Genomic DNA, 56,751 nt, shown 5'->3' with positions numbered 1-56,751 from the left:
CCGCCAGGCGTTCGAGGTGCCGGTGTTCGCGTACCAAGTGTCGGGCGAGTACGCGATGATCGAGCACGCCGTCGCAGCGGGTGCCGCCGAGCGCGACGTGATGGTCCTGGAGACGCTGATGTCGTTCAAGCGCGCCGGTTGCTCGGGCGTGCTGACGTACCACGCGGCGCATGCGGCGAAATTGCTCGGGTGATGATTGAAACCGAGCGGCTGATCCTGCGTGGCTGGCAGCAGGACGATGCCGCCGCGCATCACGCGATGTGCAGCGATCCGGCCGTCATGGCGTATCTAGGGTCGGCACCGTCGCTGGCGGAGTCGGCCACGGTCGTCATTCGCCAGAATGCATTGCTGGCCAATTATGGCGCGTGCTTCTGGGCATTGGAGCGGCGGGATACCGGGGCGTTCATCGGCTGGTGCGGGATCAAGCCGGGGCCGGTCGCTACCCCGATCGACGGCAAGCCGGAGATCGGCTGGAGTCTCGTCCAGACCGACTGGGGCCAGGGATATGCTCGGGAAGCAGCGGAGGCCTCCCTCGCTTGGGGTTGGCATGAACTGAACCTGCCGACGATTTGGGCAATTACCGTCCCCGCAAACACGGCCAGCCGCGCGCTCATGGAGCGGCTCGGTATGACCCGCGTAATCGACGGCGATTTCGATCACCCCAAACTCGCTGACGACGACGTTCTCCGCCGCCACATTCTCTACCGGATCGACCGTCTCGCTTATGTCTGAAAAACCGCTGATGGCGCGCTGGTGCCGGACGATGTTCGTGGCGACGATCCTGACGGGGTCGTTCCTGCTGTTCCTCGTCCAGCCGATGGTCGCGCGGATGGCGTTGCCGCGGCTCGGTGGCGCGCCGGCGGTGTGGAACTCGGCGATGCTGGTGTACCAGGCGTTGCTGCTCGCGGGATATGCGTATGCGCATTGGCTCGGGCAGGTCAGGCCGCGGGCGCAGGCGGCGATCCACCTCGGCGTGCTGATCGTCGCGGCGTTGTGGTTGCCGATCGGGTTGATCGCGATGGACCTGCCGGCGGACGCGCTGCCCGCTTTGTGGGTGCCGTGGCTGCTCGGGCTGTCGATCGGACCGTTGTTCTTCGCGGTTTCCGCGCAGGCGCCGCTGATCCAGCGCTGGTTCAGTGCGGCGAGTGGCGGCGGCGATCCGTATGCGCTGTATGCCGCGTCGAATCTCGGCAGTTTCGCGGGGCTGATCGCCTATCCCCTGCTGGTCGAGCCGCTGATGGCGGTGCACGGGCAGAGCCTGTTGTGGAGCGGCGGGTATCTGCTGCTGATCGTGCTGGTGCTCGCCTGCGCCACGCGCCTGCCGAAGACCGCGGCGGTCGATCATGTCGCCGCGACCAGCGCGCCGCCGGGTGCCAGGCGGATTGCGCACTGGATCGCGCTGGCGCTCGTGCCGTCGGGCATGATGCTGGCGACGTCGACCTATATCACGACCGATATCGTCGCGATGCCGTTGCTGTGGGTGATCCCGCTCGGGCTGTACCTGCTGAGCTTCAGCGTGGCGTTCGCGAACGATCGCTGGCTCGCCGACCTGCTGACGCGGATTGCGCCGATCACGATCCTGCTGTTCGGTGGGATCATCATGGGTGGGGTCAGCGAACGGCCGTTCTTCAGCGCGGGGATCGCGCTGGTGCTGCTGTTCATGATCTCCGTCGCGCTGCACACCGCGCTGTATCGCAAGCGGCCGGCGCCCGATCGGCTGACCGGGTTCTATCTCGCAATGTCGGCTGGGGGAGCGCTCGGTGGCGTGTTCGCCGCGCTGATCGCGCCGGTGGTGTTCGACTGGACGTATGAATATCCGCTGCTGATCCTCGCGGCGGGTGCGCTGGTGCCGCAGATGTACCTGTTCGGACGGTTCCGCGCGCTCTGGATGGGCAAGGGGCCTGCCAAACACGTCGCGCTGCTGGCGATCGTCGGCGCGATGCTCGTTCTCATCGGCTTGCGGATCGGCAACCCGGACGGACTGTTCGGCGAAAACAGTCAAGGTCTTGGTTTCCTCGTGATTGCAGCGATCGGGTTCGTCGCGATCGGTGCGCGGCGGCCGTACATGGTCGTGCTGGCGGGCGCGCTCGTATTGTTCGGCGGGTACCGGTCGCTCGAGTTCTCGCTCGATCCGGGGGCGCGGGTGCGGAGCTATTTCGGTGTCTATACCGTGCGCAATACGCCGGGGCCGAATGGCGGCGTGCGCGAGCTCGATCACGGGACGACGGTGCACGGCATCCAGTTGCGCGGTTCAGCCGAGCGCGAGCGCACGCCGACCACCTATTACGCCGCCGGATCGGGCGTCGGGCAAGCGATGCTCGCCGCGCCCGCCTTGTACGGTCCGCAGGCCAGGATCGGCGTAGTGGGCCTCGGGACGGGGACGCTATCCTGCTACGCGCGGCCGGGCCAGCGCTGGCGGTTCTACGAGATCGACCCGGCGGTGGTGCGGATCGCGCGCGATACGGGTCAGTTCACCTATCTGTCGCGCTGCCTGCCCAAGTCCGAGATCCGGATGGGCGACGCGCGGATCGCACTCGCGCACGATGCGCCCGACAGTCTCGACCTGCTCGCGCTCGATGCGTTCTCGTCGGATTCGGTGCCGATGCACCTGATGACGCGCGAGGCGTTCGCGACCTATGGCCGCGTGCTGTCACGCAAGGGCCTGTTGCTGGCGCATATTTCCAACCGGTTCATCGATCTCGAACCGGTGATTGCGGCGGCGGCGCAGGAGGGCGGCTGGATTGCGGTCGAACTGAAATACCGCCCGTCGAGCTTGCTCGTCGACCGCGCGTCGGCGTCGGACTGGGTTGCGTTGTCGCGTGACCCCCGCGCGATCGCGGCGTTGCGGTCGGGCGATCCCGAATGGGCTCCGCTGGTGCCGCGTAAGGACTTCACCGCGTGGACCGACGATTATTCGACGATCCTGCCGCTGTTGAAGGGGTTCTAGCCTCTCGATCAGGCGGCCGGCAGGCTCGCCTGGATGCGTGCGATCGTGGCGCCCTGGCGATCGTGCTCGGCCTGCGCCTTGTCGCGGATTACGGTCAGCGCCGGATATTCGGGTTGCAGCTTGGCGGCGCGGTCGGTGGCGCGTTGCTCGATGTCGGTCACCAGCGCCGACGATTGCGCGCGCCAGTCGTCGAGCCCGGCCAGCGCGGTCTGCGCGGCCAGCCAAGCGTCGCTGCCGACTGCGGCCCCGCGTGCGGTCCGAGCCAGCGCCTCCGCCTTGGCCGCATCGCGCGTGAACCCGGTGCTGATGGCATCGAGCTTGCCCGAGATCGTCTGGATCTCCGCATCGAGCGCCGGATCGGGCGTCGCGACCGTCGTCTTCACCTCGGGCTCCGCGAACCCGAGCTTCTCCACCGGGCGCAGTCCAAGCGACGGATAGGCGGTGGTATCCTTGCTGCACGCCGCCACCGAGAGCAGGGCGAGAAGCGACAGCGAGCAAAGCGACGAGGCGAGTTTCATGTCGGCCGCTCTATGCGTCCACGCCCTCCGACACAACTTTCTCGCGGCAAACCCTTGCGCCCCCGAAAATGCCTGCTATCAGCGCCCCTCCAGTGCACCCATAGCTCAGCTGGATAGAGCATCAGACTACGAATCTGAGGGTCGGGCGTTCGAATCGCTCTGGGTGCACCAGGATTTTCCGCTTCACGGCGGGCTTGTCGAACCGGACACGGTGCGGCGATGCACCCATAGCTCAGCTGGATAGAGCATCAGACTACGAATCTGAGGGTCGGGCGTTCGAATCGCTCTGGGTGCACCATTCTTCCTATCATCGGGCGTCGAGCCAGCGGGCGATGCGGTCTCGCGATCGGTCGGTCGCGTTCATCCGCCTGCGCGTCGGCGACCGCGACTGCGACTTTGGACACGGCGGCGCGTTCAGCGCACTATGTACTTGAAGGAGATGGCGATGAGGCGGACGGGCAAGGGATTGATCGGCGGGGCGCTGTTGGCGGCGGTATCCGGGATCGGGCTGTCGTTCTATTCGAGCCGTGTCGCGCGAAAGGCCGAGGAGCTGGTGCCGGCCGAGGGGCGCTTCCTCGACGTCGCGGGCGCTCGGCTGCACTATATCGACGTCGGATCCGGTCCGACGATCGTCATGGTCCACGGCCTCGGCGGACAGTTGCGCAACTTCAGCTATGCGCTCGTCGATCTGTTGAAGAACGACTACCGCGTGATCGTCGTCGATCGGCCGGGATCGGGCTATTCGACTGCGACGGGGGCGATGCCGGGCATCATCGGGCAGGGCGCGATCATCGCCGACTTCATCCAGAAGCTCGGGCTCGATCGCCCGTTGCTGGTCGGGCATTCGCTGGGCGGTGCGCTTAGTCTCGCGGTCGGGCTCGATCATCCGCACCTTGTCCGCGCGCTCGCACTGATCGCGCCGTTGACGCAGCCGCTGGAGCAGGTGCCCGAGAGCTTCCGTGGGCTGGCTAGGATCCCGTCGGGTGCGCGTCTGGCGTTCGCGCAGGTGCTCGGCACGCCGCTAAGCCGGTTGACCGCGAAGAAGACGCTTGAGGGCGTGTTCGCGCCAGAGGCCGTGCCGGAGGATTTCGTGACGCGGGGCGGCGGCGCACTGTCGGCGCGGCCGATCGCGATCGCGGCGGCGGCGGCGGATCTGGCCGGGGCTAACGACAATGTTAGAGCGATGGTCGGGCGGTATGCGGAGATCGGCTTGCCGGTGCGGATTTTGTTCGGGCGGCAGGATGCGATTCTCGATCCGGCGTGGAATGGGCACCGGACGGCGGCGGTTATTCCGGGCGCTAAGATCGACACGATCGAGGGCGGGCATATGATCCCGATTACTGCGCCTGAGGCTTGTGCGCGGTTTGTAAGGGCTGCGTTCGCGGCTGGGTGAGGGGTGATTGCAAGAGCATACCCGAACACATCCACCCCGGCAAAGGCCGGGGCCCAATTGGAAAGGTCGATGTAATTGGGGACGGCGCTCCGTTAGCGACGTTCCCCAATTGGGCCCCGGCCTTCGCCGGGGTGGTGTTAAGAGGTCGGAAATCTACGAACCCTCGCGCCTCTTTGTTCTCCTGCGAAGGCGGGAGCCCAGTCTGGGCTCCCGCCTTCGCGGGAGAACAAGCTTTGGTCTAGGTTACCCCGCGACGGGGAGCTTCACCTTGCCCGCGTCGTCGCGCTCCAGCGGGCCGTAGGACAACACGACTTCCAGCAACAACGGCCCACCGTAGACGTGCGGGAACAGCTGCCCGCCGCGCGACTCTTCCCACTTCACCTCGTCGCCGAGCGCTTCGAGATCGATCGCCGCAACATGCAGGTCCGACTGGCCGGCGAAATGCTTGTCCACCGTCTCCGTCAACTGCTCCGCGGTCGACAGGTGGATATAGCCGTCGGCCAGATCCACCGGCGCACCCGCGAAGCTCCCGCTTTCGAGCGTCGCCAGTTGCTCCCCCGTCAGCACCTTATAGGCAATCGGATCGCGGCTCACTCGCCGTCCTCCGGACCCGCGGCGGTATCCTCGCCGATCGTCGCGCCAGTGTCGGGTGCGACCTCTGGCACGGCATCCGCCAGGTTGATCTCGGCGTCTTCCTCGGTTTCCTCGATCCGCGCGGCGGATACGACATGCTCGCCCTTCGCCACGTCGAACAGCTTCACGCCGGCCGAATTGCGGCTGATGACGCGGAGCGACGCCAGCGTCGTGCGGATCAGTTTCGCCTGGTTGGTCACCAGCATCAGCTGATGGCCCTTGGCTGCAGCGAAGCTCGCCACCACCGGGCCGTTACGGCCGATGTTGTCGATGTTGGTGATGCCCTGGCCACCGCGACCCGTGCGGCGGTAATCATAGGCGCTCGACAGCTTGCCATAGCCGTTCTCGCAGACCGTCAGGATGAACTGCTCGCGGTCCTTGAGATCGTTGTAGCGCTCGTCGCCCATCCCGTGATCGCCCTCGCGCTCGCCCTTCCACGGTGCGAACTTGAGGTACGTCTCGCGCTCCTCGGGCGTCGCGCCGACGCGGTGCAGGACCGACAGCGAGATGACCTCGTCGTCGTTCTTCAGCGTGATGCCGCGCACGCCCGTCGACGTCCGGCTCTGGAACTCGCGGACGTCGTCACCAGCGAAACGGATGGCCTTGCCGCACTTGGTCGCGAGCAGCACGTCGTCATGCTCGCTGAGCAACGCGACGCCGATCAGCTTGTCCTCCGAAGCCTCCCCATTTTCACCGGGCTCGAACCGCATCGCGATCTTGCCGTTCGACGGCACGTTGGTGAACGCATCCATCGCGTTGCGGCGGACGAGCCCGCGCTGCGTCGCGAACATCACGTGAAGACGGCTCCACTCGCTCAGATCCTCCGGCAGCGGAAGCACGGTCGAGATCGTCTCGCCGGGTGCCAGCGGCAGCAGGTTGATCATCGGCCGGCCACGCGTCGCTGGCCCACCCTCGGGCAGGCGCCAGACCTTGTAGCGATAGACCTTGCCGAGGTTCGAGAAGAACAGCACCGGGGTGTGCGTCGAGGTGACGAACAGCTCGGTGACGACATCCTCGTCCTTCGTCGACATGCCCGCGCGACCTTTGCCGCCGCGGGCCTGGGCGCGGAACGTGTCGAGGCTGGTGCGCTTGATATAGCCCTGCATGGTCACGGTGACGACCATGTCCTCGCGCTCGATCAAATCCTCGTCGTCGATGCCGTTGGCGGCGGCGGCGATCTCGGAGCGGCGCGGCGTGGCGAATTCGTCGCGGATCGCGATCAGCTCGCCGCGCATCACTTCGTACAGCTTCGCACGGTCGCCGAGGATGTGGAGCAGCTCGCCGATCGTCGCGGCCAGCGCCTTCAGCTCGTCGCCGATCTCGTCGCGGCCCAACAAGGTCAGGCGGTGCAGGCGGAGGTCGAGGATCGCGCGGACCTGCGGCTCGGACAGCTTGTAGATGCCCTCCTGCTGCTTGTCCTCGACCGCCTCGACCAGCGCGATGTACGGCGCGATCTCCTCGACCGGCCATTCGCGTGCGAGCAATTTGCCACGCGCTTCGGCCGGGCTCGACGAGCCGCGGATGATCTTGACGACTTCGTCGAGGTTGGTGACCGCGATGACGAGGCCGAGCAACAGATGCGCGCGCTCGCGTGCCTTCGCCAGTTCGAACTTGGACCGCCGCGTAATGACCTGCTCGCGGAACGTGATAAACGCGCCGATGATATCGCGCAGGTTGAGCAGCTCGGGACGGCCGCCGCGGATCGCGAGCATGTTGGCGGGGAAGCTCGACTGCGCCGGCGTGTGTCGCCAAAGCTGGTTGAGCACCACGTCGACGGTCGCGTCGCGCTTCAGGTCGATGACGATGCGCACGCCCATGCGGCTCGATTCGTCGCGGATGTCGCTGACGCCTTCGATGCGCTTGTCCTTGGCGGCTTCGGCGATCTTCTCGACCAGGCCGTTCTTGCCGGTCTGGAACGGGATCTCGGTGAGGACTATCGAGCGACGGTCGCCCTTACCCTCCTCGACGATATGGCGCGAGCGGACGATGATCGACCCGCGGCCGGTTTCGTACGCAGACTTGGCGCCCGCGCGGCCGAGGATGATCGCACCGGTCGGGAAGTCGGGGCCGGGGACGATCTCGAACAGTTCTTCCGTCGTGATCGCGCCATTGTCCATGTACGCGAGGCACGCGTCGATCACTTCGCCGAGATTGTGCGGCGGGATGTTGGTCGCCATGCCGACGGCGATGCCGCCCGCGCCGTTGACCAGCAGGTTCGGGAAGCGCGCCGGCAGCACCGAAGGCTCGCGCTCCGAACCGTCATAGTTGGGCGTGAAGTCGACCGTATCCTTGTCGAGATCGCCGAGCAGCGCGTTCGCGACCTTGCCGAGACGCGCCTCGGTGTAGCGCATCGCCGCGGGCGGATCGGGATCCATCGAGCCGAAGTTACCTTGGCCGTCGATCAGCGGCACGCGCATCGACCAGTCCTGCGTCATGCGCGCCAACGCGTCGTAGATCGAGCTGTCGCCGTGCGGATGGTATTTACCCATCACGTCACCGACGATGCGCGCGGACTTGCGGTACGGCTTGCCGGCGACGAAGCCGCTTTCGTGCGCGCCGTACAGGATGCGGCGATGGACGGGCTTCAGGCCGTCGCGGACGTCGGGCAGCGCGCGCGCGACGATGACGCTCATTGCATAGTCGAGATAGCTCGACTTCATCTCGTCGACGATCGAGATCGTGGCGATGCCGGCGGGCTCGCCGCCCTGGGGTTCGGCGAGGATAGTCTCGTCGGTCAAATCTGAACGCTTTCGGCTTGTTGCGGTGTTGTGACACACCTTAGCCGAGGGGGGGGCACCTTACTACCCCCGCGCACGCGTACGCACGCGAGAGAGAAGGGTTTCATCGTTAATTTGCGGGTTATTTGCAGGCGGTCTTGGTCTTGTTGCCGGCAAGCGAGCAATCATAGGTGACGGTCTTGCCGTTCGCGAGCTTGGCGGTGACCATGCGGCCTTTCCTGACGGTCGTAGTGTGCTTGGCGACCCTGGTGTTGCCGGTCGGCGTGGTCGTCTTCGTCGTGGTGGTGTGCGTCGCAACGGTCTTGGGCTGGACGCTGGTCTGGGTCTGAGTGGCGGCAATCGCTGCGCCGCCGGAAAGCAGCGCGCTACCGGCGAGGATCGCGAGGGGGAGGGACTTGGTCATGGGGATATCCTCTCTGCTTCGGCCTTAGTGGAAGATGAGCAGAGCATGCGCCGGGGGACCTGACCGCCCGATGGCGGATGGGTGAAATCGGCGTCATGGACGCCTCACTTCTTACCCAAGCCCCCGCCTTCCAAGAAAGAAGGCCCTCACTTCTTACCCCTCCCTGGAAGGGAGGGGCAGGGGGTGGGTCGGCTTCCGCATTGGCTAGCTGTGGCGATCTATAACCGGCCGACCCACCCCCAACCCCTCCCTTCCAGGGAGGGGAGCAGAACTCAGGGCGTGACCTCAACCCCATCCCACGCGAACAGCTTCCCGCTATCCGGCGCCCGCAGACCGTCGATCACGTCGAGCAACTGCACCGCCGCGCGGTCGGCCTTGAACAGGTTGCCCGCCGTCACATTCCCCTGGAACGGCTTCGACAGCCCGGTGTCCACGGTCCCCGGATGCAGCCCCACGACGATTCCGCTAGAATTGCGCCGTTTGTCCTCGATCGAAATCGTCTTCACCAACTGGTTCAACGCCGCTTTCGACGCCCGATACCCGTACCAGCCCCCCAGCTTGTTATCGCCGATGCTGCCAACGCGCGCCGAGAGCACCGCAAACACGATCCGTCCCGCCTTCGGTGTCACCGGCAGGAAATGCTTCGCCACCAGCGCCGGCCCGATCGCGTTGATCGCGAAGTTGCGCGCCATCCACACCGGATCGAGCTCGCGCATCGCCTTCTCGGGACCCTTGTCGCCGTCGTGCAGCAATCCCGTCGCGACGATCACCAACGTCGGCGATCCGACGCGCCCGGCTGCCGCCGCAATGCTGGCCTCGTTTTCCAGATCGAGATGCCGGTCCCCGCTTTCCGATCGCGCGAACCCGTAGACCGTGTCGAACGCGCCTTCCTCGATCAGCGCCTCTTCCATCGCCTTGCCGATGCCGCCCGAGGCGCCGATGACGACCGCGCTGCTCACTTGCGCACGAACCGGAACTGCGCGTCGCTGCTGCCCGCCGCGTCATAGGCATAGCCGTCGCTGTCGAAGCCCTTGATGCCCTCGATATCGTCGACCCGGTGCTCGACCAACCACCGCGCGACCATCCCGCGGGCCTTCTTCGCGTGGAAGCTGACGAACTTCTGCGCCTCGCCCTCGCGGAAATCGATCGCGACGACGCGGATCGACTTGGGCAGTTTGCCGTCCGCCGCCGCCCAATATTCCTGGCTGGCGAGGTTCAGGATCGTCCCCGATCCCTCCACCTCGACATCGTCCGCGAGCAGCTTGGCGATCCGATCGCCCCACCAGTCGGTCAGCTTCGTCTTCCGCGGTGCCCAGCGCGTGCCCATCTCCAGCCGGTAGGGGCGCATCAGATCGAGCGGGCGGAGCAACCCGTACAGCCCCGACAGCATCCGCACATGATCCTGCGCATAATCCACCGCCGCCTCGTCGAGCGTCTTCGCTTCCAGCCCGGTATAGACGTCGCCCGCGAACGCGAACATCGCCGGCCGCTCGGGCAGCGTATCGAAATCGCGGAACCGGTCCGCGTTCAGCTTCGCCAGCGCCGGCGAGATATGCATCAGCTCCGACAGCTTCTTCTGCGTCAGGTGCGCGGCGGCATGCGCCAGCGTCTTCGCCTCGTCGGCAAACCGCGGCACGGTCGGCTCGAGCTTGGGCAGCGCGCTCTCGTAATCGAGCGTCTTGGCGGGCGATAGGACAGCGATCATCGCCGCGATCTAGCGACGGCCGGGGGCGCGTTCAATCGACGTTCACGCGCAATCTCACATCCGCGGGATCCAAGCCGCTCGCTTGAACGTATGCATGGCGGATCATATAGCGACGTCGCGCGCCACTTACGTAAGCGGGCCGACGCAGAGGGAGAGTTTCCGCATGAAGACCATTTCCAAGCTTGCACTGATTGCGGCGTTCGCCACCGGCACGAGCGGCCTTGCGCTGTCGGCGCCTGCGTTCGCCAAGGACAAGAAGACCGATGCGGCGCCGGCAATGAAGCTGAGCCCCGAAGTCCAGAAGCCCGGCATCGCCGCGCAGACCGCGCTGACCGCCAAGGATTACGCCGGCGCACAGACCGCGATCGATCAGATCGATGCCGCCGCGAAGACCGATTACGAGAAGTATATCGGCGCCGCGCTCCGCTATCAGCTCGAGAACGAAAAGCTGGTTGCCGCGCAGACCGCCAACCCGAACGCACCAATGAACGAGACGACGCTCGCAAAGCCGCTCGACGCGCTGATCGCCAACCCGGCGACGCCGGCCGCCGATCGCGGCCGCTACGCCTATCGCCGCGGCGCGCTCGCGTTCAACGGCAAGCAGTATCCGATCGCACTTCAGTATTTCGCCAAGGCGAAGGAGCTCGGTTACAACGATCCGAACCTGCCGCTGCAGATCATCAAGGCGAAGATGGACAGCGGCGACGTCGCCGGTGCGACCGCCGACCTGGATGCCAGCATCGCGCAGATGACCGCATCGGGCCAGAAGGCGCCGGAAGAGTATTATCGCTATGCCGTCGCAAAGTCGTACGCGGCAAAGCGCAATGCCGATACGATGGCGTGGCTGAAGAAGTGGATCACCGCGTATCCGACCGCGAAGAACTGGCGCGACGTGCTAATCCTGTCGGGCATCCAGGCCAACGCGCTGATCCCGCTCGACGAAGCGCAAAAGGTCGACGTGTTCCGCCTGATGCGTGCGACCAACGCGCTCGCCGACCAGACCGACTATCTGCAATATGCCGACAGCGTGAACCGTCGCGGCCTGCCGAGCGAAGCGCAGGCGGTGATCAAGGAAGGCCTGGCACAGGGCAAGATCCCGGCGTCGAACACGATGGCCAAGGGCCTGCTGGCGGATGCGACCAAGAACATCGCCAACGATGGTCCGTTGTCGGGTCTCGAAAAGCGCGCTGCGGCCGCTCCCAACGGCAAGCTCGCCGCCGGTACGGCCGATGCGTATCTCGGCCAGAACAACTATGCGAAGTCGATCGAGCTGTATCGCCTGGCGCTCACCAAGGGCGGTGTCGATGCCGACGACGTGAACCTGCACATGGGCATCGCGCTCGCCCGGTCGGGTGACAAGGCCGGCGCCGCGACGGCGTTCTCCGCGGTCAAGGCGTCGCCAAAAGCCGACGTTGCCGGTCTGTGGACGACCTGGCTCGGCGCACCGGCTGTATAAGCTAGGCCGTCCGAACCGAGAAACGGGGCGGCAGAAATGCCGCCCCGTTTTCGTTTGTAGCTACGACCGCTAAGTGCGGCGTCCGAACTCCTTTCCCTGAAAGGGAGGGGCAGGGGGTGGGTAGGCCGGCTCGTGCCACGAAGGTTCGATCCAGCGGAACCCGACCCACCCCCAACCCCTCCCTTCCAGGGAGGGGCGAAGGTTAGCCAACCCTCGATCCTCCCCCTGGCGGGCAAGGATCGAAGCGCTTTAATCCACCACCACCGGGATCCCCGACAGCGCCTTCGCCGTCCGGATCGTCAGCGAAGTCTTCACGCTCGCAACGTTCGGCGCGGGCGTCAGGTGGGTCGTCAGTATCTCCTGGAAGCTCTTCAAATCCGCCGCGACGATCTTCAGGATGAAGTCGATCTCGCCGTTGAGCATGTGGCATTCGCGGATTTCGGGAATGTCGGCGATGTGATGCTCGAACGCGGCGAGGTCGTGCTCGGCCTGGCTGCGTAGCGACACCATCGCGAACACGGTGATCGGGAAGCCCAGGCGGCTGGCGTCGAGATCGGCGTGGTAGCCGCGAATGGCCCCCGCTTCCTCGAGCGCGCGGACACGGCGAAGGCAAGGCGGGGCGGTGAGCCCCACCTGGTCGGCCAGGTCGACATTGGTCATCCGACCGTCGGCCTGCAACAGCGACAGGATCTGGCGATCGATCCGGTCAAAACTCATTTCACGCAACTCCCGATAGGCATCGCAAACCACGCGATTCATTCCTCATAGCGATAAGATTGTTGCGGCGAAACGCAATTGTCCCACAATGCGACGAAGGCGTTTGCACGCCAAAATGGGTTGTTCCTTCGGATTATCGGGCGCGTTAAGGAATCGGTACGGAGTGCGTGCTAAGCCCGCTGAAGCCGGGGAACGATGTGCGGTTCGACGATAGCCTGAAGACGATCCTTGCCGCCGACATGGCCACCGATTTCGGTGCGCAATCGGCATGGCGGCAGTTGGTCGACCTGATGGGGCGCGGTCGGGCGGCGGTCGACGAACCTGCCATCGCGCGGTTGCGCCTGTTGCGTCTGGCGGTGCCGGTCGAGGTCCGTGCCGCGAGTGCGCGCGCGCTGGCGTTTGCGAAGCCGGATGCGCGCCTCGTCGGGTTCTTCGCGGAAGACGCGCTGGCGATCGCCGCACCGGTGTTGCGAACAGCGACGCTCGAGCCCGACGAATGGCTTGCCCTCCTGCCGCGACTGACGCCGCAGAGCCGTTCCGTCCTGCGTCACCGTCGTGACCTTCCGGCGGAGGTCCAGCGCGGGCTGCTGAGCTTCGGTAGGACGGACTTCGTTTTGCCGAAACCCGAAACACCGGTCGAGATGGAGGTCGCCGAGACCGAACCGGTCGAGCCGATCGCCCCCGAACCGGTCGTCGCTCAGCCGAACGCCCCCGAGCCGGCGCCGATCGAACGGGCGCCAGCCCGCGATGAACCGGTCGAAGAGCTTCCCGAGCTGTCCCTCTACGCCGCGCCGCTCAGCGAAACCCCGTTCCTGACGCTCGGCGCAGTTGCGCGCGGGCTGCCGTTCGTCGCCGAGGCATTCCGCCACGCCGAGCTCGCCGAGACCGAGCCGACCGTGACCGAGCCGGCTGGACCGGCCCCGGCTGACCGGTTCGAAATCTCCGACCTCGTCGCGCGGATCGAGGCGTTCAATCGCGACCGGACGGTGGAGGCCGCTACGCCGACGCCCGCGATTGCCGAAGTCGAGGGCTTCCGCTTCGAAACCGATGCGCAGGGTATCATCCGCATGGTCGACGGCGTCGCGCGTTCGGCACTGGTCGGCGTGTCGCTCGCCTATGCGGCGCAGCAGGGCGAGGCGCAGCTCGACGGCGTCGCGGCGGGGGCGTTCCGTCGCCGCTCGCGGTTCAGCGATGCGCGACTCGAAGTGGGCGGACTGTCCGATGCGTTCGGATCGTGGCGGCTGTCGGGCGTGCCCGCGTTCGAACACGCGTCGGGCCGCTTCATCGGTTTCCGTGGAACGGGACGCCGCCCGCGCCCCGACGAGACTGCGGCGCCCGCCAAACCCGAATCCTCGCCGGTCTCCGATTCGCTCCGCCAGCTCGTCCACGAATTGCGCACGCCGACCAACGCGATCGCGGGGTTCGCCGAGCTGATCGAAACGCAGTTGCTCGGCCCCGTGTCGCCGACCTACCGCGAGCGTGCCGCCGCGATCCGCACGCAGGCCGGCGACCTGCTCTCCGCGATCGACGATCTCGATACCGCCGCGCGAATCGAAGGTCGGGCGCTAGACCTTCGCCCGACGACGGTCACGGTTCGCCCGCTGCTCGACCGCGTCACGCGCGATCTGGCGCCGCTGGCCTCGCTGCGTGGCACCAGCCTCAACGTCGCGATGCCGGCGGGCGATTGCGAGATCCTCGGCGACGACCGCGCTGTCGAACGATTGGTCGGCCGCCTGCTCGCCGCCTTGGTCTCGGCCGGCCGGAACGGCGAACATCTCGGCATCGTCGTCCGCCCCGTTGCCGACACCGTGACGATCGAGTTCGACCGCCCCGCCGCGCTTGCGGCCTATGCGACCGATGTCCTGCTGAGCATCGACGCCGAGCAGGAGGGCGACGGCGCGCCTCTGCTGGGCACGGGGTTCGCGCTCCGTCTCGCCCAGAACCTCGCGGTCGAACTGGGTGGGGTGCTCACGATCGGGCTGGACCGCCTGACCCTTCAACTTCCGGCAGCGAATAAGGTGGATTTGGAGCCGATCGCCGACGAACAGCGGTGACGTATCGCCCTCCGCGCCCGACCGACGCGCAGCGCGTGGTATGGCCGGAAGATTTCGGCACCCGCTTCACCGTCTTCGTCGACGTCGAAGAGGAATTCGACTGGACCGCCCCGCTCGATCGCCGCAACCGCGCGACCATAGCGATGGCGGCCTTTCCAGAGGCGCATCGCCGGTTCGCCGACCGCGGCGTCGCGCTGACCTGCATGGTCGACTATCCGATCACTACCGACCCGGCGTCGGTCGAGATCCTTGCGCATGTCCTGGAGGACGGGCGGTCCGAGATCGGCACGCAGCTCCACGCCTGGGTCAATCCACCGTTCGCGGACGGCGCGCCGCCGGGATCGAGCTATGCCGGCAACCTGCCGCGCATATCGGAAGCCGCCAAGCTAGAAACTTTGACGAGGGCAATCACGGCAGCGTTCGGTAGTGCGCTACGCGTCTATCGCGCCGGGCGCTACGGCATCGGCCCCAACAGTTTCGCGCTGCTTGCCGGGCCCGGCTATCGGATCGATAGTTCGGTCCGCCCCGGCTACGATTATAGCGCCGACGGCGGTCCGGACTTCTCGATGGCGGAAGCCGGCGTCTATCGGTCGGGGGGGCATCGTAGAGTTGCCGCTGACTACCGTGTTCACGGGCCCCACGCGCGTCGCGCTGGCCCGCGGCTGTACCGAGCGCTCGGACGCATTCCAAAGGGTAGGGGCCTGTTCGCCCGCGCCCGCCTTTTATCCCGGATCGCACTGACGCCAGAGGACATGCCGATCGCCGATGCCCTTGAGGCCGTCGCGGTAGCGGCTGGCGAGGGGGTGAGGCTGCTCAACCTGTCGTTCCACTCGCCGTCCTTGGCACCGGGCCACACCCCTTACGTACGCGACGCCGCGGATCTGAAGCGCTTCCACGACTGGTGGACGACGATGCTCGACGAATTCGACCGCCGCGGCATCCGCAATGCCTCGCTTGACGAGATCGTCGTGGCGTTGGGGTGAGGCTCTGCCGAAGCCGGTGAGACAATCGGCGCTACTGGGATACAGATAGAGTGTTTCCCCGCGAAGGCGGGGACCCAGACTGGGCTCCCGCCTTCGCGGGAGAACAAGAAGCGGGCGCGAGGCTAAGAGCTTGAAGCGATGTCGGCCTGTCGGGCCGATCGACGAACTCGATTGCCGTGGTGTCCGCAACGCACCGCCTCGACTCCGACGCGCTCCCCTCCCTGAACGGGAGGGGCAGGGGGTGGGTCGGTCTCCGCATATTCGACCGCTTGGGGCTCAAGCTGGCCGACCCACCCCCAACCCCTCCCTTCCAGGGAGGGGAGATCGTTGTGCTTCGGGGCGGCTACCCGGGCGATCTGCTTTCTTCCACGATCGCCCAAAACCAGAAAGGGCGGCCCGTTGCCGGACCGCCCTTCTGATACGCAGATACTGAAAGCGAGATTAGCGCTTCGAGAACTGGAAGCTACGACGGGCCTTCGCCTTGCCGTACTTCTTGCGCTCGACGACTCGGCTGTCGCGGGTCAGGAAGCCTGCTGCCTTCACCGAGGCGCGCAGCACCGGCTCGAAGCGGGTCAGCGCCTGGCTGATGCCGTGCTTGACCGCGCCGGCCTGGCCCGAAAGGCCACCACCCTTGACGGTGCAGACGACGTCGTACTGACCTTCGCGCTCGGTGATCCCGAACACCTGGTTGATGACGAGACGCAGCGTCGGACGTGCGAAATACACTTCCTGATCACGACCGTTGATCGTGATCTTGCCGGTGCCGGGCTTGACCCAGACGCGGGCGACGGCGTCCTTACGACGGCCGGTCGCGTAAGCGCGGCCCTGCTTGTCGAGGATCTGCTCGCGCAGCGGCATCGGCTCGCGGACGGGCTCGTTCGAGACCGGCGCTGCGAGATCGCCTTCGCTGGTCGGCAGAGCCTGCTCGGCGGGGGCAGCCGGCGCGGGCTGGTTGGTCAGGCTCGCGAGATCGGCGAGCGACTGGCGGTTGTCGGACATTATGCGCCCACCTTGTTCTTGCGGTTCATGCTGCCGATGTCGAGCACGGCAGGGTTCTGTGCCTCGTGCGGATGCTCGGTGCCCTTGAAGATACGCAGGTTGCGCATCTGCTCACGACCCAGCGGCCCGCGCGGGATCATGCGCTCGACGGCCTTTTCGAGAACGCGCTCCGGGAAGCGGCCGTCGAGGACCTTGGCGGCAGTGATGCCCTTGATGCCGCCGGCGTACCCGGTGTGCTTGTAATAGATCTTCTTCGCGGCCTTGTTGCCGGTGAAGCGGATCTTGTCGGCGTTGATCACGACGACGTTGTCACCGCAATCGACATGCGGGGTGAACGACACCTTGTGCTTGCCGCGCAGGACATTGGCGATGATCGATGCGGCACGACCGACGACGAGACCTTCCGCGTCGACGATATGCCACTGCTTCTCCACCTCAGCCGGCTTCGCCGACTTGGTGGTCTTCATGAGCGCCTTCATGGGCGTTAGACCTTCCAGATTGAATGCAAGCGCACCAAGGGGAGGCCCCGCAGCGCGAATGCCGGCCTAATGCTGAAAGGGGGGCTTCAAGTCAAGCTTTCCGCCGGTTTCCTGACGGGTATTATTATACCCGCTGCTTCAGGCGGGGTCCCGTGCCGACGGCATGGGCGGCGAACATCGCGGCGATCAGGAGGAGGGCGGCGTTCCCCTGGTGCGCGACCGCGACGTCGATCTGCACGCCGGTCATCAGCGTTGCGATCCCAAGCATGATCTGGAGCGTGACGAGCCCGACCACGTAAAACCCCGCGCTGCTGCCGGTCTTGGTCGCCTTGACGGCCAGCCAGATCAGCCCGGCGGCGGCGGCGAATGCGAACCAGCGGTGGATGAACTGCACGACGATCGGGTTGTCGACCGCGTTGCTCCAGGCGGGGTTCACCATCGGCACGTCGGCGGGGAACAGTCCGTCGCCCATCAGCGGCCAACTCGCGAAGGCATAGCCCGCATCGAGCCCGGCAGTGAACGCGCCGTAGACGAGCTGCACGAACGACAGCGCCAGCGCTACGATCGCCACCGGCTTCAGGCTAGCGGGGGCGGACAGCGGATTGCGGTGCAGTGCCATCAGGTCGAGCGCGGTCCACACAATGCCAGCGAGGATCGTCAGCGCGGTCAGCAGGTGTACGGCGAGTCGGATATGACTGACATCGGTCCGCACCGACAGGCCCGAGGCGACCATCCACCAGCCGATCGCACCCTGAAACGCGCCGAGCGCGAGCAGCGCCGACAAGCGCCAGCCGTATCCGACCGGGATACGCTTGCGCACCGCGAACCAGATCAGCGGCGCCGCGAAGGCGAGGCCGATCAGTCGGCCCCAGAGCCGGTGCAGATATTCCCAGAAGAAGATCGCCTTGAACCCACCGAGCGTCATGTCCGCGTTGAACGCGGCATATTCGGGGATGCGCTTGTAGGCGTCGAACTCCGCCTGCCACTGCGCGTCGTTGAGCGGCGGGATGATCCCGCTGATCGGCTTCCACTGCGTGATCGACAGCCCCGACTCGGTCAGCCGGGTGATCCCGCCGATGACGACCATCGCGACGATCAAAGCCGCCACCGTGTAGAGCCACAGGGCGACCGCACGAGGACGGGCTTTGGTGAGAAAGGCGGCGCTGGGTTGAAGCATGGTGAGAAGATAGTGCTTTGCGCGGCGGGGCGCCATCGCTTCGTGGTGAGGCATTGCTTCATGTTGTTGGCGGAGGTTCGGGCGCCGGGACCTAGAGCCACGCTTCTCTTCCTTGTTCTCCCGCGAAGGCGGGAGTCCAGCCTGGGCTCCCGCCTTCGCGGGAGAACAAGGAAGAGGGAATGCCACTTCAAAATCCGCCACATCGCCAAGAAATTAAAGGATGTGATGTTGTATCCTTTCAACCGCCCGTCTATATCCCACGAACGATGACGCCCTCGGCCACGCATACCCACCGTTTTGCCGGTCTCGATCGCTATGCGATCGGGCTGTCGGGCCTGTGCATGGTGCACTGCCTGGCGACGTCGGTGCTGGTCGCGCTGATGTCGACCGCGAGCGGGTTCCTCCTCGATCCGATCTTCCACGAGGTCGGCCTGACGATCGCGATCGGACTTGGCGCCTTGGCGCTCGGCCGCGGCGTGCTCAATCACGGCTATATGATGCCTGCCGCAATGGGCGCGCTCGGGCTCGGCATCATGGCGGGCGCGATGACGTTGCCGCACGACAGCGGCGGCGGCGAGACGCTGTGGACGATCGTCGGCGTCGGCCTGCTCGCCTTCGGTCACGATCTCAACCGCCGCGCCGACAGCTGAGCGGGTTGCTGGAACCCCTCCGGCATCCTACTTCATCCAGCATGGCGCACGCTCACAACCACACCGAACCGCAGGGCGCCGATCTCACCATCGCAGCGCAGACGACGCTCGAAAAAGCCGGCGAGCAATGGACGTCGATGCGCGCGAGCGTCTTCGCCGCGCTGGCAAGTTTCGAGAAACCCGCCTCCGCCTACGATATCGCTGAAGCCGTGTCTAAATCCGAAGGCCGCCGGGTGGCAGCGAACAGCGTATACCGCATCCTCGACCTGTTCGTCGGCGCGAACCTCGCGCGGCGGGTCGAGAGCGCCAACGCCTACGTCGCCAACGCGCATCCGGATTGCCTGCACGACTGCATCTTCCTGGTCTGCGACTCGTGCGGCCAGACCACGCATCTCGACAACGACACCATTACCAAGGGCGTCCGCAACGCGGCGGAGGCAGCCGGCTTCTCCCCGGTGCGTCCGGTGATCGAAGTCCGCGGGCGCTGTGCGGAGTGCGAGGCGCGTTAGGCGCTAACCCGCACGCGTGACTTCGTGATGAGCCGTCCCTCCCTGGAAGGGAGGGGTAGGGGTGGGTCGGTCGGCTTTTGCCAGTGCCGCCCGATACGGAAGCCGACCCACCCCCAACCCCTCCCTTCCAGGGATGGGGGCAGAAGGGAAGCCGTCAGCCCAGATCCTTCCCCATCCGGATCATCGGCACCGGCACATCCCCCGACGTCTCGATTCGCTCGATCGGCAGATACCCGCACGCCCGGTACAGCGGCTCCCCCGCCAGCGTGGCCATCATCTCCGCCCGAGCAAACCCCGCCTCGCGCGCAGCCGCCTCACAAACCGACAGCACCAACCTCCCGACACCCCGCCTGACGAAATCCGGATCGGTATACATAGCCCGGATCCGCGCCGCATCGCGCGCCGGGTCCAGCAGCGCCGCATCACGCAACGCGGTGCTATGATCGCCACCGTACAAGGTCGCCCGCCGACTCCACCCGCCACATCCGGCCAGCCGCCCGTCCGCCTCCACCAGCAGATACGTCCCGTCCGCGATCAGCTGCGTATCGAGTCCCATCACCGCGCGGCTCGCCTCGACCTGCGCTGGCGTGAGAAAATCCCCCTGCAATGCGCCGATCGCCCGCGCCATCAGCGCGGCGATCGCGGGGATATCCGCCTCGACGGCAACACGGTGCGTAAAGTTCATAATTGTGCACTTCCCGAGCGATTTCAGTACGAATGCTACGTCAACACACGGTAACAATCGACACGATACGCGCGCTGCATTAAGCCCGTCCGATGGCCGACCTTCCCGCGACACCGCTGCTCGACACCGTCTCGACACCCGCCGACCTCCGCAAGTTGCGCCCGGACCAGCTCCGCCAACTCGCCGACGAACTGCGGACCGAGACGATTTCCGCGGTCGGCACCACCGGCGGCCATCTCGGATCGGGCCTCGGCGTGGTCGAGCTGACCACCGCGATCCACTACGTCTTCGACACCCCGCGCGACCGGCTCGTCTGGGACGTCGGCCACCAATGCTATCCGCACAAGATCCTCACCGGGCGCCGCGACCGCATCCGCACGCTCCGTCAGGGCGGCGGGCTCAGCGGCTTCACCAAGCGCAGCGAGAGCGAATACGACCCGTTCGGCGCGGCGCATTCGTCGACGTCGATCTCCGCGGCGCTGGGCTTCGCGGTCGCCAACAAGATCGCCGGTACCCCCGGCAAGGGTATCGCCGTGATCGGCGACGGCGCGATGTCCGCGGGCATGGCGTATGAGGCGATGAACAACGCGGAGCAGGCCGGCAACCGCCTGGTCGTGATCCTCAACGACAACGACATGTCGATCGCGCCGCCCGTCGGTGGCCTCTCGGCGTATTTGTCGCGGATCGTCTCGAGTCGCGAGTTCCTCGGCATCCGCGAATTGGCGAAAAAGCTCGCGCGTCGCCTGCCGCGTCCGTTCCACAACGCCGCGCGGAAGACCGACGAGTTCGCGCGCGGCATGACGATGGGCGGCACGCTGTTCGAGGAACTCGGCTTTTATTATGTCGGGCCGATCGATGGCCATAACCTCGAACACCTGATCCCCGTGCTCGAGAATGTCCGGGACGCCGAAGAGGGCCCGATCCTCGTCCACGTCGTCACCAAGAAGGGCAAGGGCTACGCGCCCGCCGAGGCCGCCGCGGACAAATATCACGGCGTCCAGAAGTTCGACGTGATCTCCGGCGTGCAGACCAAGGCACCCCCGGGCCCGCCGCAATACCAGAACGTGTTCGGTGCGCAGCTCGTCGCCGAGGCTGCCAAGGACCCGCGTATCTGTGCGATCACCGCGGCGATGCCATCGGGCACCGGGCTCGACGCGTTCGCCAAGGCCTATCCCGACCGGTTCTTCGACGTCGGTATCGCCGAACAGCACGGCGTCACCTTCGCCGCTGGCCTCGCCGCACAGGGGATGCGCCCGTTCTGCGCGATCTACTCGACGTTCCTCCAGCGCGCATACGACCAGGTCGTGCACGACGTCGCCATCCAGAACCTGCCGGTCCGTTTCGCGATCGATCGCGCAGGCCTGGTCGGTGCGGACGGCGCGACTCATGCCGGGTCGTTCGACGTCACCTATCTCGCAACGCTCCCGAACTTCGTCGTGATGGCAGCGGCGGATGAAGCCGAGCTGGTCCACATGACGCATACCGCGGCGCAGTACGACACCGGCCCGATCGCGGTCCGCTATCCGCGCGGCAACGGCACCGGCGTCGCATTGCCCGAGATCCCGCAACTGCTGGAGATCGGCAAGGGCCGCATCGTGCGCGAGGGCAAGACCGTCGCGATCCTGTCGCTCGGCACGCGTCTCGAGGAGGCGCTCAAGGCCGCTGAAACCCTCGAAGCCAAGGGGCTGTCGACCACGGTCGCCGATCTGCGCTTCGCCAAGCCGCTCGACGTCGACCTGATCCGCAAGCTGCTGACAACGCACGAGGTCGCGGTGACGATCGAGGAAAACTCGGTCGGCGGATTCGGCGCGCACGTGCTGACGATGGCGTCGGACGAGGGCCTGATCGATGGCGGGCTCAAGCTCCGCACGCTGCGCCTGCCCGACGTATACCAGGATCAGGACAAGCCCGAAGTCCAGTACGCCGAAGCCGGCCTCGACGCGACCGCGCTGGTCGACACGGTGCTCAAGGCACTCCGTCACAATTCGGGCGGGGTCGCCGAAGCACGCGCATGACCGGCCCCACCAAGGGCATCGTGATCATCGTTCTGGCAGTGATCGTGATGGTGTCGCTGAACATCGCGATGTGGCGGCGGATGCGCGGCGGGCTGGCGGCGGCGAAAGCCGAGCAGGCGGCCAATCCCGAGCTGTTCGACGAGGACGGTTCGCGGATTTCGTAACTGAGCACCACCCCGGCGAAGGCCGGGGCCCAATTGGGAAACGTTGGTAACGGAGCGCGGTCCCTAGTTACTGAAACCTTACCAATTGGGCCCCGGCCTTCGCCGGGGTGGTGCGGCTTCAGGCTAGCAATCACCTGCCCAAATAATGAGTCTGCGCAGCATCGGTCGCACTCACCGCAAGGATCGACCGCGCCTTACTCGGCGGCAAAGCCTGCCCCCGCCCATCACCACTCGCCGCGATCACCCGCTCCAGCAGATCCTGCCCCTCGCGCCACCAGCCGATCCCGCTCGCAGCATTCAGATGCCCCTGCGGCCCAGCGTCGACGAAATGACTGCCCCAGTCCGCCGCCATGCTGTGCGCGCGCTCAGGCGTGACCCAGGGATCGTCGCTGCTCGCCACCACGATCGACGGAAACGGCAACGGCGTGCGCGGTGTCGGCGAGAAGCCCTTCAAGTCGGCCTGCGCGCCGCCCCGATCGACATCCGCCGGCGCCACCAGCAACGCACCGGCAACCGGCCAGCCATAAGGTTGCGGACTAAGTTCCGCCCACCACGCCACCGCGAGGCATCCAAGACTGTGCGCAGCCAGGATCACCGGTGCGTCCGCGCGGCGGATCGCCTCGTCGAGCCGCGTCACCCAGGCGTTACGGTGCGGCGTGTTCCACATGCCAAGCTCGACGCGCACCGTATCGGGTCGCGCGTCTTCCCATAACGTCTGCCAGTGCGAAGGACCCGATCCACCAAGACCGGGCACGGTCAGGATCGTCGGCTGGACGGAATCATACGGTGCGAAACTACCCACAGCGCTTCTCCTTCTCCAAAACCTCGTTCTTCGAGGTTGGGAGCGTGGCCGAACGACGCTCTAGGGCACGCCATCCGGTCACGATCCCATGCCCTCAATGTAATCCTACTAATCGGATAGGCAATGACATTGCGGCAAAAGGAAGGCAGCTTGCGGTAGTCGGACCGGGCGGCGATACGCACGCTCATGGCAAAGATACGCGCATGGTAAAAACACGGGCGGACCAGATGCTGGTCGACAGAGGCCTCGTCGAGTCGCGCACGCGGGCGCAGGCGCTGATCATGGCGGGCCTCGTGTTCTCGGGTACGAAGAAGGTCGACAAGCCCGGCCAGACGCTCCCCGACGACGTGCTGCTCGACGTGCGCGGTCGCGATCACCCCTGGGTTTCGCGTGGCGGGATCAAGCTCGCCCACGGCCTCGCGCATTTCGGCTGGGACGTGAGCGACGCGGTTGCGATCGACGTCGGCTCGTCGACCGGTGGCTTCACCGATGTCATGCTGAAGAACGGTGCGGCCAAGGTCTACGCGGTCGACAGCGGCACCAATCAGCTCGCCTGGTCGCTTCGCCAGGACGATCGCGTCGTCGTCCACGAACAGACCAGCGCGCGCATTCTCACGCCCGCCCACATCCCCGAGCCGATCGACCTTATCGTCTGCGATGCGAGCTTCATCGGGTTGGCCAAGGTGCTCGAACGGCCAATGACCTTCGCCAAGCCCGACGCACGGCTGCTGGCGCTGGTAAAGCCGCAATTCGAGGCAGGACGTGGTGAAGTGGGGAAGGGCGGTGTCGTCCGCGATACCGCGATCCACCAGCGCGTCTGCGACGAGGTCGCTGCGTGGTTGACGGGGCAGGGGTGGAGCGTGATCGGTGTCGTCGAGAGCCCGATCACCGGACCCGAGGGTAATGTGGAGTTCCTGATTGCGGCGCTGCATGGCGAGGACTCGACCGTAGAAGAGTCCGATGTCGAAGTGCCTGCTAGTACCCAATCATCACCGTCATCCTGACGGAGCGTGACCGACGTAGGCCGCGCAGGAGCACCTGCCTCGGCGGCATGGTCGACCTGATCCGCTACGGGATGGACCAATGTTCGCTGTCCTACACGTGCCGATCCTGGCAGCGTTCCGACACCTCGACTGCTGGATTTCCTACCCGCGAGACCACCCCGACGAAACTCTCCCAGCGTCTATACTTCCTATACTTCACTCTGCCGGGACGATCGCGAACCGCCCCGTATCAGCGACTTAGCGCGAGTTGCCGACACCCCTCGTGCCGGAATGACTCACTAGCGGAACGATTACCGCGTACGCACGGTTTACCGGTCGCAAAAGGCGCGGCAGGACGAGCCCGCGTTGAGATGGAAGGATGTGTGTGGGCGGTATCGCTTCGAAGGGCCAGTTGAGGATGTCGTTCCTCCGCTGGGCGGTCGTGACCGTGCCCCTGATCCTGCTGCTGGGTTTCGTCTCCGGTCGATCGGTCAGCGTCGGCAGCGAGAATGCCTGGTACGTCGCGCTCGCCAAGCCCGCGCTGAACCCGCCCGGTTGGGTATTCCCGGTGGTATGGACCACGCTTTACATCATGATCGGGCTGGCGCTCGCACTGATCCTCAATGCCCGCGGAGCATGGTTGCGCGGGCTTGCCGTTGCGCTGTTCGTCGCTCAGTTCGTGCTCAACCTCGCCTGGACGCCGATATTCTTCGGCGCGCACAAGATCGGGCTGTCGGTACTGGTTATCGTCGCGATGCTGGCGCTGTCGATCGCCGCGACCTTCGTATTCGCGCGCATCCGCCCCGCCGCGGCGTGGCTTATGGTGCCGTATATGGTGTGGATCAGCTTCGCCGGCGTGCTCGCGTTCAGCATCGGGCAATTGAACCCCGGTGCCGAAACCCTTGCACCTGCGCCGCATACGTCCCAAATGCTGTGACGCAGCACTCCGTGCAACAGTCTTTGGGATTTTGAAGCAATGCAGTCCGAAAACCGCGTGTTCGACGATATCGTCAAGGTCTTGAACGGTGCTGCCGGTACGCTTGCGGGCGTCGGTCGCGAAGCCGGTTCCGGTGCGCGGGAACGTGCGCGCGAATGGCTCGGCGGGCTCGACTTCGTCAGCCGCGAAGAGTTCGACGCGGTAAAGACGATGGCCGCTGCGGCTCGTGACGAGAACGATTTCTTGAAGGCCCGGCTCGATGCGCTCGAAGCCAAGTTCGCGGCGCAATCGACGGTAAACGCACCGCTCGGGGCGTCGGTCGACTGACTTTTCCACAGTTTTCCGCAGAATTGGGGCCGATGGGGTTGTCGGGGCGTTTTTGCCTCGGCACCCTTTGTCGTGCGATACGGACCGCCAGGACCCTATGATGCTTGAACACGCCGACCACGACCACGAAGATGCCGCCCCGATCGACATGCTCGAGAGCTATTACGCCGCGCATGGCTGGGAGCATGAGCGCCACGACGATGAGATCGTCGCGACCGTCAAGGGAAGCTGGGCGACCTACGAACTGCGCGCGCTGTGGCGTGACGATGATAGCGTCCTGCAATTCCTCGCTTTTCCGGATATCAAGGTGCCCGACGAGCGTCGCCAGGCGGTTTACGAGACGATCGGGCTGGTCAACGAACAGCTCTGGATCGGACATTTCGAACTCTGGTCGACGAGCGGCATATTGCTCTTCCGACACGCCGCGATGGTCGATGGCGGCGATGATGGCACGATGTCGCTCGACGCGGCGGAACTGCTGGTCGAATCGGCGATCGAGGAGTGCGAGCGCTTCTACCCGGTGTTCCAGTTCGTGCTGTGGGGCGGGAAGAGCCCCAAGGACGCGATCGCTGCGGCGTTGATCGAAACACACGGCGAGGCATGAGTTCGGGTTCTAGCTTTCCGGCAGGTCCGTTGTGGCTGATCGGCTGCGGCAACATGGGCGGCGCGATGCTGCGGCGCTGGATCGCTGCCGGGCTCGATCCCGCCAGCGTGACGGTGATTACGCGCAGTGGTCGAGGTGCCCCCGACGGCGTCCGTTCGCTGACCTTGCTACCTGACGAGGCTGCCCCCGCCACGCTGATGCTGGCGCTGAAGCCGCAGCAGATCGACGCGGCGCAAGCGCTGATGGCGCCGCTCCAGGGCACTCCGAAGCTGTTGCTTTCGATCCTGGCCGGTGTCGATCATGCCGCACTGACCCAGCGGTTCGCGGCCGACACGATCGTCCGCGCAATGCCCAACCTTCCGGTCGCGATCGGCAAGGGCGTGACGTCGCTCTACACGTTCGGCGCGTCGAACGAGGCGATCGCCGCCGCCGAAGCCTTTGCCGTCCCCCTCGGCCACTATGAATGGATCGCCGACGAAGCGCATTTCGACGCCGTGACCGCGCTCGCGGGCAGTGGCCCCGGCTTCGTGTTCCGCTTTGCCGACGCGCTCGCCAAGGCTGGCGCCGCACTGGGGTTGCCAGCGGACCAGGCCATGCGTCTGGCGATCGCGACGCTGGAGGGTTCGGCGATCATGTCCGCCGAGGCTGACGTGTCGCCGGCGGTACTTGCCGACCGGGTCGCGAGCCCAGGCGGTTCGACGCGTGCGGGGCTGAACGTGCTCGACGACAACGATGCTCTCGTGACTCTGCTGACAAAGACGCTCGCCGCTTCGGAGCGCAGGAACGCCGAAATGGCCGCGGCGGCGCGTTGAGCCACACGCGCCCCTCGGTCTGCATCCACACCGTAAGTACGTTGATATTTAACCTATAACGTCTTCCACAATGTAGCGCATGAATGTGGCTTGAGGTAATCGGATCAGCATGAAAATCGATCAGCCTGCTGCCACCGATGCGCGTGTCGACGAACGCCCCGCAGTCGATGCCACGACATTCGCCGCCGAAATCGCGCCGCGCGATACGCCGGTCGTGCTTCGTGGACAGGTGGCACACTGGGCCAGCGTACGCGCTGGTCTGACGGGTCACCAGGCGACGGCAAAGTATCTCGCAAGTCTCGGTGATGGCGGCCGACCGATGGAGGTGCTCATCGGTGGCCCAGAGTTTGGCGGGCGATTCTTTTATCGCGGCGACAATCTGGAAGGGTTCAACTTCCACCGCGAAAAGGCGTCGCTGGGTATCTTGCTGAGCGAATTGCTCCGGCTCGCGGAACTGCCTGAACGCGAGCGGCATGTCCTTTATGCAAATGCAGCAACGGCATCGGAGCATATGCCGGGCTGGGCGGCGGCGAACCCGCTGGACCTGCCCCTTGGCGGCGCGGCGCCACGATTGTGGATCGGGAACGGATCGCAGACCGCAACGCATTATGATGGCTCGACCAATCTCGCCTGCGTAGTCGCCGGGCAGCGCCGTTTCACGCTGTTTCCCCCAGACCAGGTCGGCAATCTTTATATCGGGCCGCTGGATCGGACGCTGGCTGGGCCCCCGGCAAGCATGGTGGACCCGCTCGCGCCAGATCTCGACCGTTATCCCCGCTATGCCGAAGCGCTAGGTCACGCGCTGGTCGCCGATCTGGGTCCAGGGGATGCATTGTTCATCCCGGCGATTTGGTGGCATCACGTCCAAGCGTTCGGGACGCTCAACGTGTTGTGCAATTATTGGTGGGCGTTCGATCCCAGCGTCTCGGCCTTCCATGCATTCGTGCATGCGATGATGGCAGTCCGCGATCGCCCAGCCGCGGAGAAGGAAGGGTGGCGTGCATGGTTCGAGCATTATGTTTTCGGTGATGATGCGCATGCGGCAGGCGATCATCTTCCAGAGGCGGCACGCGGTATATTGGGACCGGCCTCGCCGGACCGGACCGAGCGTATCCGCGGGTATCTGTTGAAGTCGCTACAGCGGCGCTAAATGATCGGCACGTCGAGACTCTCGATCTGTAATCCGCGAGAGCGCATCGGCATGCGGCGGCATATGATTTAGCGAGGCACCGACGACCGCCTCGATCTGGGTCAAGCGGCGCGCGGCAGCGTGTAGTGGTACCGCGTCGCAGATCGGGTCGTACCCCTCGACGGGCGCGTTTTGTCCCGTCAGCAGCGACAGCCAGCTCGCTTCGTTAAACAGCTCGTCTGCTTCGCGGAAAATACGTCCTCCCGCCTTGAACAGCGCAAGCTTGTCGGCGAGTCCGTCGGGGATCGGAGCAATCGCACGTTCGCGCCAAAAACGCTCGGGCCGGGCGTTCAAATGATAATGCGCGACAAGGAAATCGCGAATGCGAACGAACTCCGCGGTCATTACACGATTGTAGCGATCGACGATGGCCGAAGCAGGCACGGATATCTTACCGGTCGGTAGCAGCCGCAAGAGATGCTGCAATCCACTCTGCACGAGGTGGATGCTGGTTGACTCGAGTGGTTCCATGAAGCCGGCGGCCAAGCCTAGGGCGATGCAGTTCCCGCTCCACATGCGTTCGCGGTGCCCCGTTGCAAAACGGATTACGCGAGGGTCGCCGAGCGTCTTGCCTTCGACACCGGCCAAGAGCTGTGCAGTCGCTTCATCTTCACTGACGTGTCGGCTCGAAAAGACGTGGCCGTTGCCCGTGCGGTGCTGAAGCGGAATACGCCATCGCCAGCCTGCCGGTCCTGCAATCGCGCGGGTCATCGGTAACGGTGCAGCGTCAGCGCTCGTGGCCACCGCAACTGCCCGGTCGCAAGGCAACCACTCGGACCAGTCCACCCAACCGGTACCGAGCGCCCCGCCGATCAGCAGCGCGCGAAAGCCGGAGCAATCAAGGAATAGGTCGCCGTCGATACGACTGCCGTTCGCGAGGTGAACCGCGGCGATGCCTGCCGGACCGGTTTCGACGCGTTCGATCGTTCCTTCGCGACGGACGACGCCCTGTTGCTCAGCCTGGGTACGGAGGAAGGCGGCATAGCGGCCGGCGTCGAAATGGTACGCGTAGCCAATCCGCGATAAGGGCGAATCGCCATTCGCGATCGGGCGGGAGAACCTTCCGGCCTCTGCGGCGCGTGCCTCGAGGGAATACTGCGCGAGTGGACCCGCCATTCCAACCTGATGCGCGCGCAGCCACTGTGCAGCGAAGGGTACGCCGACGACGTCCGTGCCGATCTGCCCGAAAGGATGGATGTAGGACTCGCCGGGGCAGCTCCAGCCTTCGAAGCGGATGCCGAGCTTGTAACTGCCACCCGTGGCTTGGAGGAACGCGTCCTCGTCGATCCCCAGCATCGCGTGGAAGGTTCGGATCGGCGGAATCGTCGCTTCGCCGACGCCAATCGTCGCGATCGCATCCGACTCCACCAGCGTTACTCGCACGCCGGCGGGACGCAGCAGACGGCCCAAGGCGACCGCAGCCATCCACCCGGCGGTGCCGCCGCCGACGATGACGATCGACTGCGGAGCCTGCGGAATCACGCGCGCACCTTGGTTGGGCAGGTACGCGCGATATAATCCTCGTGCAGCGGCATCCGTTCGACCGTCTGGACGAACATCGCCCGCAGCCGATCGAATTGTGCGTCAACCTGGCGGAGGTCGATCGCATCGGCCAGTCGATCCCACCCATCGGGTATAATCCCCTGGCCCAACAGCACCGCGACCCAGCTTGCCTCGGCGAAAAGATCGTCCTCCCGGCGGAACAGTCGTCCGCGCCGCCGCCACAACGCGATTTTCTCGGCTAGGCTATCGGGTATCGCGCGATCTCGTGCCTCGCGCCAGAACGGCGAGTCGTCGCGGCGAGTGGCGTGGTAATGGAGCACTAGAAAATCGCGCACCTGATCGAACTGCGTTTCCGCCAGCCGGTTGTACGTATCGATCTCGACCGGCGAAAATTCTTGATCGGGGAATAGCGCCAACAGCTTCGAAATACCGGTCTGAACCATGTGGATACTGGTCGATTCGAGTGGTTCGGTGAAGCCTGAAGCAAGGCCCAGGGCGACCACGTTGCCGATCCATTGCTTGCGTCGTCGTCCCGCGGTGAAATGAAGAATGCGGGCTTCGGCGAGCGGTGTCCCATCCGCCCCTGCTCGCAATGTCGCGGCAGCCTCATCGTCGGAGCAATGGGCGCTGGAATATACGTAGCCGTTGCCGGTGCGGTGCTGGAGCGGAATACGCCATTGCCAGCCGGCAGCACGTGCGGTCGAGCGCGTATAGGGCGTGATCGACGAGTTCTCGTTCGTGGTCGGCATTGCAACGGCACGATCGCAGGGCAGCCAACGAGTCCAATCCTCGTAACCGGCGTTCAACGCCTGCTCGATCAGCAACCCACGGAACCCCGAGCAATCCAGAAACAGGTCGCCTTCGATTCGATGGTCGCCGGCTAGATTAACGTGGCGCACATGGCCGGTCTCGCCGTCTAACACAGCATCGAGGACCTCGCCTTCGATCCGAACGACGCCGTCGCGCTCAGCGCGCGCGCGTAAGAAGCTGGCGTAGAGGCCGGCATCGAAATGATAGGCATGTGCCATTTGAGACAACACGGACGCCGGGTCGGGAGAAGGGGGCAGGAAACGGCCTGCGCGTGCCGCGGCTGCGCATAGAGAATAGTCTTCGATATCCTCGACGATCCCTGCCGCGCGTCGACGCCGCCAATGCTGGTGGAACCGGACACCCTCGATATCGAAACCGAAACTGCCGAAGGGGTGGAGATAGCGGTGGCCGATTTGGGACCAGTCGGTGAATTCAATGCCAAGTTTATAGGTGCCGGAGGTCGCTGTGAGGAACTCCGCCTCGTCGATGCCGAGCATCGCGTTGAAGGCGCGGATCGGGGGAATCGTCGCCTCGCCGACGCCCACGGTGCCGATCGCGTCCGATTCGACCAGCGTGATGCTCATCCCCGTGGGAATGAGCCGGGCAAGCGCCGCCGCCGCCATCCAGCCCGCAGTACCGCCGCCGACGATCACGACCCGGCGGATGGGCGCACCAAGCGTCATGCCGCAACCCCCGCATAGGACGGCAGCGCCCGCACCCGAGCAATGATCCGCGCGCGGTTGTCAGCAAGATGACGCTCGATAGCATCGACCGGGACCAAATCGGCCCGCGCATCGTACCGGCGCGGCACCACGCCCATCGCATCGAACATTGCAGCCCAATCCTCTTCCTCGAAGGGTTCGTCGTCGTACATCGGCAAGCGACCGCGCGCCGCGAACAGGTCGCGCTTGGCCGCGACGTGCTCCGGCAAGGACGCGGAACGGCGGTCGTCCCAGAACGCGCCGGCACGGCCCGCAACCGCATATTGCGCGACCAGGAAGTCCCGTGCGCCCTCGATCGCAGCCGCGCCGGCGCGATTGAACGCGGCCGCTTCGACCGGTGCACGACGCGTAGCAGGCCAGAGCTGGATCAGTCTCGCCAGCGAGCGCAGCAGCAACGACAGCGCAGTCGGATGCAGCGGTTCGAGCACCCCGGCCGCTGCACCGAGCGCAATGCAATTGCCGCGCCATGCCTCGACGCGGCGCCCTGCACGGAACGGGTGACCCTCCCCGCCGACACGACAGATCAGACGGACGTCGACACCATCGACCGGCCAGGTCGCGATCCAGCCATCTTCCTGCGCATCGACCTGCGTGTAAGGCGGCGGCGCGCCCTTCGCAGGCAAGAGCGCGACCTGAGTCCGGTCGCACGGCAGCAAAGCAGACCAGCTTTCGAAGGCGGGCGAGGTTCGACTGGCCACCATGGCGGAGCTGCCCGAACAGTCGAGCACCAACAGAGGCGCGATCTCACTGCCATCGGCGAGCGTCAGCCTTTCGACGATGCCATCCGCGTCACTATGCACGTCAGCCAGGGGCGCCGAAGTCATCGTCGCACCGGCGTTCGATGCAAGCGATCGCAGCAAAGCGGAATACCGGTCCGTTCGAACATGGACGGCGTGCGCGATCGACCCATCGGGAGCGAACCGACCCGTCTGTGCCGCAACAGCCGCGAGGGCGTGATCCGCAAGCCGCACGTTCGCCCCGGTAGCACGCAGGCGTCCGACGAGGTGGTGGAAGGCAATGCCCTCATACGGTGCGCCGGTTTCGCCGTAGGACAGGAACGCCGCGCTGCCGTCGCCTCGCCATCCGTCGAACGCAACGCCCAGTGCATGGCCGCCGCCCGCGCCGACGAGCACCGCGTGGTCGAGCCCGATCTCGGCGTGGAACGCGACCAGTGCCGGGGGGACGGTGATCATCGGCGCGAAGTCACCGAGCCCGTCACCGGCGGCGCCGTCGTCGATCACCATTATTTGGTACGCGGCATAGGGAAGCCGGCGGGCAAGCGCCGCGGCGGTCATCCATCCACAAAGATTTGCGCCGACGATCGCAATGGTCTGGGTCATGCCGCTTGCCGTATCCGCGCAATATAATCCTCGTGAGTCGGCATGGAGGCCGCCGCGCGCTGGCAAGCCGCGGCAACGGCGGCGACGCGCGCCTGCGACGCTGCGACCGGCGTGTCGGCGATCAGCGGATTGACGCGATCGGGGACGATCCGTTGGCCATGATAGACTGCAAGCCAACTCGCCGGCAGGAACATGCCCTCACGGTATTGTGCGACAATACCTCGCTCGCGGAATTCGGCGATCTTCTCGGTCAGCGACGAGGGCAGGGCCATCGTTCGCATGTAGCGCCAGAAGGGCGTGTCGTCGCGTTCCGTGGCGCAATAATGCAGCACCAGAAAGTCGCGGACACGATCGTATTCCAACGCCATCGCGCGATTATATTCCGCCTCGTCGACCGGATCGAACACGCCCCCGGCCGGAAACAATTCGATGAGCTTGCCGATCGCGAGCTGAATCAGATGAATGCTGGTCGATTCGAGAGGTTCGAGGAACCCGGCGGACAAGCCGATCGCGACGCAATTCCCGACCCATTGCCGGTCCCGCCGACCGGTACGAAACCGCAGCATGCGCGGCTCGGCCAATGCCTCACCCTCCAGATTGTCGAGCAGCAGCGTCCGGGCAGTTTCAGGATCGGTGAACCGGGTCGAGAAGACGTGGCCGTTGCCCGTGCGATGCTGAAGCGGAATGCGCCATTGCCACCCGGCATCGCGTGCGGTCGCCCGCGTATAAGGGGTCAGCGGACCAGTGTTGGCGGTCGGAACGGCCCATGCCGCGTCGCACGGGAGCCAATGCGACCAATCCTGATGCCCGACCTTCAGCGCACCATCGATCAGGAGCGCGCGGAAGCCGGAGCAATCGACGAACAGGTCGCCTGCGATACGGCGACCATCGGCGAGGCGAACCGCAGCAATACCGTCCTCGTGTGGTTCGACCGCGTCGACCCGCCCTTCGATCCGGACGACGCCGCGGGTCTCGGCATAGTCGCGCAGATAGGCCGCATAGAGCGCCGCATCGAACTGATAGGCGTAGGAATAGGTCGATCCAATCGATCGCGGATCATCGAGCGGTGGAGCGAAACGGTTATCGCGCGCAGCGACGATCGGCAGCGAACATGCCTCCAGCCCTGGCATGTCGCGAGCGTCGTCGCGCGTCGCGTGCAGCCAATGCTGGTGGAATGGCAGACCGTCGATGTCATGTCCGAAATCGCCGAACGGATGGATGTAGCTGTCGCCGAGCCTACTCCAATCGCGGAACTCGATGCCGAGCTTGAAGGTCGCATTTGTACGACGAATAAAGTCCGATTCGTCTATACCCAATCTTTGATTGAAAAACCGGATGTGAGGGACGGTCGCTTCGCCGACGCCCACCGTGCCGATCTCCTCGGACTCGATCAGTGTCACGTCGGCAAGTCGGCCGGCGAAACTCATGGCCAACGCGGCGGCGGTCATCCAACCGGCGGTACCGCCACCAACGATTACCACTTGCATCCGGGCACCCATGGCTAATCGTCATCCCCCCAGTGTTGTATCAAAGCAACTACTCGCTCATTTCCGAGCGTTCTTAACCTTTTATGTAGCTGTTACATTCGTGTGACGCTACCTCACCCGGCAGATAAAGCGCGCCAACAAATGATAGCGCTATCTGTAAAAGGGGATGCCGATCGTCATGACCACCGTGAATATCCTAGTTGCGTCGCGTCGTATTGGTGCTTTGAAAGGCGGAGCATCGTTGATTGCGCTGTGCCTGGCCGCGGCACCGCAAGCGCTGTCCGCCCAGCAAGTCGACTCCCTTTCCGCGCCGAGCACGCCGACTCCCAACGCGCTCGAGCGTACCGCACCTTCAGATCGTGTCTTGGCGCCGAGTGCCGGCACTGCTGTCGGCACTGGCGGATCCGGGCAAGCACAGCCGTCCGCGAACGCACAGGTTCCGTCGGGTGGCGCCGTGCCGACGCAGGCCGAGCAGTCCACTGCCACCCCGCAGGAGGAGGCCGCCAGCCAGGACATCGTCGTCACCGGTATTCGCCGCAGCTTGCAGAGCGCGCAGGCGATCAAGAAGAATTCCGAAGTCGTCGTCGATTCGATTTCGGCCGAGGATATCGGTGCATTGCCGGATCGTTCGGTGACCGAAGCGCTGCAGCGCGTTCCGGGTGTATCGATCAGCCGGTTCTCGGCTGGCGTCGACCCGGATCACTTCTCGACCGAGGGGTCGGGTGTCACGGTTCGCGGCCTGAGTTACACGCGCTCGGAGATCAACGGACGCGACTCGTTCAGCGCGAACAACGGTCGCGGCTTGTCGTTTGCCGACGTGCCGTCTGAGTTGTTGGGCGGCGTCGATGTGTTCAAGAGCCCATCGGCCGACATGATCGAAGGCGGTATCGGCGGTACGGTCAACCTGCGGACGCGCCTGCCGTTCGACTCCGTCGGGTTCGCCATCGGTGGCACGCTGGAGAACAATTACGGCGACTTCGTCAAGAAGTCGGCGCCGACCGTATCGGTGCTCGCCAGCGACCGCTGGGAAACCGGCATCGGCGATTTCGGTCTGCTCGGCAGCTTCGTCCGCTCGCAGGTCCGCAGCCGCGCGGACAGCGTGCAGATCTCGAATTGGGGCGAGCGTCCGGAGGGGACGAACGGCGTCTTCTATCAGCCCAGCAACATAGATCCGAACAATCCCAACTCGATCATCGCGACCCCCGCAACGGCGGATGCGGCTGCGGTGACGGTGCCGTTCGCCCGCACGACCTATCTCCCGCGCGGTGCCGCGATCCGGAGCCAGGAATTCGATCGTACGCGCTATGGCTATTCGGCGGCCGGTCAATGGCGGAGCCCCGACAGGTCGATGACCGCGACGGCACAGTTTCTCCGCACGGACTCGCGCGAGGCCTGGACCGAGAATTCGATCGAAGTGGCGACGGACAACGTGCTGGCGGCGGGCGATACGCAGCCTTTCCCCGGCACGAGCTTTACCTTCGACGACGACAACGTCTTCACCAGCGGCCTGATCACCGGCCCCAACGGCTTCCGCGCAGACCAGACCGCGCCTGCCGATATGCGGACGCCGACCAACGGCCTGCAGAGCAACAACATCGCGCGTGGCAACCAATCGCGGTTCCGCACCAACGACGCGAGCTTCAACTTCAAATGGCAGGCGACAAGCCGACTGGGCGTCAACGTCGACTATCAGCATGTCTGGTCGCAAGTGAAGGTAACCGACCTGACGGTATGGGGCACGAGCTATCAGAACGCGGATATACGTCTGAATGGCAACGATCCGGCCTATGTGAACTTCGTGCCGGTCACCAACGAGCCCAACAACTACCAGAATGCCGCGCACCCCAGCTTAACCGATCCCTATAACAACTTTTACCGTGCTGCGATGGATCACATCGAGGACAGCAAGGGTAACGAGGATTCGGCGCGTATCGACCTCGATTACTCGTTCCCCGAGGACAGCTGGCTGACGTCGATCCGCGGCGGTTATCGATTCTCCGACCGTCAGAACGATGCGCGTTCGACAGCGTACAACTGGGGCGTGCTCAGCGAGATCTGGGGTGGCGGTACCGTCCCGGCGCCGACGGCTGCCGATCCAAACGCGACCGCATCGGTCGGTTCGGGTGGCCCGGTCTGGTTCGATCGGCCGATCGACGGCAATCCGGCGACCCGTGACGCCGGCCAACTCGGTCCGCAGCAGGCGTTCCTCTACGACAACTTCTTCCGGGGGCAGGCGAACGACGCGTCCAATGGCGGGCGCGTGTTCATACCGGGAGGCTTCCTCCAGGATTACGGCGCCGCGACCCAGGCGATCACCCAGATCGCCCAGGAATGGCGGAACTTCACGAGCAACCTGTCGGGCGCCAATGGCTGGGTTCCGCTGGCTGGGCGGGCTGGCGCAGTGGCCGGCACGCCGTTCCTGCCGGGTGAGATCAATCCGGTCAGCGAGCGCAACAATGCCGCGTATCTTTCCGTGCGGTTCGGCAACGACCTGTCGAACGGGTGGAACCTGAGCGGCAATGTCGGCGTGCGCTATACGAAGACACGCCGGATCTCGTCAGGCTTCTACTCGTTCCCGCAACAGTCGTTCAGCTGTCCGGCCTTGACGCCGGAGCAGATCGCAACCGGTGCGACGGTATCGCGTTTCTGCGCCTTGCCAGAGGCCACACAGGCGGCCGCGGCGGCATTTCAGAACGGTGCGTTGTCGCCAGTCGCCGCGAGGCTGACCTATGACTATGTCCTGCCGAGCTTCAACATCAAGCTGGCGGTCGGCAGTGGCATTCAGTTCCGTGCGGCCTTCACCAAGAGCGTCGCGCCGCCAAACTTCGACCAGACCCGGGCGTTCTACAATGTCGGCCTCAACACCAGCGACCAGAACATCCTGTTCAACGGCGGGCCGATCGCGAACTTCACCGTGGGCAACCCGTATCTGAAGCCCGTGCGTGCCGACAATTACGACCTGACCGCCGAATGGTATTTCTCGAACGTCGGCCAGCTGACGCTGTCGCTGTTCAAGAAGAATCTGTTCGGCGTGCAGACCAACAGCCTGCAGCGTCAGACCTTCACGAACAACGGTGTGAGCTTCGACGGTATCGTGACGACCCCGCTCAACTCGACCGATACCGGTCGATTGAAGGGACTCGAACTCGGGTACCAGCAGACGTACGACTTCCTGCCCGGCATGCTGGCCGGGCTCGGCTTCTCCGGAAACTTTACGTACATCGAATCGTCCGGCGTGCCGCAACAGACTCTCGACCCGAACGATCCGAACGTTACCGCGGGTATCATTTCCAACATCGATACGGCCGGTCTGCCGTTGCAGGGGCTGTCCAAATACCAGGTCAACGTGGGGCCGTTCTATCAGCGCAACGGATTGGAAGTACGCGCCGCTTATAACTGGCGTTCGAAGAACCTGCTCACCATTCGTGACGTGATCGTACCGAACTCACCGGTGTTCGCAGAGTCCTATGGTCAGGTCGACGCCTCGATCTTCTACTCGATCACACCTTCGGTGCGGATGGGTTTCCAGGGCGTGAACCTGACGAACTCGATCACGCGGACGTCCTATGTGATCAACGACGACCTGCTGACGCGACCACGCAACTGGTTCATCAACGATCGCCGCTTCACCTTCTCGATCCGCGTCGCGATCAAGTAGCGCGGATGCCGGCCGACCGGAGTGGTCGGCCGGCTATCATCTCCCCCCTGGGGCGCCCCGTCGTACGGAGCGCCCCTTTTTTTGGTCAGCGGCGCGGTGCGGCGGCGAAGGCGGCGGCGATCGCGGCGTGCATCGGCTTGGGCGCGAAGGCAGCGTCGTAGGGGCAGGGGCGGCGGCGGGCCTTGTCCTTGCGAGGCTCGAACCCCTCGATCCAGCTGTAGCGGTCGGTCATGCCCCAGAGCAGCACGTCCTTCAGCGCCGGGTAGGCGAACATGAGATCGAGATAGCCGCGGGTGAAGTCGGCTACGCCCCGGTCGCGGATCGCGACGTCGGCGGGGAGATCGTTGTCGCGGACGTCGAGTTCGGTGATGACGATGGCATAGCCCATCGCGGTGACGGCATCGATGAAGCGGCGCCATTCGCCTTCGAGCGCGGCGATCGTGGTGCGGGTGTCGGTGCCCTGCGTGACGAGGTGCGACTGGACGCCGAGCGCATCGACGGGAACGCCGCGGGCCTTGAACCCCTCGAGCAGCTTGAGGACGCCGGCGCGGTGCTGCGCGTTACCCGGTTCCCAGCTCATATAGTCGTTGTAGACGAGTTGCGCATGCGGGGCCGCGGTGCGCGCGGTGCGGAAGGCGAGGTCGAGCGTGGCCTCGGGGCTACCGAGCGCGCGGGAGAGGGCGGTATCGTACAGCGTGCCGTCGGCGGGGGTGACGGCCTCGTTGACGACGTCGTAGCTGGGGATGCGGGTGCCGTAGCGCTGGCACACCGTGGTGATGTGGCGGACGAGCAACTGTTCCGCCGCGCGCGCGGGGGTGGCACCGAAGTCGTGGCTCTCCTCCCATTTCGGCATCCACTTGGGCTGGTGCCAGAGGAGGTTGTGGCCGCGTACCGGAAGTGCGTTGGCGTCGGCCCACGCCATCATCGCGTCGAACCGGGTGAAGTCGAAGGTCGTCGCGCTGGGGCGGAGCGCCTGCCACTTCATCTCGTTCTCGGCGACCAGCAGCCCGCAGTCGCGCTTCAGCAATTTGGCATAGGCGGGGTTGGCGAACGAGCCGCGGTCGGCGCCGGGTGCGCCCCAGGCGAAACAGGAACCGAGACGCATGCCCTTCGCTGCTGCCAGCGATTGCAGGCTCCCGTCGGCGCCCGTCGGGCGCAGGATCGACCGTGCCTGAGCATGTGCCGTTGCGCCCGCGGTGGCGGCGAGCCCCGCCAGCATTCCCAGTCCGTCCCGTCGTGTAATGTCCACGAAGCATCCTCTTTATATTTTTGTGATAGCGCTATCGTTGTGAGATATCGGGACGATGTCAATCGGTTACCGGTTCGCAGAGGCTTGCGGGCAGCCAAGCCGCAAGCGGGTGACGGGGCGGGCGGCATGATCTAGATCGACGTCATGGCTGGGTTCTTCGATCATCTCGTGCCGGCGAAGCGCTGGACGCCGTCGCGGTACCGCGCGTTGTTGCGTGCGCGGGGGCCGCGGTCGGTGCAGTTCCGGACGCGTGCGGCGATCCTGACGGGGGCGATCCTGGTCGGGGTGGTCGCGACGCTGTTCGCCGAAGCGGCGGACTGGGCGGCGGAGGTGTTCGCGGGGTATGCGAAGAGCTGGCACTGGTTGCCGCTGTTGACGACGCCGATGACGTTCATGGGACTGGTCTGGCTGACCCGGCGGTACGCACCGTTCGCACGTGGGTCGGGCATTCCGCAGGTGATCGCGGCACAGGCCGATCCGAACGAGGCGACACGGACGCTGATCTCGCCACGCACCGTCGCCGCCAAGGCCGTGCTGACGATCGGCGCGGTGCTGGGCGGCGCGTCGGTTGGGCGCGAGGGGCCGACCGTCCAGCTAGCCGCGGCGGTGATGGGCGCGACCCACCGGATCGTCCGCGTACCGTTGAGGGGCGGGGTGCTGATCGCGGGTGGTGCGGCAGGTGTCGCGGCTGCGTTCAACACGCCGCTAGCCGGGCTGTTGTTCGCGATCGAGGAACTGGCGTCGGCGTACGAGCAGCGCGTGACGTTGCTGGTGCTCGCCGCGATCGTCATCGCCGGAATGGTCGCGCAGTCCGTGCAGGGCGATTACATCTATTTCGGCGCGATCGGCGCGCATTTGCCGCTGCTGTCGGCACTGTTGGTGGCGCCGATCGCGGGGATCGCCGGCGGGATGGCCGGTGGCCTGTTCTCCCGCACGTTGCTGGCGATGGCGCTGAGCCGTAATCGACTGACGACGTGGACGCGCGCGAACCCGGTCAAGTTCGCAGGGGCGTGCGGCGCCGTCGTCGCGGTGCTGGGCGTGTTCACCGGCCTGACCTGGGGGACGGGCTATTCCGCGGCGCGCGCGATGATCGTCGGTGTCGATGCGCCCCTATGGTTCGGACCCGCGAAGTTCGTCGCGACCGCCGCGACCGCGATCGCAGGGTTGCCGGGCGGGATCTTCGCGCCGTCGCTCGCGGTCGGTGCGGGCGTCGGCAATCTGCTCCGCGAAATCTTTCCCGGCGAACCCGCGAGCGCGATCGTGATCCTGGGCATGGTCGCGTATTTCGCGGGCGTCGTCCGCGCGCCGCTGACCGCGGTCATCATCCTGTCGGAGACGACCGCCAGCCGCGGACTGATGCTGCCGATGTTCGCGACCGCGTTCATCGCCGATGCCGCCAGCCAATGGGTCTGTCGCGAGAAGCTGTATCACGGGTTGTCGAAGACGTTCGCGATGCCCGAGACGTCGCAAGCGACTAGGGCCCGAGACGCCCAAAGCGACTTAGGGCCCGAGACGTCGAAAGCGACTTAAGGCCCGATATCGATCGCTTGCGCCTCGGCCCGTTTGGCGGAGGCTTTGACGAAGCCGAGCTGCTCCGCGATCGGATCGTTCCAGCCGTAAGGATCGGTCCGAAACGCGACCTTGCCGAAATCGTCGACATAGACGTTGTGATACAGCAACCGGACCGGGATGCGGCGGGGCAGGGGGACGAAGCTCGTCTCGCCCGAGTCCTGCGCGGTCTGCCAGGCCTCGCCGACGCCTTCGTCCTCCGCGAGTATGCGCGCGAACCCGAGCGCATCCTCGACGCGGACGCAACCGTGGCTCAGATGACGCTGGCTGCGGTCGAACAGCCCCGGCGCGGAGGTGTCGTGCAGGTAAATCGCCTGATCGTTCGCCATGTCGAACTTGACCATGCCGAGAGCGTTGCTTGGCCCCGGCTGCTGGACGATCCAGCCATCGCGGACGACCATGTTATGCTCGGCGAGATAGTCTTCGCCGACATTGGCCATCTCGCCGTTCTGGATCGATTTCGGCACGGTCCAGGTCGGGTTCGCGACGAGGCGATAGATCGGCGACGACAGCGCCGGTGTCTCGCGGCCGGGTTCGCCGACGATGACCTTGCGCTGATCGATCATCGTGCCGTCGCGGTAATAGCGAAGCTGCGCGGCGGCGGTGTTGACGTCGATCCGGGTGGCGGGCGGCGTTCGTGCAAGCCACCGCCGCCGTTCGAGCCCGACCGCGAGCGCGCGCGCACGGTCGCCCGCGCCGAGGTTCAGAACCTTCAACGTCTCGGGTCCGACCACGCCGTCTGCGGCGATGCCGTAGTCGGTCTGGAGCCCTTTCAGCGCCTCGGCCATTGCCTGCGTGTAGATCATCGGCGCCGCGGTTGGCGCGAGGGGCGTTGGCGAAAAGGGCGTCGGTACGGGCGCTACGGCGAGCGGGTCGGTCGAGGATGGCAGATACCCGCTCTCGACGAGCTGCTCGACGATCGTGGCGACGCGCGCGTCCCGGTTGCCGACGCGGATCACGCCGGAGGGGATCGCCTGCACCGGCGTTGCGGTCGACGCCTTAGCGCTGAACGCGAGATACGCGTCGGAGAGTTGCTTATACTCGGCATCCTGCGGCGCGAGGGCGTCGAACCATGCGACGAGGTCGCCCTTTGCCAGCGCGCGGGAGAGGCCGGTGGCGAGATCGACCTTGGGCCGGGGCAGCGTGTAGACCTGATGCAGCGAGGCGGGATCGATGCGGCCCCGCGCGAGGGCCCCCGCATAGTCGAGGGCAGCCTTGGTTCGCGCGGCATCGTCGATGGGCGGGGCGCCTTCTCCGGATGCGGAGAGGAACTCGACCCGATCGAGGCCGTGTCGTGCACGGTCGGCAAGGATCTGATCGAACACCGCAATGTTTGAAGCAGTCCAGGCAGCCTTGGCCGGAGTGGCCTTGCCCACTGCCTTCGATGCGGGCTTCGATGCGACGCGAGGCGGACTCTCTGCGGCAGTTTTTGGCGGGGCGATGGTCTTGGGCGCCGGGGCAAATCCACCGAGCGCCAGGACCAGGACCGGCATGCAACCCGAAGCGAGCCGCATCCGTAAAGTTCGTACTGTCATGCGTGGATAACGTTTGGACCGTTCGATCGGCTCACATGCGCGACCGATTTCTCGGTTCCGGGGTTCGGTCTCCCCTCGATCAGCCGAAATCGAAGACGCCGCCGGGCGGCGCTTCGACGAACCTCTCGCGGGGTATCGCGGCGGCGGTCAGCGCCTCGGCCAGCGCGATTTGGGGGGCGTCGCGGGCTTCGTCGGTGAGCTGGAACGTGCCCCAGTGGATGCCGAGCGCCTGTTTCGCGTCGACCTCGGTGAAGATACGCACCGCCTCGTCGGGATCGACATGCTGCCCTGCCATGAACCAGCGCGGGGCGTAGGCGCCGATCGGGATCAGCGCGACGTCGGGCGCACCGAGACGCTCGCTGATTTGGCCGAAGATCGCGCCATTGCCGTAAGCGGTATCGCCCGCGAACCAGATCGCGCCGGCGGGGGTGTCGAGCCAGTGCCCGGCCCATAGCGCCATCCGGACGTCGCTCGGCCAGCGGTTCGCCCAGTGATAGGCGGGGGTGATCGTGGTGGTGATATCTTCGCGGATCGACAGGCGGTCCCACCAGTCGCCGACGACGCATCTGGCTTCGGGCACGGCGGCGCGCAGGATCGTATCGTTGCCGAGCGGCAGGACGAACAGGGGCGCGTGTGCCGCCTGAAGTCGGCGCAAAGTCGCGACGTCGAAATGATCGTAATGGCAGTGGCTGATAAGGACCGCGTCGATCGGCGGCAGGTCGTCGAAGGCGATGCCGGGCGCCGTCACGCGCTTCGGTCCGGCGAACGAGACGGGGCTCGCGCGCTCAGACCAGACCGGGTCGGTCAGGATGTTGAGCCCGGCCACTTGGATCAGCAGCGAGGCGTGACCCACCATCGTGACGCGGATCCCGTCGACGCGCGCGGTGGGCTTGGCAGGGGTGACGGGCACCGCGCGCGGCCATGTCGCCGCGCCGCGCCCGAGCTTCCATCGCAGCACGTCTTTGAGGCCGCGGTCCGTAGGCGATTGTCGCGGATTGAAGAACCGCACGCCATCGAAATGGTCGGACGGGGGACCCTGGTAATAGCGGTTCTGCGGCATGCGTCTGCCTATCCCGAAGTCCTCCGGCCGCCCAAATGCTACTTGGCGTTCTTCACGTATTTGTCGAACCACGCGATCGATCGCTGGCGGACGTCTGCGGACTGTTCGGGGCCCGTCACGCAGTGGCCGGCATCGGGATAGATCACCAGGCTGACCGGTACGTTGCGGTCCTTCAGCGCGTGCCACCATTCGATCGACTGGGTCGGCGGCACCTCGATATCGCGCTCGCCGACATAGATGAACGTGGGCGTCTGGGCGGTCTTCGCGTGATAGATCGCCGAAACGTCCTCATACGCCTTCATGTCGTCGTACATCGACTTGCCGAAGAACGGCAGCAGCCACTGGTCGATGCCGTTGGTGCCGTAATAGCTGACCCAGTTCGACAGGCCGGCGCCCGCGACGATGCCCTTGAAGCGGTTGGTCTGCGTGTTGGCCCACATCGCCATGAACCCGCCATAGCTGCACCCGCCAAGGCCGAGGCGCTTGTCGTCCACCGGGGCGACGCGCTCGACCGCATCGACGCCGGCCAGCACGTCGCGCAGGTCGCCGCCGCCGAAGTCGCGCTTGTTCGCGGCGGTGAACGCCTCGCCTTGTCCGTAGCTGCCGCGCGGATTAGGCAGGAAGACGTAGTAGCCGGCCTTGACGAGGGCGGCGTTCAGCGAGGTCGGATAGAGATAGCTGGGCGTCGAGGCCGCCGCCGGACCGCCGTGGACGATCGTGATCATCGGTGCCTTGCCGGTTGGCGCGGTGCCCGGGGCGGGGCGGGGTGCGAGCAGCCAGCCCTGAACGTCGAAGCCTTCGTTCTTCCAGCTGATGCTGCGGGCGGCGGCGAGTGCTGGCATCGCGTCGTTGTCGTGCGTGATCTGTTTCACGCCCTGCTCGCGGGAACCGAGCGGGCCGGCGTAGATCGCTGGTGCGTGCTCGTAATCCTGCACCACGGCGGCGGCGATCCGGCCGTCGGCGGAGAACACCGCGCGGCCATCGCCTGCGCTCGAGCTTGCCGGCTTGGCGAAGCCCGGCACGACCGGCTGGCCGGGGGTGAGCGTGCCGAACTGCATCTGGTCGCCGGCGAGCGTCACCGTGCGCAGGCCTCCGCGGGTCCAGGCGATAGTGGTGACCGTGGACTTGGCGCCGGCGGTGACGTTACGGGGGTTGCCGCCCGCGAGCCCGACCGTGAAGACGTCGCCGCCGATCGAGCCGAAATCGCTCATCAGGCCGCCGACATAGGCGACGGTGCGGCCGTCGGGCGACACCCGCGGCTGGTTGATCTGCGTCGTCGGCTTGGCGATCGAGCGGACCGCGCCGGTCTGCGCATCGATCGCGTCGAGAGTCGCTACCCACCAATTGTTGTCGCCGTTGCCGAGCGCAGTCGTCGCGACGAACCCGCGGCCGTCCGGCGTCCAGTCATATTCGTAGACGTAGCGACCCGCGGGCGATAGCGGCGTGACCGTCGTGGTGGCCTTGGCGATGTCGAACACCGCGAGGCGTTGCTCGTCGCTCTTCTCGCCGATCTCGCCGATCATCCGGACGCCGGCCTGTGTCGCGCCCGATTCCTTGGCGGCACCGAGCGTCACCAGCAGAGCGATCCGCTTGCCGTCGGGTGATACGCGCGGGGTCTGGGCGATGCCCGCGACGGTCGCGACGGTGCGCGTCGTCTTGGCGTCGGCGTAGGTCAGCCGGACGTTGCCGGCCGCACTGTCGCGGACCAGGAACACCAGGTCGCCATTGGGGGCGAACGTCAGCCCGGCATAGCTGCACGTCGCGCACGGATCGATCGTCCGCACCACGCGTCCGTCGGCGACGCTGCGCAGCGTCACCACCCCGTGCGCACCGCTGCTCTCGATGGTCGCGGTGCGATCGCCCGCGGGGGACACCGCGAGCGCGCCATATTGATGAAGCGTCTGCGCCGAGGCAGGCGCGGCGGTCGCGAGGAGAAGGGCGGCGGTGACGGTAAGGCGCATCGGGGGCTCCGGCAGAACGGCGGTCGCTCCTGCTTAGCGGGTCGCGGACGGGCGGCAAGCGGGTCTGGGGGTGGGGGGGGATTGCGCCCGGCTATCGGCGTCGAATGGGGGCGTTTGGGGGGGGGGAGGATAGGGTGCGGGCGGACAGCGTGAGGGCGGGCGCTTGGCACGGTGCTACCGTTGGGTATTGAGCGTCTTGAGACCGGCGCTGGCTGGTCGCTGCGGCGGCGTGGAGATCTGGTTCTACGGTACGGCCCGACCACGCGTTATCCGGATATTCAAGTTCCTAACGCGATCCAAACGCGGGGTCTTGGCGGTTTTTCTCTAGGTGTCCGCCTTTCTCCGGGGATCCTTCCTGCTGCGATGACGCATACGTATCCAGTCAGGTACGGCTCCTCGCCGCGCCTCCGGTAAATTCTGTCGTCGATCCGTCGCTATCGCCGACGCTTGACCAAGACGGGGCGTTCACCGGCGATCGACGCTTTGAATCCGCCAAAACCGGACTGCTTGATGATGACCGCCGTACCGGGACGGGGCGGGAGCGTCAGCGGCTCGATCGTTTCCCACACCGTGTTGTTGGCCAGCTGGATCAAGAACCGTGCATAGATCGACGGATTTACCCCCGTGATCGTCGTCTTCACTTCGGTCACTTTCGTCAGCCGGTCCGCCTCGCCACCACCGAGCGGATTTTTTGCTGCATCTGCGAGCCCGAAACGCTGCTGCTTGCTGGCCACGACCGTCGCGCGATCCAGCGCCAACAAGCTGCCGGATTTGCGCGCGCTCGCGATCTGGCGAGCGGCCGCATCAAAGCAGGCCAGCCGGGCCGGATCGGCCGCGACCTCCTGGCATTCGGCAAGAACGTCCAACGTCTTCGACGAGGCCGGATCGGCCGCGGCGGCCGCGCCCGCACGAGAGGAAATGCTCGTAAAAGCCAGGAGTACGAGCGGTACGCAGAGGGGGGGTAAATGACGCATTGTACAATCTCGATGCAGGCAAAGGACAGGAATGTCCCGGACGGGACCATCTACAGACATTATGTTGCGCTTATGTCACGCTGCCGTCGCAAACAGAATTAAAAAGGACCGAATCGACGATATTTGTTGCGATGCGCCATTCACGGTCGGTACATCTCCCTCAGAACCGGTTTTGTCCGGGGAGAAATGCACGGCGCAAGCGCCGGCAAAAAGGGGCCAATATGACATCTGCTGCTCGTGCACACTTGCTTGCGACCACGCTTCTCATGGGAGCGGCAACGCTCGCCACGCCAGCGTTCGCGCAGGTTCAGGCTGACAATTCAGGGATCCGCGCTGGCGACGCAACCGCGACCCAGGCGACCACGCCAGGCGCGAACGCTCAGGGCGAAGTCGGCATGACGACGTCGGAAGCGGCGCCGGTCAGCGACAACAGTCAGGGCGATATCGTCGTCACCGGCTCGCTGATCAAGAACCCAGCGCTGATCGCGTCCTCGCCGGTCCAGGTCATCGGCCAGGAAGAGATCCGTCTCCGCCAGTCGAACACCGCCGAAGAGATCCTGCGCAACCTGCCGGGTGCGGTTCCGAGCATCGGTTCGGCCGTCAACAACGGCAATGGCGGCGCATCCTATGTCGATCTTCGCGGGCTCGGTTCGTTCCGTAACGTCGTCCTGCTCGACGGTAACCGTCTCGTGCCGTCGGGCCTCGCCGGGCGCGTCGATCTCAACAACATCCCGCTCGCACTGATCGAACGCGTCGATGCACTGACCGGCGGTGCTGCAACCACCTACGGCGCCGACGCGGTTGCGGGCGTCGTCAACTTCATCACGCGGTCGGACTTCTCTGGTCTCGAAGCCACCGTCTCGAACCAGATCACCGAGCGTGGCGACGGCGCGTATTTCCGCGGCGACATAACGATCGGCGCGAACTTCGACGACGGCCGCGGCAACGCGGTCTTCTCGGTCGGCTACCAGCAGGCCGATCCAGTCTATCAGGGCGAGCGCGAGCAATCGTTCTTCGGCCTGAATTCGATCAATCCGAACAACCTGGCGCTGGCTGGTTCGGGCACGGCCGTTCCTTCGACGGTCACCGGCACGCGGCCGATCGATCCGGCAACGGGTCTTCCCAGCACCAGCGCGTCGGTAGCCAACGGCGGCGGTCGCCAGATCGATCCGATCACCGGTCGCGCGGTCGCCGCGTATGCGCCGTTCAATTTCAACCCGTTCAACATCTTCCAGACGCCGTTCGAGCGCTTCAACATGTACGGCGCAGGGCATTATGACGTGTCCGACACCGTAGAGGTGTACACGCGCGGCCTGTTCTCGAAGAACACGGTCAACACGATCATCGCGCCGTCGGGTGCATTCGGCATCCCGGTCGCCATCCCCCTGTCCAACCCGTATCTGCCGACTGCCCTGCGTCAGCAATATTGCGCGTTCGACGTCGATCCGCGTGCGACGATCTACCGTCCGCGCTTCTCGGTCGCAGAGTGCAATGCTGCGGCGACTGCGACGAGCGTTACCGATCCGAACTTCCGTGCGGTTGGCGTGAACAGTGCAGCGACCTTCGTTGCGGCCGACGTCAACAACGACGGCACGATCTCGGCAGGCGAAGGCTTCAACAGCAACCCTGGCGTCACGCTTGCCCGCCGTACCACCGAAGTCGGCCCGCGCATCAGCAAGTATGTGACGACGATCTTCGATTATAAGGCAGGGGTCCGGGTCGGCCTGACCGACTCGATCAAGCTCGACGTATCGGGCGCCTATGGCGAGTCGGAGAACACGTCGACGCAGCAGGGCTACACGCTCAACTCGCGCTTCGCGTCGGCGGTCTATGCCACCAACACCGCAACCTGCCTGGGCGGTTCGCCGGTTGCCGGCGCCGCTGCGATCGGCGCTGGTACCGGCTGCGTTCCCGTCAACGTGTTTGGGCCGGATGGCAGCATCGCTCAGAATCAGGTCCCCTACCTCACCGCGGAATCGACCACCACGGTACGGACTACGCTGGCACAGGCACGCGCCTTGCTGAATGGTGACGTGGGTTTCTCCAGCCCGTTTGCCAGCAACCCGATCGGTTTCGCACTCGGCGGCGAATATCGTAAATATACTGCGTCGCAGCGGGCCGACTCGCTGGCGCAGGCAAACGACCTGGGTGGTGCCGGCGGTGCATCGCCGAACATCGACGGCGGCTATCAGGTATCGGAGGCGTTCGGCGAAATCATCGCTCCGCTGATCGAGAACCGTCCGTTCTTCCAGATGCTGTCGGTCGAAGGCGGCGTCCGCTACTCGCACTACAAGGTCGACACGGCGAGCGCACCGACGTTCAACACCACGACCTACAAGGGCGGTGCTAACTGGGAGCCCGTCAATGGCGTGAAGTTCCGCGGCACCTATCAGCGCGCGGTGCGGGCGCCGAACATCTCGGAGCTGTTCTCGCCGCTGAACACCACCCTGACCAACCTCGCGACCGACCCCTGCGCGGGCGCATTGCCGACGACCAATGCCAATCTGCGCGCGGTCTGCCTTGCGCAGGGTGCACCGATCGGCACCATCGGCAGCATCATCGATCCAACGTCGGCGCAGGCCAACGTCACGTCGGGCGGCAACCCCAATGTGCGTCCGGAAACGTCGGACTCCTACACGCTGGGTCTCGTGCTGCAGCCGCAGAGCATCATTCCGGGCTTCTCGGTCACCGTCGATTATTACAACATCAAGGTGAAGGGTGCGATCACGACGCCGACCCCCGGCGATGTCATCTCTTCCTGCTTCGGTCCCGCACCGTACACCAACGTCTCCGCAGCGGCTGCCAGCGACCCGGCCTGCACGTCGATCCGTCGTAACTCGAATACCGGTGGCCTCGACGGCCTTCCAGCACTTGCTCCGGGCCTGTTTGCGCCCTTGTCCAACCTGGGCAAGCTGAAGACCGACGGCATCGATCTCGGTGTCAATTATCGGCGGGACCTTGGCTTTACGCGGCTCAGCCTGAGCTTCCAGGGCAACTGGACGAACAGTTCAAAGTTCCAGGCAACGCCGACTTCGTTCAATCGTGATTGCACCGGCTATTATTCGGTCAACTGCCTGTCGATCCAGCCGGAATTCTACTGGAACTCGCGCGCAACGTTCAGCTTCGATGCGGTCGACGTGTCGGTTCTCTGGCGCCACATCGACGGCGTTCGGTACGAACCCGATGCCGGTACGCTGTACTCGGGCGTAGTCACGCCGCTCGGTGGCGGCACGTATGATCTGAACCGGATACCGGCGTACAACTACATCGACCTGTCGACGCGGTTCAACGTCGCGGAGAATTTCGACCTGACGATCACGGTGCAGAACCTGTTCGACAAGGAACCGCCATTCGTCGGTGCGAGTGCAGGATCGACCTCGTTCAACAGCGGCAACACTTATCCGTCGACCTACGACGCTCTGGGCCGCCGCTTTGCGGTTGGTGCTCGACTGCACTTCTAGGATCTCGACGATCCGATCTGGGGGCGGCTCGCATGAGCCGCCCTTTTTTTTTGTTCGGTGGGGATCGTGTTTGCCATCCATATCGCGTGCGCCGACTCGTTCGGCACCAATGAAATGCACCGTCCCAAATCTGCGACAACGGGGTCAGCGATAACGGGGCTATTTGGGCTCGATGATTATCGGGGCAGTGCACACCCCGCATCGCGCTGTCCTCAGGCGAGCAGCGACGCTGGTGGATCCAAGGCGACGCCCGCCCCGCGCGCAACCGCTTCGGCCCAGACCAGCACCTTGTCGATTTCCTCGGCGTGGAAAGCCGCGCCGGCGATCTGTTCGCGGCTGCGATCGGACGCACGGTACGCCTTGCCGTCCTTAGCGTTGCGGCCGAACGCCTCGCTCGCGGCCAGTGCGTCGATCGTCTCGGCATCGTCGGCTAGGCCGAACAGCGTACAGATTGCGGCCAGCGCCGGACGTGGGGCGGCGAGCAGGGCCTCGCTCTGCAACGATCGCACTCGCCCCGGAAACCGCGTCGCGAGCGCGGCGAAAAGGTCGGCCTGCGCTATCCAGCCGACCGCCGCGACCTGCAGGTCGGTCAGCCGGAAATAGTCCTCGGCCGCGAACCCCAGGTCGACCATTCCATCCACCAGTTGCTTGGCGAGCAGCTCGCGTACCCATAAACGGCCCCACATGCCCTTGCGCGCGATCGACGTGAGGAAAACACGCAGCGGCGCATACAAAAGCACCGCCCGCGCTTCGGGACGGAGCGCCAGCATCGTCGGGGCGAGTGCATTGACCACATTGGACGGCTTAACGATCACCGCTTCGCCGGGCACGAACGCCCGCGAGAGCAGCGTAAGAGCGCCGTCGAGCCGATCGGCGACTTGTGCCGGGTTGCCGCCGCGGTGCCTCCAGCCGACGAGGTCGTTGAGGATCAGCGGCTCCTTGAGCGTCGATGCGAATCCGACCCGGTCGAGTACCCGCGCAAGCAGCGTCGAACAGCAATACGCCGAATGGAAGATGAAATGGACCGGATCGACCTGTGGGACCATCGCGATCGCCTGCTGGCGGGGGACCACGATCGGCGCGGTTGCGGTCGGCAGAAATTCGTCGGTCAGGAACGTCGCTGCGCTGCGCATGGCACGGTCCGCGGCGATGAGGTGAACCGCGTCGTGACCTGGATCGTAGCGATGCGCGAGCCATTGCGGGTCGGCGATCCGAGCGGCGGGGATGGAGCCGGTATTCGTGGTGGAGGGATATCGCGCGGAGATGCTCATGAGACCGGGATCGCATATCACGGCTCTGATCGCCACCAGCGAGGGCGCCGGGATGTTGTTTTCCGATTGTGCATACCGGTGGATAGGGCATGATATCGGAACGGACGTCGAAGCAGGGGAGGGTGTGTAATGATGAAACGGATTACGGTGGGCTTGGCGACGATTGCCGTCGCGACGAGCCCGCTGTTCGCACAGCAACCGGGATCACCGGCGCCGACCAAAGCCGCTGCCAAGCCGGAGCGGCAGATCTGCAAACGGTCCGCACCGTCCGGCTCGTTGGTCGAGACACGGCGTGAATGCCATACACGTGCGGAATGGACTCGGATCGCCCAGGAAGGTCGCGCTGTAGGCCAGGACGTGGTCGATCGTGCGGCGACGGGCGGGAAATAAGGGCGCTTGGCGGTCGATATGAGCAGTCAATCGGCACAGCGGGTCGACGCGCTGCTGCGTAACGCCGACCATGCGCACCGTGCGGGCGATGCAATGCGGGCGGGGGCGGCGTTCCGCGAGATCCTTACGATCGCACCAGACCATCCCGTCGCGCTCAATGCGCTGGGGATGGCTGCACTCGGGCACGACGACCAAGCCGCTGCTGCCTATTTCGGGCGTGCAGCGGACGCCGATCCCGCCGCGGCGCCGCTCTGGATGAACCTGGCGAGCGCGTATCGCGGGCTTGGCGATGCCACGGCGGAACAGGCCGCGCTGGAGCGGGCGCTGGCGCTCGACCAGCGTAATCTGATGGCAAACGTGCGCCTCGCCGAGCTGCACGACAGGATCGGCAATGGCGCGCAGGCGGCGTTCCGCTGGGGTGGGGTGGCGACGATCGTCCAATCGATAGCGGATCGATCGCCACCGCTCGAACAATTGCTGGCGCGAGCATCCGAGCGGATCGCGCTCCACACGCGCGCGCTCTCGGACGATGTCGACGCTGCGATGCAGGCGCTGCGGGCGGGCGCGAGCCCGGCGCAACGCCGGCGGTTCGACGCGTGCGTCGATGCGATGCTCGGGCGTCGGACGATCTATGCACCGGCGCCGCACGGGATGCATTTCCCATTCCTGCCGGCCGATGAATTCTTCTCGCGCGATCAGTTCGGGTGGCTCTCCGATTTCGAGGCGGCGACGCCCGCGATCCGTGCCGAGTTGGAGGCGCTGCTTGCCGAGCCATCGTCCGACTTCACGCCTTATGTCGCGATGCCGCCGGGCACGCCAGCCAATCGGTGGAGCCCACTCGATCGCTCGGACCAGTGGAGCGCACGCTATCTCTGGCGCTACGGCGTCCGCGACGATGCGGTCTGCGCGCGCTGTCCGCAGACCGCGGCGGTCCTCGATGCGCTGCCGCTGGCGGATATTCCCGGCCGCGCACCGACCGCATTTTTCTCCATTCTGAAACCCGGGACGCATTTGCCGCCGCACACCGGGGTCAGCAACATTCGCTCGGTCGTGCACCTACCGCTGATCGTGCCTGACGGATGCGGGTTCCGTGTGGGCGGCGAGACCCGCGAATGGCGTGTCGGCGAGGCGTTCGTGTTCGACGATACGATCGAGCATGAGGCTTGGAACGATGGCGACACGATCCGCGCGGTTCTGATCGTCGATGTCTGGAATCCGCATCTGACGCGTGACGAGACAATCATGCTCCGTCACCTGTTCGGATCTCTCGGCAATAAGCTCGGCAACAGCGGAGATATTGCCGACTGAGGTCGGTGCCCACGGGTCCCTGGCAGCGATGGGCTCAGCCCGCGTCGACCGCCGCGCCCTGATAGGTGTCGATAGCCTCGAAAATATCGGTCAACGCCGCGCGTTCGTCGGCGGTCAGTTCGGGCCGCCAAACCTCGAACAGGAGCACGATCCGCGAGTCCGTGCCGCGGTTCCACGCTTCATGCTCGAACGAATCGTCGAAGATCAGCATCTCGCCGGTCTGCCACGCACGCGTCTCCGCGCCGACCCGCAGCCCGCATCCTTCGGGTGCGATCAGCGGCAGATGACAGATCAGGCGCGTGTTCAGCATCCCGTGATGTGGCAGGATGTGGGTGCCCGGCTTCAACAACGAGAAGATCGCCATCGGCGACCGGCCCGCGATCACGGGGATCGGTGCATGGTCGAGCGCGGCCATGGTGTGCGGACATGACGATGCGTTCGGTTCGACGCGCTCGCCACCGCGCCACAACTGGAACGCGCTCCAGCTTGGATCGTCGAGCAACGGGTTGGCCGGCGCGGGGCGGTCGGGTGTCGATTGGACATAGGGCGCGAAACCCTTTTCGGCGGCAACGACGCTTTCGAGTTCGGCGCGCATTTCCGCAGTTTGGGCTTCGATGGCGGCAACCCATGCGAACTCGTCGCGCTCGAAGAACGCGCGTTGCGCAAGCCCGGGGAAATAGAACATCGATGGCTGTTGCAGATACAGCTCGCTCCGCCCCAGTAGCAGGTCGAGGGCGTACCCGATGCGCCCACCCGACGTGCCGGTTGCCAGACGAGTCCCGGCCAGCGCATCGCCGAGATGTTCTGCGAACCGATTCGCGCAATCCGTCAAGAACGCCTCACCCGCCCTCAGCATCGGCACGAGCGGAGGCGCGATCGTCGCATTCGGAAGCGCGGCGACGTTCAGCGCGGTACGATAGAAAGATTGCGCCGCGCGGTCGTCGCCACGTCGGACCTTAAGCGCGGCCATCGTCAACAGCGCAGCGAGATGGCGCGGTTCGGCTGCCAGGAACTGCACCAACGCCGTTTCCGCCTCATCGTCGCGGCCGAGCGATTGCGCCGCCTGAGCGATCAGGAACCACGGCGCGGGCATGCCCGGCGCACCATCGCGTAAAAGGGACAACGTGTCATACGCGCGTGCCGCGTTACCGTTGCGGAGCGCGGCCATGCCGTCGCGCGCGAGCGATTCAGCTTGCGGCCGGGTCAGTTGCATTCCCTAGTCTACAGCGATGTGGGTGCGCATGCCAAGTGGGGCGGGTAAAGCAGCACTGCGATGACCCAGTCCCGCACGCGCAAACGCAATTGGCTTTGGCATCAGTTCGGAAAGCCCCCTCCGCAAACGTACTTTAGCGAGGTTGTTCAGTCAGACGCTCGTCTATTGCAGCAACTAGCGGGGTAGGGCGTCTCGAGTCGATTGTGCCAAGGCGAGGATTTGCTGATATGAGTAGATCAATAATTGGCTGGGGCGGCAGGGTTCGAACCTGCGCATGGCGGCATCAAAAGCCGCTGCCTTACCACTTGGCGACGCCCCAACAGAGGCGGCCTTATAGCGGGGCGGCGGCCTGTGAAAAGCCCTTGCGGACGTCAATCGGCGAGATGGTGCAGCCAGTTGTTGTCGTCGGGGGCGGTGCCGCGCTGGATCGACACGAGTGCGTCGCGCATCCGCATCGTCAGCGCGCCGGGAGCACCGTCGCCGATCGTGAAGCGGCCCTCGGGACTGGCTACGGTACCGATCGGCGTCACGACCGCAGCGGTGCCGCAGGCGAACGCCTCGACCAGCCGGCCGCTCGCCGCGTCGGCGCGCCACTGGTCGATGGTGTAGCCTTCCTCGCGAACCTCGATGCCGTTCGCGCGTGCGAGCGTCAGGATCGAGTCGCGGGTGATGCCGGGCAGGATCGTGCCAGTGAGGGCCGGGGTCGCCATGCTGCCGTCGTCGAACACGAAGAAGATGTTCATGCCGCCCAGCTCCTCGACCCAGCGGCGTTCGGCGGCATCCAGGAAGACGACCTGATCGCAGCCGTTGCGGATCGCCTCGGACTGCGCGAGCAGGCTGGCGGCGTAGTTGCCGCCGCACTTGGCGGCGCCGGTGCCGCCCTGCGCGGCGCGCGTGTATTGCTGGCTGACCCAGATCGACACGGTCGGGGCGCCGCCCTTGAAATACGCGCCGACCGATGAGGCGAGCACCATGTAGAGATATTCGGCGGACGGCTTCACGCCCAGGAAGACTTCGGACGCGAACATGAACGGGCGCAGGTACAGCGCGCCGCCATTGCTTTCCGGGATCCAGTTCGCGTCGGTCTTCACCAGCCGCTCGACCGATTCGAGGAACAGCTCGGTCGGCAGTTCGGGCATTGCGAGACGCCGCGCCGAATCCTGGAAGCGACGCGCGTTGGCCTCGGGGCGGAACAGCGCGGTGCGGCCGTCGGCGAGTCGATACGCCTTCATTCCCTCGAAAATCTCTTGCGCATAATGCAGCACCGACGAGGCCGGATCGATCGTCAGCGGCGCACGCGCGGTGATGCGCGCGTCATGCCAGCCCTCGGTCTCGCTGTAGCGGATCATCGCCATGTGATCGGTGAAAACACGCCCGAAACCGGGGTCGATCAGCCGCTTTGCCCGCTCGTTTGCCTCTACCGGGGTCGCGTTCGGTTCGTGCCGGAAGGTTGCGGATTGCGCAAATGCTGGAGCGGACATCGAAAATCTCTCTCGTGGCGGGGTTGCCGACGACTACGGGCGATGTCTAAACCGGTCAACATGTCTGCCACAGCTTCGTCCGCTTCACCCCTGTTCCTTCGCGAACCCGAACTCCGCCGCGGCATGGAGCTGCTGTATTTCGGCTATAGTCACCTGACCCGATCGATCGATCAGGGGCTGGCCGAGGAGGGGCTGGGCCGCGCGCACCACCGGGCGTTGTACTTCATCGCGCGCAAGCCCGACATGACGGTGAGCGAATTGCTCTCGCTGTTGGCGATCACCAAGCAGTCGCTCGGCCGCGTCCTGAACGAACTCGCGGAGCGCAAGCTGGTCGAGACGCGGCCGGGCGAACGCGATCGGCGGCAACGGCTGTTGCGGCTGACGGCCGAGGGTTCGAAGATGGAGCGCGAACTGTTCGAGGCGGCGCGAATACGGATGGCCGAGGCGTATGCCAGCGCGGGACAGAGCGCGGTGTCCGGGTTCTGGGCGGTACTCGAAGGACTGGTCCCCGAAGCCGACCGGTCGCAGGTTTTCGGCCTGCGCGGCTAGGTCGTCGGCACAAGGCAGGCGGGACGATTTGGCGTTGACGCCGCCGCCAGGACTGTGGCACTCGGCCGACCATCGAAAGCCGGTGCATGAACCGGAGCGACAGGCGTAGATCGCCATCCGCGGGTGTAGCTCAATGGTAGAGCTTTTGCTTCCCAAGCAAGTGACGAGGGTTCGATTCCCTTCACCCGCTCCATCGCAAACAGCACTGCAAACCCTAGCCGACCTGGCCGTTCATCGTGGCGGCTCGCCGAGCAGTCTCGCCAGCGTCGGTTCGATCGCCTCGGCCATCATCCGCTGACCGCGTGTATCGGGGTGTAGAGGCTTGCCGGGCTGCGGCAGGCGCGGATCGTAGAACAGCGTATCGTTCAGCGTGCCGTCGGGCTTTCGGAAGATCGCCCCGATATCGAGGTAGGTGACGCGGGGATCGGCTGCATAGCGCCGCGCGAGATACGCGTTCACGGCCGTATCGGTCGCCGATTTGGCGGGCGTGATTGCGCTCGGCAACAGTCCGAGCAGCAGGATCTTCGTAGTTGGCAGGCGGTGTTTCAGGTCATCGACCACGGCATCGATCCCCCCTTGCGCCTGCGACGCGGTACGACCGGCGGCGTTGGTATCGTTGGTGCCGATCAACAGCACGACCGCCTTGGGGCGGATGCCCGCCACTTCGCCGTGACGCAGCCGCCACAGGACGTGGTCGGTCAGGTCTCCGCTGAAGCCGAGGTTCAGCGCACTGCGCGGGGCGTAGAAGGTCGCCCAGGTCGGTGCGAAATTCTCGTCCGGCGGTGTCGCCTTGTCGTAATTGTTGGTGATCGAGTCGCCGATCAGGACGACGGAAGGGTTCGGATGTCGAGCAAGTGTGGCCAGGATCGCCGCATGCCGATCCGCCCACCATTTCAGGTTGAGGCGATCGGCCGCGACCGCCTTCGTGGCGGGGACTGCAGTCGGTGACGCGATGGTCGGTGCTTCCGTACTGAGCAGAAGCGCCGTCAGTGACAGGATGATGGTTTTCATGGTTCTGCTCTCTTGCGTCCGGCGGGCGGGTTGCTGGGTTCGTACCAGCCGAGTGCTTGGGAAATCCGGGTCGCGGTGCGTTTGAGCGCGACCAGCGCTTCGTCCGCCGAGATATGCGGGGTTTCGTCGAGGACTTCGAGGAACGGGATGGTCAGTGCGGCGACGACATGGCCGTCAAAGCCGAAGATCGGGCAACTGATGTCCGAAACGCCGCCCATCCGAGCAGAGCGGATCGACTCATAGCCACGCTCGCGGATCGCGGCGAGCGACTCATCGAGCGCGGCGCGGGTTGCCGGGGGCATCGTTGCGTCGAGTATCGC

49 protein-coding genes and 4 tRNA genes (2 of these 53 only partly in view) are annotated in these 56,751 nt (G+C 65.4%); 26 read left to right on the top strand and 27 right to left on the bottom strand.

What is annotated here, in order from left to right; genetic code table 11:
* The 3 genes in view from hemB to U1708_RS15725 are tightly spaced (each overlapping or abutting the next) and all read left to right on the top strand, a layout consistent with a single transcriptional unit that may run on beyond the window.
* Positions 1-193: the 3' end of a porphobilinogen synthase gene (gene hemB, locus U1708_RS15735; protein WP_254685826.1), read on the top strand. The gene continues 797 nt to the left of window position 1, outside the view; 193 of the gene's 990 nt are visible here — the last part of the coding sequence; its start codon lies off the left edge, out of view; its stop codon occupies positions 191-193.
* Positions 193-732: a GNAT family N-acetyltransferase gene (locus tag U1708_RS15730; RefSeq protein WP_332746757.1), complete on the top strand. Its 540-nt coding sequence runs from the start codon at positions 193-195 to the stop codon at positions 730-732. The genes hemB and U1708_RS15730 overlap by 1 nt, the downstream gene beginning before the upstream one ends.
* Positions 725-2,947, top strand: a complete 2,223-nt coding sequence (locus tag U1708_RS15725; RefSeq protein WP_332746756.1) for a spermidine synthase — start codon at positions 725-727, stop codon at positions 2,945-2,947. The genes U1708_RS15730 and U1708_RS15725 overlap by 8 nt, the downstream gene beginning before the upstream one ends.
* 8 nt (positions 2,948-2,955) lie before the next feature.
* Here U1708_RS15725 and U1708_RS15720 read toward each other — a convergent pair whose 3' ends face one another.
* Positions 2,956-3,465, bottom strand: a complete 510-nt coding sequence (locus U1708_RS15720; protein ID WP_332746755.1) for a hypothetical protein — start codon at positions 3,463-3,465, stop codon at positions 2,956-2,958.
* 94 nt (positions 3,466-3,559) lie between these two features.
* Here U1708_RS15720 and U1708_RS15715 point away from each other — a divergent pair.
* The 3 genes from U1708_RS15715 (at position 3,560) to U1708_RS15705 (ending at position 4,858) form a co-directional block, all read left to right on the top strand.
* Positions 3,560-3,636, top strand: a tRNA-Arg gene (locus tag U1708_RS15715).
* Between the two features lie 50 nt (positions 3,637-3,686).
* Positions 3,687-3,763 (top strand) — tRNA-Arg (locus tag U1708_RS15710).
* Positions 3,764-3,910: 147 nt separating this feature from the next.
* The gene (locus U1708_RS15705) at positions 3,911-4,858 is read left to right on the top strand and encodes an alpha/beta fold hydrolase (RefSeq protein ID WP_332746754.1); all 948 of its coding nucleotides are present in this window, start codon (positions 3,911-3,913) and stop codon (positions 4,856-4,858) included.
* A 243-nt stretch (positions 4,859-5,101) separates the two neighbouring features.
* Here the strand turns inward: U1708_RS15705 and U1708_RS15700 are convergent, their stop codons facing one another.
* The 5 genes from U1708_RS15700 to yaaA form a co-directional block, all read right to left on the bottom strand.
* Positions 5,102-5,452 carry a DUF952 domain-containing protein gene (locus U1708_RS15700; protein WP_332746752.1) on the bottom strand — a complete coding sequence of 117 codons (351 nt, stop codon included), beginning with the start codon at positions 5,450-5,452 and terminating at the stop codon, positions 5,102-5,104.
* Complete coding sequence (gene gyrA / locus U1708_RS15695; protein ID WP_332746751.1) at positions 5,449-8,229, bottom strand: DNA gyrase subunit A; 2,781 nt, start codon at positions 8,227-8,229, stop codon at positions 5,449-5,451. The genes U1708_RS15700 and gyrA overlap by 4 nt, the downstream gene beginning before the upstream one ends.
* Before the next feature lie 121 nt (positions 8,230-8,350).
* Complete coding sequence (locus tag U1708_RS15690) at positions 8,351-8,632, bottom strand: hypothetical protein (RefSeq protein WP_332746750.1); 282 nt, start codon at positions 8,630-8,632, stop codon at positions 8,351-8,353.
* A 272-nt stretch (positions 8,633-8,904) separates the two neighbouring features.
* On the bottom strand, positions 8,905-9,591 hold the full coding sequence (locus tag U1708_RS15685; RefSeq protein ID WP_332746748.1) for an SDR family NAD(P)-dependent oxidoreductase: 687 nt from the start codon (positions 9,589-9,591) through the stop codon (positions 8,905-8,907).
* Complete coding sequence (gene yaaA, locus U1708_RS15680) at positions 9,588-10,337, bottom strand: peroxide stress protein YaaA (protein WP_332746747.1); 750 nt, start codon at positions 10,335-10,337, stop codon at positions 9,588-9,590. Before yaaA ends, U1708_RS15685 begins: the two co-directional genes overlap by 4 nt.
* A gap of 163 nt (positions 10,338-10,500) precedes the next feature.
* Here yaaA and U1708_RS15675 point away from each other — a divergent pair, with 163 nt between their 5' ends.
* Positions 10,501-11,793, top strand: coding sequence for a hypothetical protein (locus U1708_RS15675; protein ID WP_332746746.1), 1,293 nt, complete (start codon positions 10,501-10,503; stop codon positions 11,791-11,793).
* Between the two features lie 249 nt (positions 11,794-12,042).
* Here U1708_RS15675 and U1708_RS15670 read toward each other — a convergent pair whose 3' ends face one another.
* Positions 12,043-12,510 (bottom strand): Lrp/AsnC family transcriptional regulator, encoded by a 468-nt coding sequence (locus U1708_RS15670; protein WP_055880606.1) that lies wholly within the window; start codon positions 12,508-12,510, stop codon positions 12,043-12,045.
* A 197-nt stretch (positions 12,511-12,707) separates the two neighbouring features.
* Here U1708_RS15670 and U1708_RS15665 point away from each other — a divergent pair, with 197 nt between their 5' ends.
* Positions 12,708-14,564, top strand: coding sequence for a histidine kinase dimerization/phospho-acceptor domain-containing protein (locus tag U1708_RS15665; protein WP_332746744.1), 1,857 nt, complete (start codon positions 12,708-12,710; stop codon positions 14,562-14,564).
* On the top strand, positions 14,561-15,547 hold the full coding sequence (locus U1708_RS15660) for a polysaccharide deacetylase family protein (protein WP_332746743.1): 987 nt from the start codon (positions 14,561-14,563) through the stop codon (positions 15,545-15,547). Before U1708_RS15665 ends, U1708_RS15660 begins: the two co-directional genes overlap by 4 nt.
* Before the next feature lie 441 nt (positions 15,548-15,988).
* Here U1708_RS15660 and rpsI read toward each other — a convergent pair whose 3' ends face one another.
* The 3 genes from rpsI to U1708_RS15645 form a co-directional block, all read right to left on the bottom strand.
* Positions 15,989-16,546 (bottom strand): 30S ribosomal protein S9, encoded by a 558-nt coding sequence (gene rpsI / locus U1708_RS15655; protein ID WP_082443995.1) that lies wholly within the window; start codon positions 16,544-16,546, stop codon positions 15,989-15,991.
* Positions 16,546-17,025 (bottom strand): 50S ribosomal protein L13, encoded by a 480-nt coding sequence (gene rplM, locus U1708_RS15650; RefSeq protein ID WP_060524218.1) that lies wholly within the window; start codon positions 17,023-17,025, stop codon positions 16,546-16,548. The genes rpsI and rplM overlap by 1 nt, the downstream gene beginning before the upstream one ends.
* Before the next feature lie 124 nt (positions 17,026-17,149).
* Positions 17,150-18,202, bottom strand: a complete 1,053-nt coding sequence (locus tag U1708_RS15645) for a COX15/CtaA family protein (protein ID WP_332746741.1) — start codon at positions 18,200-18,202, stop codon at positions 17,150-17,152.
* A 266-nt stretch (positions 18,203-18,468) separates the two neighbouring features.
* Between U1708_RS15645 and U1708_RS15640 the strand changes: the two genes are divergently transcribed.
* A complete protein-coding gene (locus tag U1708_RS15640) occupies positions 18,469-18,852 on the top strand; it encodes a MerC domain-containing protein (protein ID WP_248521615.1) in 384 nt (127 codons plus the stop codon).
* Between the two features lie 41 nt (positions 18,853-18,893).
* Positions 18,894-19,361: a Fur family transcriptional regulator gene (locus tag U1708_RS15635; RefSeq protein ID WP_332746739.1), complete on the top strand. Its 468-nt coding sequence runs from the start codon at positions 18,894-18,896 to the stop codon at positions 19,359-19,361.
* 154 nt (positions 19,362-19,515) lie between these two features.
* Here the strand turns inward: U1708_RS15635 and U1708_RS15630 are convergent, their stop codons facing one another.
* A complete protein-coding gene (locus U1708_RS15630; RefSeq protein ID WP_332746738.1) occupies positions 19,516-20,046 on the bottom strand; it encodes a GNAT family N-acetyltransferase in 531 nt (176 codons plus the stop codon).
* 92 nt (positions 20,047-20,138) lie between these two features.
* On the opposite strand from U1708_RS15630, the gene dxs reads away from it, so the two are divergent.
* Together dxs and U1708_RS15620 are read left to right on the top strand one after the other, a co-directional pair.
* On the top strand, positions 20,139-22,061 hold the full coding sequence (gene dxs, locus U1708_RS15625; RefSeq protein WP_332746736.1) for a 1-deoxy-D-xylulose-5-phosphate synthase: 1,923 nt from the start codon (positions 20,139-20,141) through the stop codon (positions 22,059-22,061).
* The gene (locus tag U1708_RS15620; protein WP_332746735.1) at positions 22,058-22,225 is read left to right on the top strand and encodes a hypothetical protein; all 168 of its coding nucleotides are present in this window, start codon (positions 22,058-22,060) and stop codon (positions 22,223-22,225) included. The genes dxs and U1708_RS15620 overlap by 4 nt, the downstream gene beginning before the upstream one ends.
* Before the next feature lie 130 nt (positions 22,226-22,355).
* On the opposite strand, the gene U1708_RS15615 is transcribed toward U1708_RS15620, so the two are convergent.
* Positions 22,356-23,027 (bottom strand): RBBP9/YdeN family alpha/beta hydrolase, encoded by a 672-nt coding sequence (locus U1708_RS15615; RefSeq protein ID WP_332746733.1) that lies wholly within the window; start codon positions 23,025-23,027, stop codon positions 22,356-22,358.
* Between the two features lie 203 nt (positions 23,028-23,230).
* Between U1708_RS15615 and U1708_RS15610 the strand changes: the two genes are divergently transcribed.
* The 6 genes from U1708_RS15610 (at position 23,231) to U1708_RS15585 (ending at position 27,840) form a co-directional block, all read left to right on the top strand.
* Entirely contained in the window at positions 23,231-24,031 is an 801-nt protein-coding gene (locus U1708_RS15610) for a TlyA family RNA methyltransferase (protein WP_332746732.1), read from the top strand.
* 358 nt (positions 24,032-24,389) lie between these two features.
* Entirely contained in the window at positions 24,390-24,947 is a 558-nt protein-coding gene (locus U1708_RS15605) for a TspO/MBR family protein (RefSeq protein WP_332746731.1), read from the top strand.
* A gap of 39 nt (positions 24,948-24,986) precedes the next feature.
* Entirely contained in the window at positions 24,987-25,274 is a 288-nt protein-coding gene (locus U1708_RS15600; RefSeq protein WP_332746730.1) for an accessory factor UbiK family protein, read from the top strand.
* A 97-nt stretch (positions 25,275-25,371) separates the two neighbouring features.
* A complete protein-coding gene (locus U1708_RS15595; protein WP_443030063.1) occupies positions 25,372-25,878 on the top strand; it encodes a type III secretion system chaperone family protein in 507 nt (168 codons plus the stop codon).
* On the top strand, positions 25,875-26,690 hold the full coding sequence (locus tag U1708_RS15590; RefSeq protein WP_332746729.1) for a pyrroline-5-carboxylate reductase family protein: 816 nt from the start codon (positions 25,875-25,877) through the stop codon (positions 26,688-26,690). The genes U1708_RS15595 and U1708_RS15590 overlap by 4 nt, the downstream gene beginning before the upstream one ends.
* A gap of 109 nt (positions 26,691-26,799) precedes the next feature.
* Positions 26,800-27,840, top strand: coding sequence for a cupin-like domain-containing protein (locus U1708_RS15585; RefSeq protein WP_332746728.1), 1,041 nt, complete (start codon positions 26,800-26,802; stop codon positions 27,838-27,840).
* Here the strand turns inward: U1708_RS15585 and U1708_RS15580 are convergent.
* From U1708_RS15580 to U1708_RS15565, 4 genes are read right to left on the bottom strand one after another with little or no spacing between them, the layout of a single operon-like run.
* Entirely contained in the window at positions 27,826-29,361 is a 1,536-nt protein-coding gene (locus tag U1708_RS15580) for a tryptophan halogenase family protein (protein WP_332746727.1), read from the bottom strand. The two genes, U1708_RS15585 and U1708_RS15580, sit on opposite strands and share 15 nt — an antisense overlap.
* Complete coding sequence (locus U1708_RS15575; RefSeq protein WP_332746726.1) at positions 29,358-30,875, bottom strand: tryptophan halogenase family protein; 1,518 nt, start codon at positions 30,873-30,875, stop codon at positions 29,358-29,360. Before U1708_RS15575 ends, U1708_RS15580 begins: the two co-directional genes overlap by 4 nt.
* Positions 30,872-32,254 carry a tryptophan 7-halogenase gene (locus tag U1708_RS15570; protein WP_332746724.1) on the bottom strand — a complete coding sequence of 461 codons (1,383 nt, stop codon included), beginning with the start codon at positions 32,252-32,254 and terminating at the stop codon, positions 30,872-30,874. The genes U1708_RS15575 and U1708_RS15570 overlap by 4 nt, the downstream gene beginning before the upstream one ends.
* Entirely contained in the window at positions 32,251-33,741 is a 1,491-nt protein-coding gene (locus U1708_RS15565) for a tryptophan halogenase family protein (protein ID WP_332746723.1), read from the bottom strand. Before U1708_RS15565 ends, U1708_RS15570 begins: the two co-directional genes overlap by 4 nt.
* A gap of 178 nt (positions 33,742-33,919) precedes the next feature.
* Between U1708_RS15565 and U1708_RS15560 the strand changes: the two genes are divergently transcribed.
* Positions 33,920-37,399: a TonB-dependent receptor gene (locus U1708_RS15560; protein ID WP_332746722.1), complete on the top strand. Its 3,480-nt coding sequence runs from the start codon at positions 33,920-33,922 to the stop codon at positions 37,397-37,399.
* Between the two features lie 85 nt (positions 37,400-37,484).
* Here U1708_RS15560 and U1708_RS15555 read toward each other — a convergent pair whose 3' ends face one another.
* The gene (locus U1708_RS15555) at positions 37,485-38,648 is read right to left on the bottom strand and encodes an endo-1,4-beta-xylanase (RefSeq protein ID WP_332746721.1); all 1,164 of its coding nucleotides are present in this window, start codon (positions 38,646-38,648) and stop codon (positions 37,485-37,487) included.
* Positions 38,649-38,792: 144 nt separating this feature from the next.
* On the opposite strand from U1708_RS15555, the gene U1708_RS15550 reads away from it, so the two are divergent.
* Positions 38,793-40,178 carry a chloride channel protein gene (locus U1708_RS15550; RefSeq protein WP_332746720.1) on the top strand — a complete coding sequence of 462 codons (1,386 nt, stop codon included), beginning with the start codon at positions 38,793-38,795 and terminating at the stop codon, positions 40,176-40,178.
* Here U1708_RS15550 and U1708_RS15545 read toward each other — a convergent pair.
* From U1708_RS15545 to U1708_RS15530, 4 genes are all read right to left on the bottom strand, one after another.
* Positions 40,175-41,710 (bottom strand): L,D-transpeptidase family protein, encoded by a 1,536-nt coding sequence (locus U1708_RS15545; RefSeq protein ID WP_332746719.1) that lies wholly within the window; start codon positions 41,708-41,710, stop codon positions 40,175-40,177. The genes U1708_RS15550 and U1708_RS15545 overlap by 4 nt on opposite strands.
* A 121-nt stretch (positions 41,711-41,831) precedes the next feature.
* Positions 41,832-42,812 carry an MBL fold metallo-hydrolase gene (locus U1708_RS15540; RefSeq protein ID WP_332746718.1) on the bottom strand — a complete coding sequence of 327 codons (981 nt, stop codon included), beginning with the start codon at positions 42,810-42,812 and terminating at the stop codon, positions 41,832-41,834.
* Positions 42,813-42,850: 38 nt separating this feature from the next.
* On the bottom strand, positions 42,851-44,773 hold the full coding sequence (locus U1708_RS15535) for a S9 family peptidase (RefSeq protein ID WP_332746717.1): 1,923 nt from the start codon (positions 44,771-44,773) through the stop codon (positions 42,851-42,853).
* Positions 44,774-45,207: 434 nt separating this feature from the next.
* The gene (locus U1708_RS15530; protein WP_332746716.1) at positions 45,208-45,639 is read right to left on the bottom strand and encodes a hypothetical protein; all 432 of its coding nucleotides are present in this window, start codon (positions 45,637-45,639) and stop codon (positions 45,208-45,210) included.
* A 374-nt stretch (positions 45,640-46,013) separates the two neighbouring features.
* Between U1708_RS15530 and U1708_RS15525 the strand changes: the two genes are divergently transcribed.
* Positions 46,014-49,208: a TonB-dependent receptor domain-containing protein gene (locus U1708_RS15525; RefSeq protein WP_443030062.1), complete on the top strand. Its 3,195-nt coding sequence runs from the start codon at positions 46,014-46,016 to the stop codon at positions 49,206-49,208.
* 212 nt (positions 49,209-49,420) lie between these two features.
* Here the strand turns inward: U1708_RS15525 and U1708_RS15520 are convergent, their stop codons facing one another.
* A complete protein-coding gene (locus U1708_RS15520; RefSeq protein ID WP_332746715.1) occupies positions 49,421-50,479 on the bottom strand; it encodes a hypothetical protein in 1,059 nt (352 codons plus the stop codon).
* A gap of 129 nt (positions 50,480-50,608) precedes the next feature.
* On the opposite strand from U1708_RS15520, the gene U1708_RS15515 reads away from it, so the two are divergent.
* Both U1708_RS15515 and U1708_RS15510 read left to right on the top strand, forming a co-directional pair.
* A complete protein-coding gene (locus U1708_RS15515; RefSeq protein ID WP_332746714.1) occupies positions 50,609-50,869 on the top strand; it encodes a hypothetical protein in 261 nt (86 codons plus the stop codon).
* 18 nt (positions 50,870-50,887) lie between these two features.
* Complete coding sequence (locus tag U1708_RS15510; protein ID WP_332746713.1) at positions 50,888-52,177, top strand: aspartyl/asparaginyl beta-hydroxylase domain-containing protein; 1,290 nt, start codon at positions 50,888-50,890, stop codon at positions 52,175-52,177.
* A gap of 34 nt (positions 52,178-52,211) precedes the next feature.
* On the opposite strand, the gene U1708_RS15505 is transcribed toward U1708_RS15510, so the two are convergent.
* The 3 genes from U1708_RS15505 to U1708_RS15495 all read right to left on the bottom strand — a co-directional run bounded on the left by U1708_RS15505 (position 52,212) and on the right by U1708_RS15495 (position 54,871).
* Entirely contained in the window at positions 52,212-53,390 is a 1,179-nt protein-coding gene (locus tag U1708_RS15505) for an aspartyl/asparaginyl beta-hydroxylase domain-containing protein (protein WP_332746712.1), read from the bottom strand.
* 244 nt (positions 53,391-53,634) lie between these two features.
* Positions 53,635-53,709: transfer RNA gene (locus U1708_RS15500), tRNA-Gln, on the bottom strand.
* A 52-nt stretch (positions 53,710-53,761) separates the two neighbouring features.
* Entirely contained in the window at positions 53,762-54,871 is a 1,110-nt protein-coding gene (locus U1708_RS15495; RefSeq protein WP_332746711.1) for a branched-chain amino acid aminotransferase, read from the bottom strand.
* Positions 54,872-54,931: 60 nt separating this feature from the next.
* On the opposite strand from U1708_RS15495, the gene U1708_RS15490 reads away from it, so the two are divergent.
* Complete coding sequence (locus U1708_RS15490; RefSeq protein WP_307084279.1) at positions 54,932-55,420, top strand: MarR family transcriptional regulator; 489 nt, start codon at positions 54,932-54,934, stop codon at positions 55,418-55,420.
* Positions 55,421-55,539: 119 nt separating this feature from the next.
* Positions 55,540-55,613 (top strand) — tRNA-Gly (locus U1708_RS15485).
* 38 nt (positions 55,614-55,651) lie between these two features.
* Here the strand turns inward: U1708_RS15485 and U1708_RS15480 are convergent.
* Positions 55,652-56,431: a GDSL-type esterase/lipase family protein gene (locus tag U1708_RS15480; RefSeq protein WP_332746710.1), complete on the bottom strand. Its 780-nt coding sequence runs from the start codon at positions 56,429-56,431 to the stop codon at positions 55,652-55,654.
* Positions 56,428-56,751, bottom strand: partial view of an IclR family transcriptional regulator gene (locus U1708_RS15475; RefSeq protein ID WP_332746709.1) — the 3' end only. Its footprint extends 441 nt past the window's final position; only the last 324 of its 765 coding nucleotides appear in the window; its start codon lies off the right edge, out of view; the stop codon is at positions 56,428-56,430. The genes U1708_RS15480 and U1708_RS15475 overlap by 4 nt, the downstream gene beginning before the upstream one ends.

This window comes from Sphingomonas arabinosi, from assembly GCF_036663715.1.
Lineage (GTDB): Bacteria > Pseudomonadota > Alphaproteobacteria > Sphingomonadales > Sphingomonadaceae > Sphingomonas.
This window is presented reverse-complemented; position numbering and strand designations above follow the sequence as displayed.

What these genes read in the sequence shown, in the direction of transcription:
- U1708_RS15730 (WP_332746757.1), top strand. Translation starts at nt 193, where the DNA reads ATGATTGAAACCGAGCGGCTGATCCTGCGTGGCTGGCAGCAGGACGAT.
- U1708_RS15725 (WP_332746756.1), top strand. Translation starts at nt 725, where the DNA reads ATGTCTGAAAAACCGCTGATGGCGCGCTGGTGCCGGACGATGTTCGTG.
- U1708_RS15720 (WP_332746755.1), bottom strand. Translation starts at nt 3,465, where the DNA reads ATGAAACTCGCCTCGTCGCTTTGCTCGCTGTCGCTTCTCGCCCTGCTC.
- U1708_RS15705 (WP_332746754.1), top strand. Translation starts at nt 3,911, where the DNA reads ATGAGGCGGACGGGCAAGGGATTGATCGGCGGGGCGCTGTTGGCGGCG.
- U1708_RS15690 (WP_332746750.1), bottom strand. Translation starts at nt 8,632, where the DNA reads ATGACCAAGTCCCTCCCCCTCGCGATCCTCGCCGGTAGCGCGCTGCTT.
- yaaA (WP_332746747.1), bottom strand. Translation starts at nt 10,337, where the DNA reads ATGATCGCTGTCCTATCGCCCGCCAAGACGCTCGATTACGAGAGCGCG.
- U1708_RS15675 (WP_332746746.1), top strand. Translation starts at nt 10,501, where the DNA reads ATGAAGACCATTTCCAAGCTTGCACTGATTGCGGCGTTCGCCACCGGC.
- U1708_RS15670 (WP_055880606.1), bottom strand. Translation starts at nt 12,510, where the DNA reads ATGAGTTTTGACCGGATCGATCGCCAGATCCTGTCGCTGTTGCAGGCC.
- rpsI (WP_082443995.1), bottom strand. Translation starts at nt 16,546, where the DNA reads ATGTCCGACAACCGCCAGTCGCTCGCCGATCTCGCGAGCCTGACCAAC.
- rplM (WP_060524218.1), bottom strand. Translation starts at nt 17,025, where the DNA reads ATGAAGGCGCTCATGAAGACCACCAAGTCGGCGAAGCCGGCTGAGGTG.
- U1708_RS15645 (WP_332746741.1), bottom strand. Translation starts at nt 18,202, where the DNA reads ATGCTTCAACCCAGCGCCGCCTTTCTCACCAAAGCCCGTCCTCGTGCG.
- U1708_RS15640 (WP_248521615.1), top strand. Translation starts at nt 18,469, where the DNA reads ATGACGCCCTCGGCCACGCATACCCACCGTTTTGCCGGTCTCGATCGC.
- U1708_RS15635 (WP_332746739.1), top strand. Translation starts at nt 18,894, where the DNA reads ATGGCGCACGCTCACAACCACACCGAACCGCAGGGCGCCGATCTCACC.
- U1708_RS15630 (WP_332746738.1), bottom strand. Translation starts at nt 20,046, where the DNA reads ATGAACTTTACGCACCGTGTTGCCGTCGAGGCGGATATCCCCGCGATC.
- dxs (WP_332746736.1), top strand. Translation starts at nt 20,139, where the DNA reads ATGGCCGACCTTCCCGCGACACCGCTGCTCGACACCGTCTCGACACCC.
- U1708_RS15620 (WP_332746735.1), top strand. Translation starts at nt 22,058, where the DNA reads ATGACCGGCCCCACCAAGGGCATCGTGATCATCGTTCTGGCAGTGATC.
- U1708_RS15610 (WP_332746732.1), top strand. Translation starts at nt 23,231, where the DNA reads ATGGTAAAAACACGGGCGGACCAGATGCTGGTCGACAGAGGCCTCGTC.
- U1708_RS15605 (WP_332746731.1), top strand. Translation starts at nt 24,390, where the DNA reads ATGTGTGTGGGCGGTATCGCTTCGAAGGGCCAGTTGAGGATGTCGTTC.
- U1708_RS15600 (WP_332746730.1), top strand. Translation starts at nt 24,987, where the DNA reads ATGCAGTCCGAAAACCGCGTGTTCGACGATATCGTCAAGGTCTTGAAC.
- U1708_RS15595 (WP_443030063.1), top strand. Translation starts at nt 25,372, where the DNA reads ATGATGCTTGAACACGCCGACCACGACCACGAAGATGCCGCCCCGATC.
- U1708_RS15590 (WP_332746729.1), top strand. Translation starts at nt 25,875, where the DNA reads ATGAGTTCGGGTTCTAGCTTTCCGGCAGGTCCGTTGTGGCTGATCGGC.
- U1708_RS15585 (WP_332746728.1), top strand. Translation starts at nt 26,800, where the DNA reads ATGAAAATCGATCAGCCTGCTGCCACCGATGCGCGTGTCGACGAACGC.
- U1708_RS15575 (WP_332746726.1), bottom strand. Translation starts at nt 30,875, where the DNA reads ATGACGCTTGGTGCGCCCATCCGCCGGGTCGTGATCGTCGGCGGCGGT.
- U1708_RS15570 (WP_332746724.1), bottom strand. Translation starts at nt 32,254, where the DNA reads ATGACCCAGACCATTGCGATCGTCGGCGCAAATCTTTGTGGATGGATG.
- U1708_RS15565 (WP_332746723.1), bottom strand. Translation starts at nt 33,741, where the DNA reads ATGCAAGTGGTAATCGTTGGTGGCGGTACCGCCGGTTGGATGACCGCC.
- U1708_RS15560 (WP_332746722.1), top strand. Translation starts at nt 33,920, where the DNA reads ATGACCACCGTGAATATCCTAGTTGCGTCGCGTCGTATTGGTGCTTTG.
- U1708_RS15550 (WP_332746720.1), top strand. Translation starts at nt 38,793, where the DNA reads ATGGCTGGGTTCTTCGATCATCTCGTGCCGGCGAAGCGCTGGACGCCG.
- U1708_RS15545 (WP_332746719.1), bottom strand. Translation starts at nt 41,710, where the DNA reads ATGCCGGTCCTGGTCCTGGCGCTCGGTGGATTTGCCCCGGCGCCCAAG.
- U1708_RS15540 (WP_332746718.1), bottom strand. Translation starts at nt 42,812, where the DNA reads ATGCCGCAGAACCGCTATTACCAGGGTCCCCCGTCCGACCATTTCGAT.
- U1708_RS15535 (WP_332746717.1), bottom strand. Translation starts at nt 44,773, where the DNA reads ATGCGCCTTACCGTCACCGCCGCCCTTCTCCTCGCGACCGCCGCGCCT.
- U1708_RS15525 (WP_443030062.1), top strand. Translation starts at nt 46,014, where the DNA reads ATGGGAGCGGCAACGCTCGCCACGCCAGCGTTCGCGCAGGTTCAGGCT.
- U1708_RS15520 (WP_332746715.1), bottom strand. Translation starts at nt 50,479, where the DNA reads ATGAGCATCTCCGCGCGATATCCCTCCACCACGAATACCGGCTCCATC.
- U1708_RS15515 (WP_332746714.1), top strand. Translation starts at nt 50,609, where the DNA reads ATGATGAAACGGATTACGGTGGGCTTGGCGACGATTGCCGTCGCGACG.
- U1708_RS15510 (WP_332746713.1), top strand. Translation starts at nt 50,888, where the DNA reads ATGAGCAGTCAATCGGCACAGCGGGTCGACGCGCTGCTGCGTAACGCC.
- U1708_RS15505 (WP_332746712.1), bottom strand. Translation starts at nt 53,390, where the DNA reads ATGCAACTGACCCGGCCGCAAGCTGAATCGCTCGCGCGCGACGGCATG.
- U1708_RS15495 (WP_332746711.1), bottom strand. Translation starts at nt 54,871, where the DNA reads ATGTCCGCTCCAGCATTTGCGCAATCCGCAACCTTCCGGCACGAACCG.
- U1708_RS15490 (WP_307084279.1), top strand. Translation starts at nt 54,932, where the DNA reads ATGTCTGCCACAGCTTCGTCCGCTTCACCCCTGTTCCTTCGCGAACCC.
- U1708_RS15480 (WP_332746710.1), bottom strand. Translation starts at nt 56,431, where the DNA reads ATGAAAACCATCATCCTGTCACTGACGGCGCTTCTGCTCAGTACGGAA.